The organism is Sphingopyxis sp. Root154 (assembly GCF_001427105.1).
Taxonomy (GTDB): domain Bacteria; phylum Pseudomonadota; class Alphaproteobacteria; order Sphingomonadales; family Sphingomonadaceae; genus Sphingopyxis.
This window is the reverse complement of the sequence record NZ_LMGI01000004.1, coordinates 336,838-394,508: the sequence shown is the minus strand read 5'-3', so window position 1 is coordinate 394,508 and position 57,671 is coordinate 336,838. Positions and strand designations below refer to the sequence as shown.

Annotated in this window: 37 protein-coding genes (2 of these 37 only partly in view); 13 read left to right on the top strand and 24 right to left on the bottom strand. The window is 65.5% G+C overall.

Annotated features, from left to right (window positions below; translation table 11 throughout):
• Together ASD73_RS21465 and ASD73_RS21460 are read right to left on the bottom strand one after the other, a co-directional pair.
• On the bottom strand, positions 1-419 hold the 5' end (the start) of the coding sequence (locus ASD73_RS21465; RefSeq protein ID WP_056368111.1) for a sulfatase-like hydrolase/transferase. The gene continues 1,285 nt to the left of window position 1, outside the view; the window shows 419 of its 1,704 coding nt (coding positions 1-419); its start codon is at positions 417-419; its stop codon lies off the left edge, out of view.
• 34 nt (positions 420-453) lie between these two features.
• Positions 454-2,670, bottom strand: coding sequence for a TonB-dependent receptor (locus ASD73_RS21460; protein ID WP_162248182.1), 2,217 nt, complete (start codon positions 2,668-2,670; stop codon positions 454-456).
• 292 nt (positions 2,671-2,962) lie between these two features.
• Between ASD73_RS21460 and ASD73_RS21455 the strand changes: the two genes are divergently transcribed.
• The gene (locus tag ASD73_RS21455) at positions 2,963-3,658 is read left to right on the top strand and encodes a CerR family C-terminal domain-containing protein (protein WP_056376161.1); all 696 of its coding nucleotides are present in this window, start codon (positions 2,963-2,965) and stop codon (positions 3,656-3,658) included.
• Positions 3,659-3,827: 169 nt separating this feature from the next.
• Here the strand turns inward: ASD73_RS21455 and trxA are convergent, their stop codons facing one another.
• From trxA to ahcY, 8 genes are all read right to left on the bottom strand, one after another.
• Complete coding sequence (gene trxA, locus ASD73_RS21450) at positions 3,828-4,148, bottom strand: thioredoxin TrxA (RefSeq protein WP_037513673.1); 321 nt, start codon at positions 4,146-4,148, stop codon at positions 3,828-3,830.
• Positions 4,149-4,211: 63 nt separating this feature from the next.
• Positions 4,212-7,712 carry a double-strand break repair helicase AddA gene (addA, locus tag ASD73_RS21445; RefSeq protein ID WP_056368105.1) on the bottom strand — a complete coding sequence of 1,167 codons (3,501 nt, stop codon included), beginning with the start codon at positions 7,710-7,712 and terminating at the stop codon, positions 4,212-4,214.
• The gene (gene addB, locus ASD73_RS21440) at positions 7,709-10,753 is read right to left on the bottom strand and encodes a double-strand break repair protein AddB (RefSeq protein ID WP_056368103.1); all 3,045 of its coding nucleotides are present in this window, start codon (positions 10,751-10,753) and stop codon (positions 7,709-7,711) included. The genes addA and addB overlap by 4 nt, the downstream gene beginning before the upstream one ends.
• Positions 10,746-11,465 carry a nucleotidyltransferase family protein gene (locus ASD73_RS21435; protein WP_235534635.1) on the bottom strand — a complete coding sequence of 240 codons (720 nt, stop codon included), beginning with the start codon at positions 11,463-11,465 and terminating at the stop codon, positions 10,746-10,748. The genes addB and ASD73_RS21435 overlap by 8 nt, the downstream gene beginning before the upstream one ends.
• Positions 11,462-12,433, bottom strand: a complete 972-nt coding sequence (locus ASD73_RS21430) for an aminoglycoside phosphotransferase family protein (RefSeq protein WP_056368288.1) — start codon at positions 12,431-12,433, stop codon at positions 11,462-11,464. The genes ASD73_RS21435 and ASD73_RS21430 overlap by 4 nt, the downstream gene beginning before the upstream one ends.
• Entirely contained in the window at positions 12,430-12,882 is a 453-nt protein-coding gene (tsaE, locus tag ASD73_RS21425) for a tRNA (adenosine(37)-N6)-threonylcarbamoyltransferase complex ATPase subunit type 1 TsaE (protein ID WP_056368098.1), read from the bottom strand. Before tsaE ends, ASD73_RS21430 begins: the two co-directional genes overlap by 4 nt.
• A complete protein-coding gene (locus tag ASD73_RS21420) occupies positions 12,879-15,242 on the bottom strand; it encodes a PAS domain-containing sensor histidine kinase (RefSeq protein WP_056368097.1) in 2,364 nt (787 codons plus the stop codon). Before ASD73_RS21420 ends, tsaE begins: the two co-directional genes overlap by 4 nt.
• Before the next feature lie 170 nt (positions 15,243-15,412).
• A complete protein-coding gene (ahcY, locus tag ASD73_RS21415; protein ID WP_056368095.1) occupies positions 15,413-16,828 on the bottom strand; it encodes an adenosylhomocysteinase in 1,416 nt (471 codons plus the stop codon).
• Positions 16,829-17,229: 401 nt separating this feature from the next.
• On the opposite strand from ahcY, the gene ASD73_RS21410 reads away from it, so the two are divergent.
• A complete protein-coding gene (locus ASD73_RS21410) occupies positions 17,230-17,628 on the top strand; it encodes a hypothetical protein (protein WP_056368093.1) in 399 nt (132 codons plus the stop codon).
• Here the strand turns inward: ASD73_RS21410 and ASD73_RS21405 are convergent.
• On the bottom strand, positions 17,625-18,188 hold the full coding sequence (locus tag ASD73_RS21405; RefSeq protein ID WP_056368287.1) for a YqgE/AlgH family protein: 564 nt from the start codon (positions 18,186-18,188) through the stop codon (positions 17,625-17,627). The genes ASD73_RS21410 and ASD73_RS21405 overlap by 4 nt on opposite strands.
• Before the next feature lie 131 nt (positions 18,189-18,319).
• Between ASD73_RS21405 and ASD73_RS21400 the strand changes: the two genes are divergently transcribed.
• The 3 genes from ASD73_RS21400 (at position 18,320) to ASD73_RS21390 (ending at position 21,125) form a co-directional block, all read left to right on the top strand.
• On the top strand, positions 18,320-18,802 hold the full coding sequence (locus ASD73_RS21400) for a peroxiredoxin (RefSeq protein ID WP_056368285.1): 483 nt from the start codon (positions 18,320-18,322) through the stop codon (positions 18,800-18,802).
• A 71-nt stretch (positions 18,803-18,873) separates the two neighbouring features.
• Complete coding sequence (locus tag ASD73_RS21395; RefSeq protein ID WP_056368090.1) at positions 18,874-20,355, top strand: AMP nucleosidase; 1,482 nt, start codon at positions 18,874-18,876, stop codon at positions 20,353-20,355.
• Positions 20,352-21,125, top strand: coding sequence for an SDR family NAD(P)-dependent oxidoreductase (locus ASD73_RS21390; protein WP_056368088.1), 774 nt, complete (start codon positions 20,352-20,354; stop codon positions 21,123-21,125). Before ASD73_RS21395 ends, ASD73_RS21390 begins: the two co-directional genes overlap by 4 nt.
• A gap of 189 nt (positions 21,126-21,314) precedes the next feature.
• Here the strand turns inward: ASD73_RS21390 and ASD73_RS21385 are convergent, their stop codons facing one another.
• Positions 21,315-22,118 carry an SDR family NAD(P)-dependent oxidoreductase gene (locus tag ASD73_RS21385; protein WP_056368086.1) on the bottom strand — a complete coding sequence of 268 codons (804 nt, stop codon included), beginning with the start codon at positions 22,116-22,118 and terminating at the stop codon, positions 21,315-21,317.
• Between the two features lie 72 nt (positions 22,119-22,190).
• Between ASD73_RS21385 and ASD73_RS21380 the strand changes: the two genes are divergently transcribed.
• Complete coding sequence (locus tag ASD73_RS21380; protein ID WP_056368084.1) at positions 22,191-22,628, top strand: winged helix-turn-helix transcriptional regulator; 438 nt, start codon at positions 22,191-22,193, stop codon at positions 22,626-22,628.
• Between the two features lie 21 nt (positions 22,629-22,649).
• On the opposite strand, the gene ASD73_RS21375 is transcribed toward ASD73_RS21380, so the two are convergent.
• Positions 22,650-23,384, bottom strand: coding sequence for a sulfotransferase (locus tag ASD73_RS21375; RefSeq protein ID WP_056368082.1), 735 nt, complete (start codon positions 23,382-23,384; stop codon positions 22,650-22,652).
• A 73-nt stretch (positions 23,385-23,457) separates the two neighbouring features.
• The gene (locus tag ASD73_RS21370; RefSeq protein WP_056368080.1) at positions 23,458-23,940 is read right to left on the bottom strand and encodes an SRPBCC family protein; all 483 of its coding nucleotides are present in this window, start codon (positions 23,938-23,940) and stop codon (positions 23,458-23,460) included.
• A 48-nt stretch (positions 23,941-23,988) separates the two neighbouring features.
• On the opposite strand from ASD73_RS21370, the gene ASD73_RS21365 reads away from it, so the two are divergent.
• The gene (locus ASD73_RS21365) at positions 23,989-24,315 is read left to right on the top strand and encodes an ArsR/SmtB family transcription factor (RefSeq protein WP_056368078.1); all 327 of its coding nucleotides are present in this window, start codon (positions 23,989-23,991) and stop codon (positions 24,313-24,315) included.
• A gap of 54 nt (positions 24,316-24,369) precedes the next feature.
• Here ASD73_RS21365 and ASD73_RS21360 read toward each other — a convergent pair whose 3' ends face one another.
• From ASD73_RS21360 to ASD73_RS22895, 4 genes are all read right to left on the bottom strand, one after another.
• Positions 24,370-26,196, bottom strand: coding sequence for a M2 family metallopeptidase (locus ASD73_RS21360; RefSeq protein ID WP_056368076.1), 1,827 nt, complete (start codon positions 26,194-26,196; stop codon positions 24,370-24,372).
• Between the two features lie 75 nt (positions 26,197-26,271).
• On the bottom strand, positions 26,272-27,024 hold the full coding sequence (locus ASD73_RS21355; RefSeq protein WP_056368074.1) for an alpha/beta fold hydrolase: 753 nt from the start codon (positions 27,022-27,024) through the stop codon (positions 26,272-26,274).
• Between the two features lie 44 nt (positions 27,025-27,068).
• Positions 27,069-27,716 carry a 2-hydroxychromene-2-carboxylate isomerase gene (locus tag ASD73_RS21350; RefSeq protein WP_056368071.1) on the bottom strand — a complete coding sequence of 216 codons (648 nt, stop codon included), beginning with the start codon at positions 27,714-27,716 and terminating at the stop codon, positions 27,069-27,071.
• Between the two features lie 479 nt (positions 27,717-28,195).
• Positions 28,196-42,712, bottom strand: coding sequence for an autotransporter-associated beta strand repeat-containing protein (locus tag ASD73_RS22895; protein ID WP_056368070.1), 14,517 nt, complete (start codon positions 42,710-42,712; stop codon positions 28,196-28,198).
• A gap of 529 nt (positions 42,713-43,241) precedes the next feature.
• Between ASD73_RS22895 and ASD73_RS21340 the strand changes: the two genes are divergently transcribed.
• A complete protein-coding gene (locus ASD73_RS21340) occupies positions 43,242-44,648 on the top strand; it encodes a tetratricopeptide repeat-containing sulfotransferase family protein (RefSeq protein WP_056368068.1) in 1,407 nt (468 codons plus the stop codon).
• A gap of 111 nt (positions 44,649-44,759) precedes the next feature.
• Here ASD73_RS21340 and ASD73_RS21335 read toward each other — a convergent pair whose 3' ends face one another.
• Entirely contained in the window at positions 44,760-46,268 is a 1,509-nt protein-coding gene (locus ASD73_RS21335; protein ID WP_200935000.1) for an MFS transporter, read from the bottom strand.
• Between the two features lie 152 nt (positions 46,269-46,420).
• Between ASD73_RS21335 and ASD73_RS21330 the strand changes: the two genes are divergently transcribed.
• Positions 46,421-47,296: a LysR family transcriptional regulator gene (locus ASD73_RS21330; RefSeq protein WP_056368064.1), complete on the top strand. Its 876-nt coding sequence runs from the start codon at positions 46,421-46,423 to the stop codon at positions 47,294-47,296.
• A gap of 69 nt (positions 47,297-47,365) precedes the next feature.
• Here ASD73_RS21330 and ASD73_RS21325 read toward each other — a convergent pair whose 3' ends face one another.
• The 3 genes from ASD73_RS21325 to ASD73_RS21315 form a co-directional block, all read right to left on the bottom strand.
• Positions 47,366-49,165, bottom strand: a complete 1,800-nt coding sequence (locus tag ASD73_RS21325; RefSeq protein WP_056368062.1) for an ABC transporter ATP-binding protein — start codon at positions 49,163-49,165, stop codon at positions 47,366-47,368.
• Between the two features lie 241 nt (positions 49,166-49,406).
• Positions 49,407-50,048: a response regulator gene (locus ASD73_RS21320; RefSeq protein WP_056368060.1), complete on the bottom strand. Its 642-nt coding sequence runs from the start codon at positions 50,046-50,048 to the stop codon at positions 49,407-49,409.
• Positions 50,045-51,208: a sensor histidine kinase gene (locus tag ASD73_RS21315; protein WP_056368058.1), complete on the bottom strand. Its 1,164-nt coding sequence runs from the start codon at positions 51,206-51,208 to the stop codon at positions 50,045-50,047. The genes ASD73_RS21320 and ASD73_RS21315 overlap by 4 nt, the downstream gene beginning before the upstream one ends.
• Before the next feature lie 164 nt (positions 51,209-51,372).
• On the opposite strand from ASD73_RS21315, the gene ASD73_RS21310 reads away from it, so the two are divergent.
• On the top strand, positions 51,373-53,328 hold the full coding sequence (locus tag ASD73_RS21310) for a TonB-dependent receptor domain-containing protein (RefSeq protein ID WP_056368056.1): 1,956 nt from the start codon (positions 51,373-51,375) through the stop codon (positions 53,326-53,328).
• 22 nt (positions 53,329-53,350) lie between these two features.
• Here the strand turns inward: ASD73_RS21310 and ASD73_RS21305 are convergent, their stop codons facing one another.
• Entirely contained in the window at positions 53,351-53,965 is a 615-nt protein-coding gene (locus tag ASD73_RS21305; RefSeq protein WP_056368054.1) for a LysE family translocator, read from the bottom strand.
• A 554-nt stretch (positions 53,966-54,519) separates the two neighbouring features.
• Here ASD73_RS21305 and ASD73_RS21300 point away from each other — a divergent pair.
• Genes ASD73_RS21300 through ASD73_RS21290 form a run of 3 tightly spaced genes read left to right on the top strand, consistent with a single transcriptional unit; the run spans position 54,520 to position 57,661 of the window.
• Complete coding sequence (locus ASD73_RS21300; protein ID WP_056368053.1) at positions 54,520-54,966, top strand: MarR family winged helix-turn-helix transcriptional regulator; 447 nt, start codon at positions 54,520-54,522, stop codon at positions 54,964-54,966.
• The gene (locus ASD73_RS21295; RefSeq protein ID WP_082521753.1) at positions 54,966-56,066 is read left to right on the top strand and encodes an HlyD family secretion protein; all 1,101 of its coding nucleotides are present in this window, start codon (positions 54,966-54,968) and stop codon (positions 56,064-56,066) included. The genes ASD73_RS21300 and ASD73_RS21295 overlap by 1 nt, the downstream gene beginning before the upstream one ends.
• 5 nt (positions 56,067-56,071) lie before the next feature.
• Positions 56,072-57,661 carry an MDR family MFS transporter gene (locus ASD73_RS21290; protein WP_056368050.1) on the top strand — a complete coding sequence of 530 codons (1,590 nt, stop codon included), beginning with the start codon at positions 56,072-56,074 and terminating at the stop codon, positions 57,659-57,661.
• 4 nt (positions 57,662-57,665) lie between these two features.
• On the opposite strand, the gene ASD73_RS21285 is transcribed toward ASD73_RS21290, so the two are convergent.
• Positions 57,666-57,671, bottom strand: partial view of a GFA family protein gene (locus tag ASD73_RS21285; protein ID WP_056368048.1) — the 3' portion only. It continues 450 nt past the right edge of the window; only the last 6 of its 456 coding nucleotides appear in the window; its start codon lies beyond the right edge, outside the window — the gene reads right to left on this strand; the stop codon is at positions 57,666-57,668.

The window sequence follows — 57,671 nt, the reverse complement described above, 5'->3', positions numbered from 1 at the left end:
AGGTGCCATTTGCCCTTGTAGCTGGTGTAATAGCCCGCCGACCGCATCATATGCCCCAGCGTCGGCAGGTCGGTCGGCAGCACCGGATCCTCGGCGCCGCTCGAGTTCAGATAGATGCCCGTGCGCTGCGTGTGATGCCCGGTGAAGATCGTCGAGCGCGACGGGCTGCACGGCGTCGTCTGGACATGGTAGTTTTCGACGAGCAGCCCGCGCGCCATCAGTTCGCGGTGCCCCGGCAGCTTTTCGAGGAGCCCCTTCGGGAAGCTCGCGATACTCTGTTCCTGATCGGTGACGATCATCAGGATGTTGAGCTTGCGCCGGTCCGCGGCGGACACGCTGGCCCGCGCGCCCGACGCCGCGAGCGCCCCGGCGCCGCCCAGCCCGCCTACGAATGTCCGGCGGTCAACAGTCCAAACCATCTCGGGGCCTTTCCATGTCCAATCGATGCCGTGCCTAGAAGCGCAGCACGGCTTCCAGATTGACCGTCCGCGGCGCGTTGATCATCACGACATGGCTGTTCCCGCCGAGCAGCGGTGTGTTGATCGCCTGGCTGAAGGTCACCTCGTTCGTCAGGTTACGCCCGACGAGCGCGAGTTCCCACGCGCCGTCTTCCTTGCGGATGGCGAGGCGCGCGTCGACCTTTACATAGCCCGGCTGCGTATTGAGCGGGTTCAGGTCGCCCTGCAGATAGGATTTCGACGTGTAGTCGGCGGCGCCGCGGGCGCTGACGATCAGGTCTTCGCTCACCGGCACATCGAACTGCACATAGCCCGACGCCTTCCATTCGGGCGCGCGGGTCAGGCGCACGCCGGACAGATTGTTCGTTGCTGGCGTACAGGTGACCGGCGCGTTGTAGAGGCATGGCCCGCCCGGATAGTCGTTATATTTCGCGTCCAGATAAGCCCCCGTGGCGCCAAGGCTGACGACCTGGCTCGGCCGGTAGCGCGCCTCGACCTCGACACCTTGCGCGGTCGCCTTGGCGGCGTTGCCGGTGATGAAGGCGGTGCCGTTGTACGAGGACACCTGCAGATTGGCGAAGCGCGTCCGGAACAGCGCGATGTCGAGGTCGAGCTTGCGGTCAAACAAGCGCATTTTCGTGCCGAGTTCCCACGCGCGCGCGCGTTCGTCGTCGAAGTCGAAACGGCCATCGTTGTTGCGGATGTTGTAGAGGAGCAGCCCGTCGTTCGACAGGAACCCCCCGCCCTTCGTGCCCGTCGCATAGCTGACATAGGCCGACACCGCGGGGCTGAATTCGTAGCGGAGGCGGAGCGAATAATCCCAGAGCTTCTCGGTGCGGCTGCCGCTGATGTCGAAATCCAGATTGTTCGCGGGGATGCGCGGCCCGACATTGGTGCTCGTCCCGCGCGCATTCTTCTTTTCATAGCTGTAGCGCAGGCTGCCGCTGACGGTCAGCGCATCGGTCAGTTCGGCCTCGACGATCGCAAAGGGCGACAGCGACCAGGACGACTGGGTAAAGCCGCGCTTGCCCTCGGCCTGCGGCAGCGTCGACCCGACCAGATTGCCGTTGTAGCTGACGAGCTGCAGGATATCGAGATCGGCGTCCGTGTAAGTGGCGCCGAACGCGACGTTTATGCCCGCCGCGACATCGCGCGAGACGCGCAACTCCTGGAAGAACTGGCTGCTCTCTTCGGCCTGCAATGTGTTGAGCAGGTTGATCGGGCCGGGAATGGTGTTGAACGTGCGCTCCGAATCCACCGCCTGATAGGCGGTGATCGAGTTGACCGTCCAGTCGCCCGGGGTCCAGTTCATCGTCATCGCGCCGGTGCGCGACTTGGTGACATCATATTCCTTGGGGAAGCCGCGGCTGAACCGCCAGAAGCCGGGCTTGTCCTGCGCGTCGGCGCCGCCGCTGGCGTTACGGATGATATTGCAGAGGTTGCAGTTCGGATTGCCGATATTGTTGTAGACGGCATTCGACCCGTTGATCTCGTTCCGGAACCCCTCGGCCTTGAGCAGGATTTCGAAATCCTCGCTCGGCTCCCACAGCAATTGCGCGCGCCCCGAGCGGTATTTCGATCCGTTGTCGTCGAAACCCGTCAGCCGGTTTTCGATATAGCCGTCGGCTTGCCCTGCCCCGCCGCTCAGCCGGAGGCTCAGCGTGTCGCTGATCGGTCCCGACAGATAGCCGCTGAAATTCATGCCCCCTTCTGCCAGTTCGGTGCCCGCACGGAACTCGGCCTCGAAATCGCGCGTCGGACGGCGCGTCACCATGCTGATCGCACCGGCATTGGTGTTCTTGCCGAACAGCGCACCCTGCGGCCCGCGAACGACCTCGATGCGCTCGACGTCGAGGAACGGCACCTGCAACGAACGCGCGCGGCTGGAATAGACGCCGTCGACGAACAGCCCGACCGATTGCTCGAACGCCAGATTGTTCGCGCCCGACCCGAGCCCGCGAATGGTGATCGCGTAATTGCCATTGGTGTTGTCGATCTGGAGGTTGGGAACCGACGACTGGAGGTCGGTGAACAGGCGCTGCCCCTGCTGCTCGATCGCGTCGCCGGTCACGACACCCACCGAAATCGGCACTTCCTGAAGCGTTTGCGGACGGCGCGAGGCGGTGACGATGATGTCTTCGCTGCCCGCCGTATCGGTCGCCCCGGCCGCTTCGGCCTCCTGCGCCGCTGCGGGATGGGCAAACGCGATCATCAAGCTTCCGGTGGCAAGTGCCGTCAAGGCCCGGTGGTGGCGTGTCATCCCTCTCTCCCATGTTCACGGCCGGCGTCCCACGAGGCGCTTTTCGCACCTCTCGACTCCGGGCCTTCCCTATTATGTATCAAGTGATATATTTTGAAACAGCGGAAATCAATAGTATTCTAAGTATTTTTTCAAAGGGCGCCGAAAGCCTGATATTCTGCCGGAAACCGGATGTTTGCCAACCCGCGGGCATTTGCTTTACGCACGACAGGTCCGTTGCAGCGAAGAAGCTTTGAGGTTGATCATGACGATGGGAGATTCGGTCGAAGGGCCCGTTGCACAGCCCGGAAGAGACGCGGTGTCGAACATGTCGCCCAAGGGCGACCAGTCGCGTCAGCGCATATTGGACGCGGCGCTGATCGAGTTCGGGGCGGCGGGATTCAAGTCCGCGACGACGCGCCGCATCGCCGAACGGGCGAAGACGACGCTTCCGCCGCTGAACTATTATTTCGGCAGCAAGGAAGGGCTATATCGCGCGTGCGCCGGGGAGATAGTCGAGCGTTTCGAACGCGCGAACCATGACGCCGTAAACCGGGCAAGGCGGACCATCGAGTCGACATCGGGGCCCGAAGAGGCGCGCGACGCGCTCAAAAACCTGATGGCCGCATCGGTGGAACTGATATTGGGTAACGCGACCTATGGGCTCGGCAGCGGCATCATCGCCCGCGAACTCGCCGAGCCGGGTCCGGCCTTCGATATCTTCTACGATCGCCTGTGGCTGCCCGGCATCGAGCGCAACGCGCGGCTGATATCCCGAATCAAGTCCGAGCCCGACGTGTCAGCCGAATCGCGCGTGCAATCGATATTGCTCGTATCGAGCATCCCGTCGTTCCATACCCGCAGGATCATCGCGCAAAAGGCCATGGGATGGTCGGCGATCGGCACCGCGGAGCTGGCGCTTCTCACGAACGTCCTGCATCTCCAAATCGACCGGATGTAAGCTCGATGGCTTCTCCAAACGCCCTACGACGCCAAGCCCAAAAAGGAGCATGACGTTGCGAGAGGGGAGGCGAGGTTGCTAAAGACCGTCAAACTTCGGCAATTTAAACTTTTTGTCGCCAGACGAGCTCAAATAATACGCCACCCCGTCCGGGGTGGCGAAAATAGGGTCAGAGCGCGCCTTCGAGCCAGCCCTTGAGCGCGCTCTTCGGCGCCGCGCCGACCTTGGTGTCGGCGATCTCGCCATTTTTGAACAGGATCATCGTCGGGATGCCGCGCACACCATATTTGCCCGGCGCATCGGGATTTTCGTCGATGTTGATCTTGGCAATCACCACCTTGCCCGCGAGTTCGTCTGAGATTTCCTCGAGCGACGGGCCGATCATCTTGCACGGACCGCACCATTCGGCCCAGAAATCGACGAGCACGGGGGTGTCGCTGTCGAGCACGTCGCTCTGGAAGCTGGCGTCGGTGATCGCTTTGGTACTCATAGTCTGAACTCCTGAAATATCGTTGCCTCCAAGCTAAGGCGTTGGTGCGTCCGGCTCAAGGGCTCAACCCGGCAAATTCGCCTTGGTTGCAGGCAAGCCCGGCTTGTGCGCGTCGAGCAGGTCATCGCCCAGCACGATCAGCCGCGGCCCGGCCGTATAGAGCAAAGCCGTCTCGACGCGCCGGCGGGGAAAGATCACCCTCAGCGCATCGCGATACGCCGCCATCTGCCGCAGATAGGCGGGTGCGACATCGGCGGCGTGCGCCGGCACATGCCGCCCGGTCTTGTAGTCGATCACCGTCACCGTGTCGGGCGTGACGAGCAGCCGGTCGACAATCCCCGCCACGACCACGCCGTCGACCACCGCCGACAGCGGCACTTCGCCCAGCGAACCGGGGCCGAAAAGCGCGGCGTGCGCCGGATCCTCGATCACCGCGAGCACCTCGTCGACCATCGCCGCGCGCGCGCCCTCATCGAGCGCCGCCGCCTGTACCGCGAGCCAGTGCGATGCGGCCGCGCGGCGACGCGCGGCCAGAACCGGCGGCAACCGCTCGAACAGCGCGTGGAGGAGCAAACCGCGCTCGACCGCGACCGCGCGCTCGCCCCCCTGCGGCGGCGACGCGACATCGTCCTCGCCCAGCGCCGACGGCGCGAGCGGGCGCGGCGGGCGCGCTTCCTCGGGGGCGGATTTTGCCGCCCAAGGCGGCACGACAATCGGCGGCGCCCCTGGCCGAACCTTGTCCTTCGGCGGACGCGCCCATTTTTTCGGCTGCACCGCATAAACGCGCTTGCGGCCCCAGCGCGGCCCTGCATCCTGCCAATCGGCTCCCATGTCGGCCATCACCGCATCGACCGCGCTGTGCCAATTATTGTCGGGCAGCGTGCGGTCGGCAGTCTTGGTGATCCCGGTGACCACCAGCAATTCCTCGGCGCGCGTCATCGCGACATAGAGCAATCGCCAATGCTCCTCGCGCTCGGCCGCTTCCTTGTCGTCATGCGCTTTGGCGATCGCGCCGTGCCGTTCGTCCTTGCCCAGCCCGAACACCGGCAGCTTGTCCCACGCGCCCATCGACAGGTCGAAGGTCAGGCGTCGCGGCCGCGGATCGTCGGTCGCATCGGCAAGGATGACGATCGGCGCCTGCAGCCCCTTGGACCCGTGGACGGTCATCACCCGCACGACGTCGCTGCGCGCCTCGGTCTGGCGTTTGATCTCGGCTGTGCTGGCGGCGATATGGGCAAGGAAGCCGAGCAGCGATGGCGCTTCCCGCCGTTCGAAGGCAAGCGCCTGTCCGAGCAACTCGTCGATCGGATCGCGCGCTTCGCGGCCCAGCCGGCAGTACAGCTTGCGCCGCCCGCCCCGCGGCCCAGACAGGATGGCGTCGAGGAAACGAAACGGCGTGGTAAAATCGGCCATGCCGAGCAATCCGCGCAGCGCCGCCATCGTTTCGGGCGGCGCGTCGCTTTCACGCGCGCGAAGCTGCTCCCACAGGGCGCAGCCCTTGCGGCGATGGGCGAAACCGAACAGCTGGTCCTGCGTCCAGCCCAGCAGCGGCGAGACCAGCAGGCCGGCGAGGTTGAGGTCGTCGAGCGGCTGAACCGCAAAGCGCATCGCCGCGAGCAGATCCTGCACCGCGAGCGATTGCGTCAGCGAAAACCGATCGACCCCCGCGACCGGCACGTGCCGCGATTGCAGCCGCGCGACGATCCGCGCCGCAAGATCGCGGCGGCGGCGGACGAGGATCAATATATCGCCCGGCGCGACGCTCCGCCCGTCCTTGCCATGTTCGATCCAGTCCTGCACCTCGTCGGCAATCGCACGCGACAGGCGCAGGCTGGCAGGATCGCTCGCTGCGACGGACGATTCGCCCGATCCGGCTTCTTCTTCGCCGTCTTCGCGATCGCTCTCGTCATCGGCGGCGGCATCGAGCGCCTTGCCGACCGGGAGCGGCTCCCACAGCTCGACGCGGCCTGCGCGGTCGCGGTTGAAATCGGCGGGGATGTGCGGCGGCTCGTCGCTTTCCAGCCCCATCAGTTCAGGCGCGCCCGCCGCGATCCACGCATCGACGACGTCGAGCACCGCGGGGCTCGAGCGGTAGTTGGTGTCGAGATCGACATCCTCGAACGGCCTGCCGCCCGCCGCCGCGCGCTCGCCAAAGCGGATTCGCGCGGCCTCGAACGCCGCGGGTTCGGTGCCCTGAAAGCCGAAGATCGCCTGCTTGCGGTCGCCGACGGTGAACATCGTACGGACACGGTCGTCCTTGGCGCCCAGTCCGGCGAAAAACTCGGCCGCCAGCGACAGGATGATCGCCCATTGCCGCGCGTTGGTGTCCTGCGCCTCGTCGACCAAAATATGGTCGGTGCGCTGGTCGAGCTTGAAGCGCACCCAGTCGCCGAAATCGCCGGTGGCGAGCAGGTGGCCGGCGATGCTGATCAGGTCGTCGAAATCGGCATAACCCTTGTCGCGCTTGGCGAGGGCATAGGCTTCGGCAAAGCGGCTGCCGAGGTCCCACGCCGCCGCCAGATCGTCGGCGACCTGCATCGCGGTGGCGGTTGCCAAAAGATCGCCGGTGGCGGCAACGATCCGTTCAGCGGCGCCGAGGCAGCCGCGCATCGCGCCCTTTTCCTTGGTATAGTCGGCGCGCAGATCGCCCGTGCCGGTCAGGAAGCAGCCGCGCACCGCGGCCAGCATCGCCGCGCGCCCATGCGAATCGGCGCGGTGCCAGTCGTCCATGATATCGGCGCGTGCATCGCCGGTCTTAGTCGCCCAGTCGCGGCCGCTCAGCGCCACGGCCGCAATATCGGCGTCGGCGACGGCGCCGCCGGCAATCGCCGCCGCCCGCCAGTCGGCGGGATCGCCCTGCGGCAGGCCGAGCGCGGTTCGCAGGTCGGTCGCGCGCGGGGCAAGGCGCGGGGCATTCGCCGCCGTAAAACTGCTCGCACAGCGCGCGAGGAAGGCGATGGCTGCATCCTGCCCCAGCCGGCGCGCCAGCATCGCGGCGATGCTGCGCATATGATCGCCGTCGCCTCCCGGTTGCGACAGCAGCGTGCCCAGCACCTCGCGTTGCAGCGCGCGCGCCTCGCTATCTTCGAGCGCGCGGAACCCCGGCAATATCCGCGCCTCGAGCGGGAAGCTGGCGAGCAGGGTCTGGCAAAAGCTGTGGATCGTCTGGACGCGAACGGCGCCGCCGGGGCTGTCGATGACCGTCGCGAACAAAGATCGCGCGCGTTCGATCAGCGCCGGGACGCCGTGATCATAACCGATGAATTCAAGGTCCAGTCCCAGTGCTTTGAGTTCGGTGCGCAGGTCGCCGTCGTCCATCCGCACCCACATCGCGAGTCGTTCGTGGATGCGATGCGCCATTTCGGCGGCGCCCGCCTTGGTAAAGGTGATGCACAGGATTGCCTCGGGCGACACGCCTTCCAGCATCAGGCGCAACACGCGCGCCGACAGCACCTGCGTCTTGCCCGTCCCCGCCGACGCGCCCAGCCATACATGATCGTCGGGCTGCGCTGCGGCACGCTGGCCGATATCGAGCATTTTGAGCAGCTTGTCGGGGTCGATCATGCCGCGCCCTCGTCGGTCGCGCGTTCGTCAGTATCGGCGTCGGCGTCGCCGCGCCCGAACCATTCGTCGCGGCGCATCAAATGGTCGAAATCGGCATAGCGCTTGCCCGTATCGCCCGGAACAAAGGGCTCCTGCCCCAACAGGTAACGCGCACTCAGGTCGGCGAGCACTTCGCACGCGCGCTCAACGACCGCCGCCGCGGTCGCGGGTTTGGGCTTTTGCCCGCGGATCGCCTTCACCGCGCCATCGACCTCTTTCTTCCGATCGCGCTTCAGCTCCCAATATTCGAACGCGTCGACGATTTCGGGCGCGAGGTCGCCAAGGCCCGCCTCCTGCGCCAGCAAGCCCAGAAGACCAAGCTGGCTGTTGAGCCCGTCGCCCGTTGATTTGGCCGACGGCGCCGCACCCGTCTTGTAATCGACGATCGCGAGCGTGCCGTCGGCGGTCTGGTCGACGCGGTCGGCGGTCCCGAAAAGCAGGATGCCGTCGACGATCCGTTCGCCGCGCACCTCGTTGGCGACCGGCCAGCGTTCGTCGCGCGATACCCAGACGCGCTCGGCCGCCCAGCGCAGCGACGGCTCGATCCGCGGCAACCAGAAAGCGCTGGCCAGCGAATCGAGCGCCGGGTCGGAACGCAGCGCCGCCAGCTCGGCATCGAACGCGGCTTCGGTCAGTCCGGCCGCCTGCCAGTCCTGCAGGAATTTATGGACGCGAATGCCGAACCATTTGGCATCGGGGCCCCTGCTCAGCGGATCGAGCTCGCTCAACCGCAATATCTTTGCCGCATAAAAGGCAAAGGGATCGCGCGCGAGCTGGTCGACCCCGGTCACGCTGATCCGGTCGGGGCGCGCCGCGGGCGGCGGTACGGGGTTCGGCTTTTCGGCCGGCGCGCTGACGCCCGGCGGCACGTCGAGCATCGCCGCAAGCGCCACCACCGACTGCTCGCCGAGCCGCGCCTCGGGCAATTCGCCCGCGAGCGCCGCGAGCCGCAGCCAGAAGCGCGACGCGACCGCCGGATCGCCGCCGCTGCGCTGCGCGCGCGTCACGACGACCTCGCGCGCCGCAAACGCCCCCGCGAAATCATGCGCCGCCGCGCCCTGCTGCCGTTCGGGCGCCGCGAGTCCGAGCATCCGGCGGATGCCGGGCGCGAGCCACGGATCGGGGCTTTGCTGCTGCGGCCAGCGGCCTTCGTCGAGCCCGCCGAGGATCATCACATCGGCACGCTGCAGGCGCGCTTCGAGCAGGCCCCAGATGAACAGGCGCGGGTGCCCGCCATAAGGCGGCCGGACACTCTCGCCCGACAAGAGGTCGGCCAGCATCGCCGGAAAGTCGGCGGGCGCGACGAGCGCCGGGCCGTCGCCCTTCGCGAGCGCCCAGCGGTCGAACAATTCGGACAGCGCCCGCCCGGCATGACCGGTCCATGCCCCCTCGCCGGTCAGCCAGCCGAGCGCCGCCTGCAACGCGCCGAGCAGGACCGAAGGCGGCGCGGCAACGCCCGCCGCGAAGGGCGCGAGCGCGTTGCCCAGTCCGGCGGCGACATCCGCCCACCAGTCGCCGATCGCCTGTGCTTCGGCATGGCCGCGCCCCTTGGAATCGTCGGCGCGTTTGGCGATCCGCGCGGTGACTCCGCCCCAGCCGGGCACCAGCCCGGGCCCGCGCAGCACAAGGTCGAGCCGCCGCACCTGATCGAGCCAGGCGAGCCGCGCTTCGCCCGCACGCACCAGCGGGTGCCCGAACAGCGCCACCAGCCGCACCGGATCGAACGCCGCGGCGAACTCGGCGAGCGCGAGCAGCAGCGCCCCCGGCGGCGTCTGCCCGAGCGGCTGCCCAGCACTGTCGTCGACCGATATGTCCCAGCGCGCGAGCGCCGCCGCGACGCGTGTCGCGAGCGCGCGGTCGGGGGTCACCAGCGCGGCGGTGCGCGTCGGCGTTTCGAGCGCATGGCGCATCATCAGCGCGATCCCCTGCGCCTCCTGCCCGTCGTCGGCGAACACCGCCGCGGTGACTCCGGCGATGCCGGAGCTGAGGTCGCCCGCCCGCTGCCAGCGGGCGGTGTAGGCGGCGGGCGCGAAGAGCAGCGAAGTGAAGGGCGCGCGCGCATCGGGGCCGTCGAAGGGCGACGTCGAGTCCCACGGTTGTACCTCATCGCGCGCCACCCCCATGCGCCCGAGCAGCAGCTTCAGATGATATTGCGGGTGCGTCTCGAGCGGGCGCTCCCCAAACTGTTCGGCGCCGGGCTTGTCGAGGTCCGCTTTCACCGGCCCCAGCGCGTTCCATTCCTCGCTCGCCATGCCAAGGTCGAGCCCCGGCAGCACGACCATACCCTCGGCAAGATCGGCGACGGTGCGCAGCAGCCGCGCAATTGCGGGCGCGGCGGTGGTGACACCGGCCGCCATCGCAAAGCGCGCAGGCGGTGCTATGCGCCATCCTTCGGTCACGCGGTCCAGCAGGCGATTGCGGCGATCGGCGCGATCGATATGCCCCGTCGCGGCAAGCAGCTTCGGCCACTGGTCGACGAGCAGCGACAACCGCCGCCACGACGCCTGCCAATGCCCGGCAAGGTCGCCGAGCGCGCTTTCGATATCGGCGAGCCGCGCGGGCGCGATCTCTTCATAATGGAGCTGGTCGATCACGCGCCCCAGCCCCTCGGCGAGCTGGAACGCCGCGGCGCCGGTGATCGGTTCCTCGCCCGCCGGGTTATGCTTCTCGATCAGCCCGGCGAGCATCAGCCGCCGCTTTAGCGCGTCGATCGCGGGCGGAATGGCGTCGCTCTCGTCGATCGGGTCGAGCGCGAGCGCGACGCTTTCGTCCAGGTCGGCATCGCCGATCACCGCGAGCCGCGGCATCAGCAACCCCGTGCCCCCCGCGCGAACGAACGCCGCCTGCACCGCGCTGCGCGCACGATTGCTCGGCAGTATGATCAGGCCCTGCGCCAGCCCCAGCGCACCGTCGGCGTAGCGAGCGATCAATCCGGCGGCGAGCGCATCGGCGAAGGCCCGCTGGACGGGAATGGAAAAGACGGTGGGCTTGGCGTCAGCCATCCGTCAGCGCGGCTTCGGTCGGCGCGATGCTCGCCGGGGTGCCGACGTCGAACCATTGCCCCATATGCGACAGGCCATAAAGCCGCCCCGCCGCAATCGCGCGATCCCACAAGATGTTGGTAGAAAACGCGCCCTCGGGCGCGCCATCGAGCAGCCGCGGCGAAATGAGCTGGATACCCGTATAAACGAAGGGCGCGATCCGGCCCGGCTTGCGGCGCGACAGCTTGCCGTCGCCGTCCATATGGAAATCGCCGCGCCCGCCGTGTCCGGTTGCGCTCGCCTGACGGATGAGCAGCAGCAGCGCATCCATCTTGTCGCCATCCCAATGGCGCGCGAGGTAACGGATGCTGTCCTGCGGCCCGTCGGTCCAGATATTGTCGCTGTTGACGATCAGGATCGGATCGCCGCGAAGCTGCGGCAGTGCCTTGACCATCCCGCCGCCGGTTTCGAGCAGCAGGTCGCGCTCGTCTGAAATCGCGATGCTGAAGCTGCGCTTCTGCGCCGCGAGGTGCGCTTCCAATGCGTCGGCGAGATAATGGACGTTGACGACGACATGCTCGACGCCCGCGGCCTCGATGCGGTCTAGGCTATGGTCGATCAGCGCCTTGCCCGCGACGCGTACCAGCGGTTTCGGACGCGTCGCTGTGAGCGGGCGCATGCGCTTGCCGAGCCCGGCCGCCATCACCATCGCGCTTTCGATCTTCACGCTCACAACCAAGCCTCCGCCCGTTTCGAAGCGGGGACATTGGCGTCGAACCATTGCCGAACGGGGACAAGCGCCGGATGCGCGAGATCGCGCTCAAGCAGCCCCCACATGCGCGGCTGGAAGCTCTTGTAATGCGGCTTGTTGTCGCGCTTCCACAAGCGGACGAACACGCCGAGGATACGCGTGTTACGCTGCGCCGCGAGCGCCCAATAGGCATTCTCGATGTCCTGCCCCGTCGCTTGCATGTAGCGCGCGAGCATCGCCGTCTCGACCGCCGGGCTCACGTCGCGCCGCGCATCCTCAAGCACCGAGGCGAGGTCGTAGGCGGGATGGCCGACGAGCGCGTCCTGAAAGTCAAGCAAGCCATAATGCGTGATGCCGTCCTTGCCGGGCACGAGCATGATATTTTCGGCATGATAATCGCGCAGCACCGTGACGCGCGGCAAGCCGTCATGCTCGACCGGCGTCAGTACCTCGGCCCATGCGGCGCGAAACGCGGCGCGGTCGACCTCGATGTCGAAGGCCGGGCAATACCAGTCGCTGAACAGCATTACCTCGTCGAGCCATTGATCGAGCCCATGCACGGGAAGCCCGTCCATCGGCGCGCGCGCGTGGAGGTGGACGAGCAGGTCGGTGACCCCCGCATAATGTTCGGCCTCGGTGTCCGGCGCCTCGTCGACCGTTTCGCGCAGCCGCACGTCGCCGAAATCGTCGATCAGCAGCAGCCCCCGCTCCAGGTCGCGCGCAAGGATCGTCGGCGCGGTCAGCCCTTGCTCGCACAGAAATTCGGCGACCGCGATAAACGGCCGCGGATCCTCGTGCGGCGGCGGCGCGTCCATCAGCACCGCCTGCCGGTCGCCGTCGACGATCCGGAAATAGCGGCGGAAGGACGCGTCGCCGGCGAGCGGCAAAATCTGGGCGTCGCCCCAGCCATGCGCGGCAAGGAACGCCGGCGCATGGGGAGGCGGAATCATCGGAGCGGCCATCTTGCTCCCCAAGCGGGCGGCACTGTCGCTGTCAAGACGCGCGCGTCGCCCTCACCCGAAATCGTGAGCAGCAGCGCGTCCGGCCAGCTTTCGTCGCCCAGCCGCTCGGGCCATTCGATGAGCAGCGCGCCTTCATAAAGATAGTCGTCGAGACCCAGCTCGATCAGCTCGTCGCTATCTTCGATGCGATAGAGATCGACATGCGCGATCGGCAGATCGACCTCGGGCGGCGCATAGGGCTGGACAATCGCAAAGGTCGGGCTGGGCGCCTCGCCCGCGAGCCCGCGCGCCTTCAGCATCGCGCGCGCCAGCGTCGTCTTGCCCGCGCCAAGGTCGCCCGACAGCAACACGACGTCGCCCGCGATCAGCGCCGTCCCGATCGCAGCGCCGATCCGCTCGGCATCGTCCAAGCCGTAGTTGCAGGTAAAAACCGTCATGCGCCACGCGGCAGACTGATCCGCACGAGCGTGCCCTGGCCTTGCTCGCTCACCACTTCCATCGTCCCGCCATGCGCCGCGACGAGCTGGCGCGCGAGCGCGAGCCCGATACCCCCGGTCGCGGTCCCCGCGTGCTGCCCCCTGGCGACCGCCGCCGCCGCCTCGGGCATGCCCGGCCCGTTGTCCGACACGATGATGTCGATGCCGCGCGCATCGCCGTCGGCGTGCAGCAGCACGCGCGCGCCCGATTTTCGCGACGGCGCGGTGAAACGCACCGCATTATCGAGCAGCCCCGCGACGAGGCGCGACAGTCGCGGTGCGTCGCCGTCGATGCTCCCGAGGTTCGCCGAGATATTGCCGACAAGTTCGACCTTCTCGCCGTCGGCAAAGGGTTTGGCGGCGGTGAGCGCGGCTTCGAGCAGCGCGCGGATATCGACGGGCGCACGTTCGACCGCGAGCGTCCCCGCCTCGCCCTGCGCGAGGTCGAGCACATTGTCGATCTGGCGGGAGAGCACCGCGACCGAATCCATGATCGCGTCGATATAGACGCGCTGCTGGTCGCCAAGTTTGCCGGCATAGCCCGCCTGCAGCATCTCGCCGAAGCCGCCGATCGAGGTCAGCGGTGTGCGCAATTCATAACTCATCCGCGACAGGAAGGCGGTCTTGGCCTTGTCGGCGGCTTCCAGCGCCTCGTTGCGTTCGCGGAGCGCCCCTTCCATCTTCCGGCTCGCGGTGATGTCGAGCATGATGAGCAGCGCATTGCCGTCGGGCAGCGGGATCGACGCGAAATCGAAATGGCGCCCGTCGGCGAAGCGGACCTCGCCGACGCGCTGTTGCCGCTCGAGCGTCGCGGCGCGGATCACTTCCTGTACGATGCTGATCTGGTTCGGCTTCGCAAGCCGGTCGGCAAGCCCGCCCATCAGCGCATCGACGCGCGGATGCGCCGCGAGCGTCGGTTCGTCGATGCCCCACAGGCGGCGGAAACGCTGGTTCCACAGATGCAGCCGGCCGTCGGGCGCGAAGACCGCCACCGCCTCGAACAGATTGTCGAAGGTCGCGGTACGCACGCGAAGCAACGTGTCGCGCGCACCCGCAAGCTGTACCTGCTCGGTCTTATCCTCGGCGATCAGCAGCAGCCCGCCGTCGGGGGTCGGCTGCGCAACAACGTGAAGGTGCGTGCCGTCGCGCAGCAGCCAATCCTCTTCACTTGCACCCGGCTGCGCGAACCAGTCGACATGCGCCTGCCGCCATTCGGGATAGTTGCGCACCTCGGGCGTCCGCCCGCGTTCGCGCCAGGCATCGAGCAGCCGTGCGAACGGCAACGCCTCGGCAACATCGTCGGACTCGATACCGAACAGGCGGCGGAACGGCAGGTTCGCGAAATTGAGCCCCTGATCGGGACCGAATTGCGCGACCGCCGCCGACAATCGGTCGAGCAACTCGCGCTGGGTGTCGACGAAGCGGCGGTGCGCGCCGCGTTCGGTTTCGAGTTCCTGGATGTCGATCGCATAGCCCGCGATCCCGATCACGCGGCCGCCTTGCGGCGCCAGCGGCACGTCGACGACGCGCATGATGCGGCGTTCGCCCTCGATCGTCACCGGAATCGTACGAACCTGCGCCGATCCCGCGATGCGCGATTCGTCGGCGGCTTCGGCGGCGCTCACGCCCGCCACGGTCTCGCACAGTTCGATCGCGCCATCGATCACCGCAACCGCGCTCTTCGCCTCGACCGCGCGGACATAGGCGGTGTTCACGAGCGCGAGATGAAGGTCGGTGTCGCGGAACCACATCGGGAAGGGCGCCGCCTCGATCAGCCCCGACAAGGCCTCGAACGCAGCCATCGCCTCGTCGCGCTCGCTGCGCGCATGCGCCAGCGCCCGTTGTCCGTCGGTCGCGTCGCTCAGCCAGAGCAGCACGCCGCCCGGCCCGCCGACCGCGTTCGGCGCCGCGGCACCGTGGATGATGATCGCCCTGTCGCCGCCCTCGGGCTTCAGGCTGAGCGTAAAGGGCTTCGCGCCGCGCTGCGCGCCGAGAATCGCCTGCCGCAGCGCATCATGGCCCGCCGCGTCGAGCCCGCTGCCCAACCCGCGCAGCTCGTCGAAATTGCGCGGCCCGCGCTCGAGCCCCAACCAGCGGCCGAGCCGCTCGCTCGCCTCGATCCGCCAGTCGGCGCGGACGATGACGGGAAGCTGGGGCGACGCTTCGACGAGGCTTGCAAGCCTTTCAGCCTGCCCCGCAACGAACGCCGCGCGCCGCTGCATCGCGATCCCGCGCACGGTCGCCCAAAATCCGGCGAGCAGCCAGAGTGCGGCGAACAGACCGATGGCGAACAAAAAGGTCGGGGAAAGCGATCCGCTCATCCCGCTTCAATCTTCCACGCTTCGGCTGTCTTCGGTGCCATTCTCGCCAGCCCTAAAGGCGATGGAGTCATGTTTCAATCGCATGTCATACGGATCGGCGCGCCGCATCGTCCGATGGGCGCGCCGTCCACAGTTTTTATCGTTGCGAAGAGGGCGAAGCCCTCGACCGGTCAGTAACGATAATGGTCGGGCTTGAACGGGCCTGCGACCGGCACGCCGATATAGTCGGCCTGCTTCTGGCTCAGCTGGCTGAGCTTCACGCCCAGCTTTTCGAGGTGCAGCGCCGCGACCTTTTCGTCGAGATGCTTGGGCAGGACGTAGACATCGTTCTTATACTGCTCGCTCCGCGTCCACAGCTCGATCTGCGCGAGTGTCTGGTTGGTGAAGCTCGCCGACATCACGAAGCTCGGGTGGCCCGTCGCGTTGCCGAGATTGACCAGGCGGCCCTTCGACAGGATGATGATCTGCTTGCCGTCGGGGAATTCGACCAGGTCGACCTGCGGCTTCACTTCGGTCCACTTATAGTTCGCCAGCGCCGCGATCTGGATCTCGCTGTCGAAGTGGCCGATGTTGCAGACGATCGCCATATTCTTCATGCCCGCCATATGTTCGGCGGTGATCACGTCGGCGTTGCCGGTCGCGGTGACGAAGATGTCCGAGCGCTTGACCGCTTCGTCCATCGTCACGACTTCGAAGCCTTCCATTGCCGCCTGCAGCGCGCAGATCGGATCGATTTCGGTGACGAGGACGCGCGCGCCGCCATTGCGGAGCGACTGGGCCGAGCCCTTGCCGACGTCGCCGAAGCCGGCGACGGTCGCGACCTTGCCCGCGAGCATCACGTCGGTGCCGCGACGGATGGCGTCGACGAGCGACTCTTTACAGCCATAGAGGTTATCGAACTTCGACTTGGTGACGCTGTCGTTGACGTTGATCGCGGGGAAGGGCAGTTCGCCCTTCTTCGCGATGTGGTACAGGCGGTGGACGCCGGTCGTCGTTTCTTCCGACACGCCCTTGATCGCCTTGACCGTCTTGGTCAGGTAGCCGGGGTTCGCCGCGACAAACGCCTTCAGCGCGCGCTGCATCTCGATCTCTTCTTCATTCTCGGGCGCCGGCATTTCCTGCCCGGCTTCGAGCTTCGCGCCCCACAGCGCGAACATCGTCGCGTCGCCGCCGTCGTCGAGGATCAGGTTGCAGGTCGTGCCATCTTCCACGCCCCAGTCGAAAATGCGGCCGACATAGTCCCAATAATCGGCCAAGCTCTCGCCCTTCACCGCGAACACCGGCACGCCCGTCGCGGCGATCGCGGCGGCGGCATGATCCTGCGTCGAGAAGATGTTGCACGTCGCCCAGCGGACGTCGGCGCCGAGCGCGGTCAGCGTCTCGATCAGCACTGCGGTCTGGATCGTCATGTGCAGCGACCCGACGATGCGCGCGCCCTTCAGCGGCTGCGCCGCGCCGAACTCGCTGCGGAGTGCCATCAGGCCCGGCATTTCGGTTTCGGCGATGTTGATTTCCTTGCGACCGAAGTCGGCAAGAGCGATGTCGGCAATCACATAATCACGGGTATCGGCGGCGAGAGTGGCCACGTTCAGTCTCCTGTAGGCGAGTTCGGCCGCAGGCGAGCGGCCCCGAAAAGTCAGGTAATTATGCCCGGCGCCCTAGACGAAACGCCGCCGCCGATCAAATATAAACTTTTCTTTATATCGCAATATCGACACCGCCCGCCCGAATGCCGGGCGCACGAATCGTCGGCGCGAATGCGTCGGCCTGCGAAAATAAATTTCAGCGGGCGCAATTATGACAATCGCAGCCACGATTTTGTGACAACGAGTCGATATAGCCAAGATTCTGAAAATCCTGACTTATAATGCGCCTTGCGTTTAGCTTAATTCGCTATTGTGACAACAGTGTTACAAACTCCCGGAAATATTGACTTTTTGCCCGGCGCGCGAGAAAATCGGCTAAAGTTTTCGGGGAGATACGAAAGATGAAAAAAATTCTGCTGCCGCTCTTCGCACTGGCTTTCGCTAGCCCTGCCGCGGCGCAATCGATCGTCGTGGTTACGGCGCCGCAAGCCGATTCGGAGGTTCTTCCGGTCGCTTATGCCGAACTCAAGGCCGGCGAAAATCGCGCCGCGGTCGAAAAGCTGACCGGCGACACCGGTTTTGATGCGCGCGACCCGTCGCGGCTGATCAATCTTGGCACCGCTTACGCTCGTCTGGGTCGCACCGCCGAAGCCGCCGCCGCTTACGACAACGCGATCGGCAGCCCGATCCGCTACGATCTCGAACTCGCCGACGGCCGCTATGTCGATTCGCGCTGGGCCGCGCGCACCGCGCGCGCAAATCTCGACACGGGCCGCCCGCTGCTCGCGCTCGCGCGCTAAGCTTCGCCGCCCTCGGTGGTCAGCAAGCGGGCGTCCACTCCCGCTTCGGCAAACGCCGCCTGCCATCGTTCGGCGGGCGGCGTTTCGAATAACAGGCCATCGCTGCCGGGCGTGACATGCCAGCCGTGGCGAACCATTTCTCCTTCGAGCTGCCCCGGCGACCATCCGGCATAACCGAGTGCCACCAGCCAGCGCGACGGGCCGCGCCCCTCACCGATCGCGCGCAGGATATCGTGCGAACTCGACACCATCCAGCGATCGCCGACCTGCACCGCCTCCTGCCCGCCCCAGTCGAGGCTGTGGAGGACGAAGCCACGCGACGGCTCGACCGGTCCGCCGAGAAACACCGGCTGGTCGAGCGGCACTTCGTGCGCGATTTCGAGCTGGTCGAGCACCGCCCCGACGGTCATGCCGTCGATCGGATCGTCGATGCCGATCCCCATCGCGCCCTCCTCGTCATGGCTGATCATCGCGATCACCGAATGCTCGAAACGGGGATCGCCGATGCCCGGCAGCGCAAGCAGCAGCTGGCCGGTGAACCAGGTGGGGTCTGTGCTCATAAGCGGCACCATGCCGCGTCGCGGCGGCGCGGTCCAGCTTTTCGATCAACCGCCGCCCGGCGCTTGACTTGGCGACCGGCGCACCCGATGTCACCGCCATCAAAATCCCCTCGAGTGAAAGGATGCCGACCATGACGATCCAGACCGGAGACAAGCTGCCCGACGCCACCTTCGTAAAGGTCACCGAAAGCGGCCCCGAACAGGTCAATACTGCCGATTATTTCAAGGGCCGCCGCGTCGCGCTCTTCTCGGTTCCCGGCGCCTTCACGCCGACCTGCTCGGCCAAGCACCTGCCCGGCTATGTCGACAAGGCCGGCGAACTGAAGGCCAAGGGCGTCGACGAAATCGTCTGCACCGCGGTCAACGACGCCTTCGTCATGGGCGCATGGGGCAAGAGCGCGAGCGCCGGCGACAGCGTCACGATGCTCGCCGACGGCAATGGCGATTTCGCCGAGGCGGTCGGCCTGACGATGGACGGCAAGGCATTCGGCATGGGCAAGCGCGGCCAGCGTTTCTCGATGATCGTCAACGACGGCGTCGTCGAACAGCTCAACGTCGAAGCCCCCGGCGAATTCAAGGTGTCGAGCGCCGACCATATGCTCGAGCAGCTGTAAGCAATCCGGGCCGGGGCAGTCATCGGGCTGCCCCCTTCCCTTTTGTCACATTTTCATGCAACAGCGACGCGATGACATCTAACTCATCGCAAGACACCACCGACCCCACCGCGCTCGTCGACGACATCATCGCCGAACTTCAAACCGCGTTCCGCACGTCGGTCTCCAATCTCAAATCCGCCATCGCCGCTTATGTCCGTGATCGCACGCTGCCGCCGGCCGACGCCGCGGCAAAGGGCCTGTTCGACTATCCGGCGATCCGCCTCGTCACCACCGGCGAGCAGCGCGAGGGGCAGAAGGGGCATAATCTCGCCTTCGGCCGCTTCGAGCGCGCGGGCGAGTTCGTCACCACGGTAACGCGCCCCGACCTGTTCGCCGATTACCTCCGCGACCAGCTCATGCTCCTCGCCCGTCACTACGACCTCGAACTGTCGGTGACGCGCACCGGGCAACAGATCCCCTTCCCCTATGTGCTCGATGCGAGCGACGGGTCGGACATGGGCGGGGTCACACCGCTCGAACTCGCGCGCCATTTCCCGACCACCGAACTCGCCGACATCGGCGACGAACTCGCCGACGGGCTGTTCGGGCAGGATCCCGCCGCATCGCAGCCGCTCGCGCTGTTCGACGCGCTGCGCACCGACTTTTCGCTCGCGCGCCTTCGCCACTATACCGGCACCGCACCCGAGCATTTCCAGCGCTACATCCTGTTCACCAACTATCACCGCTATGTCGACGAATTCGTCGCCTGGGCGGGATCGCAGGTGGGTCAAGGCCGCTACACCGCGCTCGCGGGCGCTGCGGGGCTCTATGTCGACCAGCCCGGCGTCAACGCCAGCGCGCTCGTCGCCGACAGCGCATGGCGGCGTCACCAGATGCCCGCCTATCACCTCATCGCCCCCGACGGCGGCGGCATCACGCTCGTCAACATCGGCGTCGGCCCCTCGAACGCCAAGACGATCTGCGACCATCTCGCGGTGCTGCGCCCCGAGGCGTGGCTGATGATCGGCCATTGCGGCGGCCTCCGCCCCAGCCAGCGCATCGGCGATTATGTGCTCGCCCACGCGTATCTCCGCGACGATCATATCCTCGACGCGGTTCTGCCGGTCGCCATCCCGATCCCGCCGATCGCCGAGGTGCAGGTCGCGCTCGCGACCGCCGCCGAAGCGGTGTCCGGCGCCACGGGCGCCGACCTCAAGAAGCGCATGCGTACCGGCACCGTCGTCACCACCGACGATCGCAACTGGGAACTGCGCTACACCGACAGCGCGCTGCGCTTCTCGCAGTCGCGCGCAATCGGCATCGACATGGAATCGGCGACGATCGCCGCGCAAGGCTATCGCTTCCGCGTGCCGTACGGCACCCTGCTCTGCGTCAGCGACAAGCCGCTCCACGGCGAACTCAAACTGCCCGGACAGGCGAACCGCTTCTACGAGGAAGCGATCGCCGCGCACCTCCAGATCGGCATCCGCGCGTGCGAGACGATGCGCGACGAGGGCGCCAAGCTCCACAGCCGCAAACTCCGCGCGTTCAACGAGCCGCCGTTCCGTTGACCGGCGCGCCGCCGCTGTCGCGCTCGGTCGCGGGTCGCGTTGCGATCGTCACCGGCGCGGCGAGCGGCATGGGTCGCGCCACCGCGCTGCTGCTCGCAAGCGAAGGCGCGAAGGTCGCGGTGACCGACCTCGATCTTGCTGCCTGCGAAGAGGTTGCGGCTGAAGCCGGACCAAACGCCAAGGCCTTCGCGCTCGACGTTGCCGACGGGGAGGCCATCAAACGCACCGTCGCCGAAATCGCCGACACCTTCGGCGGCATCGACATCCTCATCAACAACGCCGGCATCTCGAGCTTCGCCCCGCTCGACGCCGAGGACGAATATGAGGCGATCTGGCATCGCGCGATCGCGGTGATGCTGACCGCGCACCAGCGCATGGTTCGCGCCGCACTGCCATGGCTCCGCAAAAGCGACGTCGCACGCATCGTCAACATCGCGTCGACCGAGGGGCTCGGCGCGACGCCCGGCGATACGCCTTATGTTGCGGCCAAATCGGGGGCGGTCGGTCTGACGCGCGGGCTTGCGGTCGACCTCGGCAAGGACGGCATCACGGTAAACTGCATCTGCCCCGGCCCGATCCGTACCGGCATGACCGACAAGGTGCCCGACGAAGACAAAGCGATCTTCGCAAGGCGCCGAACCACGCTCCGCCGCTATGGCGAGTCCGAGGAAGTCGCCCATATGACGCTCAGCCTCGTCCTGCCCGCCGCCAGCTACATCACGGGCGCGGTGATCCCGGTCGACGGCGGGTTGATGGCGCGCAATGCGTAAATGACCGCTTTGGGGTGGAGAGCTGTCCCTTTGTGCACCCCGGCGAAAGCCGGGGCCCAGTGCGGAAAAGCGCAAGGTTAGCGTTGGAATTCTGGGCCCCGGCTTTCGTCGGGGTTCACATCTCTATCGGCAACTTCCGGTCGGAAGCTCTCCCCCCTGCAGCCTTCAGCCACAGGGAGGGGATCTACGTCAAACCGCTTCGCTGACCAGATACCGCAGCGCCAGGTCGCGCTTCGACAGGTTCGGCCCCATCGCGAGCCGCGCGGCATGATAATCCTTCCACTGACCCTCGTCGGCAAGCGGCGGAATTGTCACTTCTTCGCCTCGGTCGAGCCCGAGCAGCGCGGCATCGACGAGGTCGCCGGCGCTCATCACCATCTCGGCCGGGAAGGCGTCGACATCCTTGCCCGAGCGTTCCCAGATCTCTGTGCGCGTTGCGCCCGGGAGGACCGCCTGGACGTGGAAGCCCTTTTCGCGGCCCGTCGTCGCGAGCGCATGGCTGAGGTTCAACAGGAACGCCTTCGAACCGCTGTACACGCCCTCGAACGTTTCGGGAGCGAGCGCGAGCACCGAGGCGATGTTGACGATCGCACCCTTGCCGCGCGCGCCGAACGCCTTGCCCGCGGCGATCGCGAGCCGCGCTGCGGCGGTTATGTTGAGCGCGATGATCGTCTCGATCTCGACGGGACTATTCTCCAGCGTGCCGCCGTTCAGCGACATGCCGGCATTATTTACGAACAGCGTTATCGCGGCGTCATCGATCAGCCGCTGCTCGATCCGCGTAACATCGTCGCTCTTGGTCAGGTCGGCGGCGATCACATCGACTTGGGCACCGGTTTCGGCGCGCAGCTTTGCGGCGAGTTCTTCCATCTGCGCGCCGTTGCGCGCGACAAGGATCAGGTCGTGTCCGCGCTTGGCGAGGCGGTCGGCATAGACGGCGCCAAGGCCGGTCGAAGCGCCCGTGATCAGGGCCGTTCCAGTGGGGATGGTCATATCATTGCTCCTTATGAGGCGGCCCGGAGCGAGTCGCTTGCAAAATGATAGTGACTGCCTTATGTGACTTCAATGAGCAGCGACGAAAATAATCTGGGCACCTGCCCCGTCGACCGCGGGTTGATGCGCGTCGGCGACCGCTGGAGCATGCTGGTGCTCCGCGATATCGAGCGCGGACTGACGCGGTACGAGCAATTGCGCACGAGCCTCGGCATCGCGCCGAACATCCTGTCGCGGCGGCTGTCGGCGCTTGTCGAAACGGGATTGATCGAGAAAAAACGCTATAGCCAGCGCCCGCCGCGCGACGAATATCTGCTCACCGACGCGGGGCGCGACTTCCTGCCGATCCTGATGGCGATCGGCGCGTGGGGGCGCAAATATAACGGCGCCGGCACGCTCAGCCGCCACCTCGACGCCGCGACGGGCAAGGCCGTGCGCCCCGTCGTGGTCGACGCCAACACCGGCGCCCCGATCGGCTCGCGGCCACTGCACTTGGAAATTCCGGGCTGACGCCCGTCCTCAGCGCCGATTTCAAGCCGGGGCGCGGTAGCCCAGCGCCTGAGCGGTCTCGCCGACGATATCCCAGATCGCAGCGGCCTCTTCGTCGGTCAGATTCTCGCGCCAGCGGTCGACGCGGACCCTATGGTCCGGCCGTGAGTAGCTCCGCGAGGTCTGCGCTTCGATAAAGTCCTTGTTGTTGCTGTTCTGCACCCGCTTCGCCCACCTCGCGAGATGCGGGGCATTGGCGGCGGGATCGATCGCCAGAACCGCGCATATCCGGGCCCAAAACTGCACCGGATCGGCGATCATCTCCTCGAACCGGACCAGCGTGGCGCAATGTTCTACCTGCGCATATCCTGCGCGATTGAGGAATTCCCAATGATGCGCGCATCGCGCAATCAGCGGCTTCGCAAGCCAATCCCTCCAGTCGGGCGGCCTTGGATGATGCCCCCATTGCTTCGCGATTCCGACCCGCAACGAACAGACGGCGTCGAGCGGGTTTCGCACGATCCAGAATAACCGGGCGCGGGGCGCCACCGCCAGAAAGCGGTCGAGCGGAAAGGACAGGCCCCGCCTTGCCGGATGAAGCTCGCTTTCGCGCGGCACCTTGAACGCCTGCGGCGTGCTGTAGTCGGCGGCCAGCACCGCCTCGAACGCCGGTTCGCTTTGATAGATGTAGCGATCGAGGCCGTCGAACAGCTCGCCGAAGATCGAGGTGCCGCTTCGGCCGCAACCGAGGACCATCACCGGCGGTGCGCTTGTCATGCGGCCAGCCTATCGCCCGGCCGCGTCGTTCGCAACGCCGCCCGCGATGGCTGCTCCACACGCGGCGACGCGACTAGATATACATGCCCTCGCGCAGGTTGATCCCGTGCTCGGTCCATGCCTTGAGCGCGCAGAGCATTTGCGACCAGCCCTGGCAATTGCCGTAGGAGGCGCCGAGCGCTCCCTGATTTTCGCGCCAGCCTTCCTCGGCTATCTCGACGAGCGTGCGCCCGTCGTCGAGCCCCTTGAAGCTCATCGTCACGCGCGTCCGGTAATCGGCGTCCTTGTGCGCGCCGCCTTCCACATTGGGCGGCTCGCCCTCGTTCGCCTGCCATTCGAGGACGATTTTCTCGTCGGGCACCACCTCGATCACCCAGACCGGAAAGGCACCGGGAAAGTCGTGAAAGTCCCATTCGACCGTGGCGCCGGTTTCGAGCCGGCCCTTCGCGCCGCCCGTGGTGAAATAGTTCGACAGCTTCGCGGGGTCTGCGACCGCCTCGAACACCTCGTGCACCGGCTTCGCGATCCGCGCCGCGACCCTGAATTTTAGTTCCATGTCCATTCTCCGCTTGAGTCGCACCCTATTATGTTATATTTATGTAACATGTCAATTCACGACCAGTTCGACGCGACCTTCAAGGCGCTCGCCTCGCCGATCCGGCGCCAGATTCTCGACGATCTGAAGGATCAGCCGCTGACGACCGGCGCACTGTGCGGCCATTTTTCCGACATCGACCGCTGCACGGTGATGCAACATCTGAAGGTGCTCGAGGATGCGGGGCTGGTGATCGCCGAGCGCCGCGGGCGCGAGCGCTGGAACCACCTCAACGCGGTGCCGATCCAGGACATCCACGATCGCTGGATCGGTCCGCACGCCGCGGCGGCGAGCGCGCGGCTCGCGCGCTTCAAACAGGCGGTCGAGGCGCAATGAAAAAGGCCGGGGCGTCGCCGCCCCGGCCTTTCCACTTATCGTCGATCGTCCGGCTCACCAGCCCTGCGGCTTGCCCTTGTTCTGCGCGTCGAGCCACGTCTTCAGCGGCGCGAAATAATCGGCCATCGCCTTGCCCGACATTTCGCGGCTGCCGGTGAATGCCTGCAGCGCATCGGGCCACGGCTTCGACGCGCCCATTTCGAGCATCGCGTTCAGCTTCGCGCCGACCTCCTTGTTGCCATAGAAGGAACAGCGGTGGAGCGGGCCCTTCCATCCCGCCTGCTTGCACGCGGCCTGATAGAATTGGAACTGCAGCACGCGCGCGAGGAAATAGCGCGTGTAGGGGGTGTTGCCCGGGATATGGAATTTCGCACCCGCATCGAACGCGTTCGCCGGCCGTTCGCCCGGCGGGACGATGCCCTGATACTGCGTACGCAGCTCGGTCCATTTCTTGTTGTAATCGGCCGGCTGGATCGAGCCGTCGAAGACGCCCCAACGCCAGCGGTCGACGAGCAGGCCGAAGGGCAGGAAGGCAACCTTGTCCATCGCCTGCCGGAGCAGCAGGCCGATGTCCTTGTCGGCGGCGGGCACTTTCGCCTTTTCGAGCAGCCCGATGTCGACGAGATATTGCGGCGTGATCGACAGCGCGACGAAGTCGCCGATCGCTTCGTGGAAGCCGTCGTTCGCACCGTTAAGGTACAGGAACGGCTGCTTGTTGTACGCGCGCTGGTAATAATTGTGGCCGAGTTCGTGGTGGATCGTGATGAAGTCGTCGGCGTTCACCTTGATGCACATCTTGATGCGGATATCGTCCTTGTTGTCAATATCCCACGCCGAGGCGTGGCAGACGACTTCGCGGTCGGCGGGCTTCAGGAACTGGCTGCGCTTCCAGAAGGTTTCGGGCAGCGGCGCCATGCCGAGCGACGAATAGAAATTCTCGCCCGCCTTGACCATGTCGAGCGGGGCCTTGCCCTGCGCGGTCAAGAGGTCGCCGATGTCATAGCCGAGGTCGCCAGTCCCCGCGGGGGCGACGAGCGGGTAGATGTTGCCCCATTCCTGCGCCCACATATTGCCGAGCAGGTCGGCGCGGATCGGGCCGGTCTTGGCCTGCACCGCGTCGCCATATTTCTCGTTCAGCTTCCAGCGCACATAGGTGTGGAGCGCGACGTACAGCGGTTTCATGTCGCTCCAGATCTTCTCGGTGACCTTGGCGAATTCCTCGGGCGGCATGTCGTAACCCGAACGCCACATCGCGCCGGTGTCGGCGAAGCCCAGTTCCTTCGCGCCGGCGTTCGCGATGCCGACCAGCTTGGCATAGTCGTCCTTCATCGGCGCGCCGACCTTGTCGTGCCAGCTCGTCCACATTTCGGCGAACTGCGCCGGCGTGTGCTTGAGGTCGCCCATCGCGGCCTCGATGTCCGAGCCCGAGATGTCCTTGCCATTCAGGGTGCCGCGGCCCTTGCCATATTGCGACTGCAGGTCGGTCGCGATCGTGTTGAGCTCGGTCGCGGCGCCCGGCGTCGTCGGCGCGGGCAGCACGATGCCGGTGCGCAATATGTCGAGCTTGCGCCTCGTGTCGGCGCTGAGCCCCGCGACGTCCTTATATTTGGCGGCTTCGAGCGCATATTTGACCGATTTTTCGGTGCCGACGGCGTTGATCCGCGACGCCATCGCATCGGTATCTTCGGTCAGATAGGTGCTGTTGACCCAGTTCACCTGGCTCGCCTCGACCGTATAGTCGAACAGGTCCTTTTCGACCGACGCGATAAAGGCATCGGCGTCGGCGGCGGTGGGTGCGGCCGTCGGCGCGGTTTGGGCAAAAGCGGGGGTCGCCACCGCGAGCGACAGGGCAAGCGACAGCGTCGAAATCATGGCTTTCATGGGGTGCGTCCTCTGGAATATCTTGTCAGCGCTCTGCGGCACATGGCAACAGCTAGGCGCTTCGCGCGAGTCCGGTCAAGCCGCGAGGAACGCGGCGATCGCCTCGCCCAGCTCGGGTTGGGTGACGCTCGACATATGCGTGCCCGGGATCGTCGCGAGCCGCGCGTCGGCGAGCGCCGCGACGAGTTCGGGCGCCGAACCATTGTCCTGATCGTCAGCACCGCACACGACGAGCGTCGGCATCGTGATCGCCGCCAGCATCTCGGGCGTTGTGTCGGTGAAGCTGTCGAGCAAATGCCCCGCCGCGATGCGATCGACCTTCATCGTTTTCATGAACTGGATCGACAGCCATATGTCGTCGCCGCGCTTCGCCGTCTCATATTCGGCGATGACGCGCTTGAAGAATTGCCCGCGCCGCTGCCAGCCGGCAAGCCCTGCCAGCCCCATGCCACCGAGGATCAGTCGGCGCGGTTTCATCCCCGCGACGACCGCGCGGACGCTGGTGCGCGCGCCGAGCGAAAAGCCGCCAAGGTCGAAGTCGGCAAGGCCCAGATGCGCCACCAGATCTTCAAGATCGCGCACGAGCACATCGGGCGGATAATATTCCTCCTCGTGCGGCGCGTCGCTCGACCCGTGGATGCGCAGGTCGGGCATGATCACACGGCAACCTTCGGCGGCCACACGCGCGGCGGTGCCGAACTTGATCCAGTTGACCTCGCCGCTCGAAAACAGGCCGTGAAGCAAGAAGAGAGGGCGCCCTTCACCCATCTCGCGCCACGCCAGCCGCACGCCGTCGCGCGCTTCGAAATATTGGGGTTCGATCGTCATGTGCCGCGCTATGCGCTCTTCACGCCCGGTTCGGCAAGCGCCGATCAGCGCGGGCGCAGGCCCTTTTGTTCCATGCGCCACTTCGCCATTTCGATACGATCCTGCCCGAAAAAGGGCTCACCATCGAACACCAGCGTCGGCACGCCCCAATGGCCAGCGATTTCGAGCGCGACCTGGTTGGCGGCGATCTCGTTATCAAGCACCTCGGCCTCGCTCACCGCCTCGGCGTCGAGTTCGGCAAGGTCGAGACCCGCGCGGCGCGCGGCGGCGGCCAGATGATCGCCGAGATGCCAGTCCTGCGCGCCGCCCCAGATGAGCTGCGCCGCTTCATGGGCGAAGGCGAGGCTCTTGCCGCGCCGCGACGCCGCCTGCCCAAGGCGGGTCAGGCGATAGATATAGGGCTGCTCGGCCGCGATCGCGCGCGTCGCCAGATCCTGCACGATCGGATCGGGACGCGGGGGGCCGAAGGGGATGCCATGAAATTGCGCGACACGGATCATGTCGCGTACTGTATAGCTCAGCCAGTTGGGATGGTTGCGCTCGAAGAAGTCGGGCTGGCGGATCGCGAGCGGATAGACCGGGCGCAGGTTGATCGTCACGTCGTGGCTGGCGGCGAGCGCGCGATAGCGGCCGACAGCGAGGTAGCTATACGGCGAGCGAAAGGACCAGAAGAGGTCTGCGGTCAAACTCATGACCTCATCCTGCCGAAAAACACGCCCTGCGCAAGCAGTGTAAAGAAAATTTACACCAGATTCGCCCTGCCGCAACCTTAACGTGACCGACCAGCAGCGCGGAATCTCAAGATTATCACGAAGTCGGATAATCTTAATCTACAAGCGTATTTGACCGTGGAGATGTTGCAGACAAGCAATGATGACCGCTAAAAATATCGAGCAAAAAATTGCCCCGGGTGATGTTCCTGATTTATAATTCCGTGGCAGCGTGGCTGTTCGATTGCATACAAGGGCAGACCCAGATCGTACCTAAGCGCCTCCTTTTTGGCGCCTCCGGATAATAAACTCAACGCGCAGAATGGCGCATTTCCCGCTTGGCCGCTCTTGCGCCTAAGCTGGCCGTTTGGAGACGGTCCGCTTCTGGCCCTCAACGGTGAAGAGCGGACGCTCCGGGAGGTCCGGGTCGTCCGCTCTCTCGTGAATCCGACGGCCGCAGCTTAGAACCGCACCCGGAAGCCCGCTGTCCCCTTCAGATTATAGCCAGCACCGAAGTCGGCGATCGCCGTGTCGCCCGATACCTCGGTATAGAGGGTGAAGCGGTCGTCGCCCCAGCTATAGCTGCCGCCGAGACCGAGTTCGCCCGAAAGGCGGTGGTCGCGGTTTACAATCGGCGTTCCCGATACGTCGGCCTCGGCGCCGTCGAGCCACTCGTAGCCGAGGTTGATCACGCTATAGAGGCGCGTGCGGCGCGTATCGCCCGCCCGGCCCTTCCAGCTCGTCTGGTGATCGATCGCCAGGCCCCAGCGCGTCTTCAGGCTCTCGCCCTTCGCCACCGAAACCGCAGCGTCCGAAGGATCGGCGAACCGGTCGAAATTGACCTTGGCGTAGCTCATCTGGACCTGCGGCGTGATGCTGAGGTTGCGGCCGAGCTGCGTCTGCTTGCCGAGTTCGAGGCTGAACGCCTGCCCGTCGCCCTTGTTGCCGCGAGCAAGCGATCCCAGGATGTTCGATTCCAAGTCGCTGTCGAACCAGCTGAGCTTGACCTGCCCGTCGACGTAAAAGCCCTTCGGTCCGTACCAGGTCATCGTCGCGCCGACGCCATAGCCCTGCGTGCCGATCGTGCCGTCGCCGAAGATCGACGTCACGGCGCTGTCCGCCTTGCCATAATGCGCGGTCAGCCCGCCGACGAGCGCCGCGCCGTCTCTGCGCTCTGCCAGCACCGCATCGAGCCCGAGCTGCGCCTGCCACTGGTCGACCTTGCGGTCGTCGCCGCTGGTCGACACCAAGGCGTCGGGACGCTGGCGTTCGGACTCGAACCGGCCCCAGAGGCCCGCACCGGCGATCGGCGAGGCCGCCCACGACCGGTTGCCGACGCGCTGCTGCAAGGTCGGCAGGCGGTTCAGCGACTGCAGCGCCCCGACATAGGCTTCGTAAACGGGCACGCCCGGCTGATAGAGCGGTCCTTCGGGTTCCCCGGTCGCATCGAGCCGCGCCGAACGCAGATACCAGTCGCCGTCCTGCGGGGTCGCAACGCCATTCTTGAAGAGGCGATAGCCATAGGCGCCCGCGATCACCGCCTGCTGGCCGTCGAACAGATAGTCGCCATCGAGCGTGAAACTGCCGTTCGATGCGCCGGCGACATCGACGATCTTGATGCCCTCGACGGTCTGTGCGCCGAGGCCGCCGCGGTTGATGATGGTTACCGAGGTACTCCCCGATGTCGCGCCATTCACCACCAGCCGGTCGGCCGCCGACATATCGCCGCCAAGCTCGGCCTCGATCTCGAGCATGCCGCCATTGCCGGTGTAATCGCCGGCGACTGTCAACGCGCCGATGCTCGCCCCCGGCGCGACGACACCCGTATTCACGATGCTGCCGACGCGCCCGGCGCCTTCGAGGCGGCCCGCCGAACCGACGGTTACCGTGCCTCCAAGGCTGCCCTGAACCGCGAGCGTGCCGCCCGCGACCGTCGTGCTGCCGCCGAAACCGCCATTGTCGGCAGTGACGAGCAAGGTGCCCGTGCCATTTTTGGTCAAAACACCGGCGCCCGAGAAGAGGCCGTTATAGGTGAACACCGTATCGGCAGCGGCCCTCATCGTCCCGCTGCTCGCGACGACGATGTCGCGCGCGCTGGCAAGGCTCGTGCTTGTTTCCAAGGTTCCGCCGTCGAGCGTCACGTTGCCGCTTGCGGCACCAAGATTGGCGTCGCTCGAAATGCGGAGCGTGCCGCCGGTGATCAGCGTGCCGCCGGCATAGCTGTTCGTGCCGCCGAGGATGAGCGTGCCGGTATCGGATTTGACGAGCTGCGCCGCACCGCGGATCACCGAATTGATCGTCGCGGCAAAGCCCGCGCCCACGGTGCTGCCGTCGCCGACGCGGATCGTCGCGGTCGGACCGGTCAGCGCGATGTCGCCGCCGCCGATCACATAATTGTTCGCCGCGAACTGCATGCCCGCGACCGACACCGCGCCGAGGCTGTTGTCGACCGTCACCGTACCGCCGGTGCCGCCAAAGATAGCGAAAGTGCCGTCGGCATAGCCTGCGTTCACCGCGCCGTCTTCGCCCGTCCAGTTGTCGTTGCCGCCGCTCGCCTGCCAGACGCCGTTTCCGCCGTTGATCGCGCCATTATTCTTGGGTCCGGCCGCGCCATCCCAGAAGTTGAGCGTCGCCGATCCCCTGTTGATCAGGTTCACTTCGCCTGCGATCGACGTCTGCACCTCAGCATCCGCGCCCGCCGGCATCGTCCCGAGGGTGAGGCCATTGTCGGTCAGCGATCCCGCATAGTTGATGACGCGGTACAGCCCGATATCGAACGCGCCGCCCGCGGGCACCGCCACGTCGAGCGTCCCGTCGAGGACGAGATTGCCACCGACATTGACCACGTCATTGAGCGTGCCGCCCGGATTATTGGCCTGCCCGAACTCGAAACCGAGCGTCGCGCCGGAAGCGAGCGCAAGATTGCCGTTGATCGTGAGCGCACCCGGCGCCCCCGCGCCCGGCGCGAGCGTTGCGCCATCGGCGATGTTCACGTCACCGCCGATGGTGCCCGTGCCGCCCAGCGTCGCACCCGATGCAACGCTGGTGAGGCCCGTGGCGGCCGACTGGTTGCCATTCACGAGCAACGTGCCCGCAAGCACGTCGGTTGCGCCGGTATAGCTGTTCGCGCCGCCGAGCGTGAAGCTTCCCGTTCCCTGCTTGACCAGCGCGCCGCCATTGCCGCTGATCACCCCCGTCAACGCCGTGTCGCTCGCCGTCCCGAACGTCAGCGTCTTGCCGCCGAGGAGGACCGAACCCGCACCCGAAAGATCGCCGATCGTCGTTCCCGCGGCCGCAATACCGGCGATGTTGAACAGCGCGCCGCCATCCACCGTCACGGCCCCCTGCGAATAGAGCGCGCCATTGCCAACGAGCTCGAAACTGCCCGCGGCAACCGTCGTTCCCCCGGTATAGCTCGTCGCCCCGAAATAGCGCACGGCGCCATTGGGCGCGGCGACGACCACGCGGCCGCCAGCGCCTCCGCCGATACCGCCATCGGTGATCGAACCCGCCCAGTCGGTGAAGCTGTTACCCAAGCCCAGCGTCAACGTCTTGGAGCCGAGCGCGATCGTTCCCGCGCCGCCGAGCTGGATGACGCGCGCGCCGGTGGTGGTCTGCGAAATGTCGAAGACGGTCCCCGCTCCGACGATCAAATTGCCCGCACCGATCGTTCCCGCACTCGCCAGCGCGAGCGTACCGCCGGCAATGATCGTCCGGTTCGAATAGCTGTTGGCGCCGGTCAGAGTCAGCGTTCCGGTTCCGCGCTTGTCGAGGAAATTGCCGGCCCCGTTGTTCGGCCCGTCGCCGATCACGCCGCCAAGCGTCACATCGAAGCCCTGGACATCGATCGCGTTGGAATCGGGGCTGCCAAGCAGGAATCCGCGCGTCGATGCGAAAGATGCGCCCGCCTGCAGCGTTCCGCCCTGAAGCGACAGCACGCCCGCAGCATTGCCGAGGCCGGCGTCGCTGAACACGCGCACCGTGCCGCCGTCGATGATCGTACCGCCGCCGTAGCTGTTCGTGCCAGTCAGTTCGAGGAGGCCGCTGCCGCGCTTGGTGAGCGAGCCCGTTCCCGAAATGGTGCCGTCGAGCAGGATCGTCCCCGATCGGTCGACGACCAGCGCCGCATTGTTGACGATGTCGCCGCCGATGCTGCCGGTCGCGCCGCCATTGCCGATCTGCAACGTGCCGCCAGCGACCCGCGTGCCGCCGGCATAGCTGTTCGCACCGGTCAGCACCAGCGTGCCCGCATCGGTCTTGACCAGCCCTGCGGCGCCGGTGAGTTCGGCCGCGATCGTCGCGGTATAGCCCACGCCCGCAGCGCTGCTGTCGCCGACCTGGATCGTTGCCGCCGTCCCGGTCAGCGTCAGTGCATCGCCGGTGAGGATATAACCGTCGCTCGCGAACTGCATGCCCGAAGCAAGGACGTTGCCGCCGCTGTTGTCGATCGTGACCGTTCCCGGCGCGGCCGAGAAGATAGCGAAACTGTCCTGCGCATAATCGGCGTTGACCGTGCCAGTAGCGTTGGTCCAGTTGTTCGACCCGCCGGCGACCTGCCACACGCCATCACCGCCGTTGACCGCGCTGTTGTTCTTGGGGCCGATCGCGCCGTCCCAGAAGCTGAGCGCGACGCCCAGGCTGTTGACCAGATTGACCTGTCCGGCGACCGCTGTCTGTACCGCAACCTGACCGCCGCCCGGCATCGTGCCGAGATCGAGGCCATTGTCGGTCAATGCACCGCCATAGTTGAAAACGCGGTAGACACCGGGACCGAAGCTGCCACCCGCAGGGACCGTCACATTGATCGTCCCGTCGAGCACGAGATCGCCGCCGACGTTGACGAGGTCGTTGAGCGCGCCGCCCGCCACATTGGCCTGGCCAAACTCGAAATTGAGCGCCGAGCCGCCCGCGAGTGATAGGCCGCCGTTGATCGTCAGCGTACCGGCCCCGTTCACGCCAGCCGCCAACGCGCCGCCGTCCGCTATCGCCACATCGCCGCCGATAGCGCCCGCCCCGCCGAGCGTTCCGCCGAGCGCAACGTTAACCGCGCCGCCGAGGCTGCCAGCGCCACTCTGGTCGCCGACGAGCAGGGTGCCGCCCGAAACGGTCGTGGTTCCGGTAAAACCGGAGCCGTCGCCGCTCAATATCGTCGTACCGGCAAGCTGCTGGATTGCGTGCGTGCCCGCACCCTGGCTGTCCAGCCCAGCCGAGAACAGATAACCGGTATCGATGTGGTTGAAGACCAGTGCGCCATCGCCATCGCCGAAAGTCAGCGTGGGGGTGGTCAGGGCGCCCGCCGCCGCCGGGCCTTGCCCGGCCGCTGCCCCGATATTGATGACGGCCTGGCTACCCGCAATAGCTCCGATCCACGAGGGGCCGCTCGATACTTCCGCGCCATTCGCGATGGTCAGCTCGCCATTGCCGTAATTGCCGACGAACATTTGGCGCGCCGTAATGCTGGAACCCGCCCCGGATGCGATGACCGAACCTCTGGACCCGGTGTCCTGCCCGACGGCGAAAGAGCCGAACAAGTTGATCACGTTCGCACCCGCGTCGACGGTCAGCGAACCCTCCCCGCCGACACCCACCAAAAGATTGTCGGAACTGGTCCAGGTCGAGCCCGCTCCGGAGACGGTGACGATGCCGGTGCTGCCTGCATTGAGCCCGACGTTCCCGTTTGCGTTCGAAACCGTGGCCCCGTTTTCGATCGTCAGGAGGCCGGTGCCGCTGTAACCGACATAGATATGGTTGTTGTTGTTCCAGCTCGATCCCGGTCCGGAGACGACAACTTCGCCCGTCTGGCCGGCTGCGTTGCCGATATAGCCCCGGAAATTTGAAACGCGGCCGCCATCGGTGATCGACAGTCGTCCATCATTGACCGTGGTGTTCCCGTCGAAACTGCTGCTGCCGCGCAGGTTGAGCGTGCCCGCGCCGATCTTCACAAGGTTGCCGGCGCCCGAGAATGCGCCACTCATCGTCAGCGCCGTACCCGCGTCGGTGAGCAACGTGCCCGTGCCGACGAGATCGACAGCGCGGCCCGAGGTGATGTCGGCGGTGCTATGGAGCGTGCCGCCGTCGAAGCCGAGTCCGCCCCCCACGTCGCCGAGGTTGCCGTCTGCCGAGATCTGGAGCGTGCCGCCGTTGACCGCGGTGCCACCGGCATAGCTGTTGACGCCGGTCAGGATCAGCGTTCCGAGATCGCTCTTCACCAGCTGCGAGGCACCGGCGAGCGCGCTGTCAATCGTCGCTGTATAGCCCGCCCCGGCGGTGGTGCCATCGCCGACGCGGATCACCGATTGCACCCCGGTCAGGATGATGGGGTCGCCGTCGATGACGTAGCCGTCGCTTGCGAACTGCATCCCCGACGCCGTGACGGTGCCGAGCGAGGCGTCGACCGTCACCGTGCCGGGAAGGCCGGAGAAGACCGCAAACGCCGCGTCGGTGAAGGGCGCGTTGGCGGAGCCATCGAATTCGGTCCAATTGTCGTTGCCGGTGCTGGCCTGCCACAGGCCGTCGCCGCCCGTGATCGCGTTGTCATTCTTCGCCCCCGCGACGCCGTCCCAGAAACGCATGGTGAGGCCCGTCGTGTTCACCAGATTGACCTGGTTCGTGACCGAGGTCTGCACGAAATAGCCGGGATCGACCGTAAGCCCGTTGTTGGTCAGCGTCCCGGCATAGTTGATGACGCGATAGACGCCCGGATCGAAACTGCCCCCGGGGGTTTCCGCGACATTGAGCGTTCCGCCAAGAACCAAGTCGCCGCCCACATCGATCAGATCGTTGTATGCACCACCAACAACATTCGCCTGACCGAAATCGACGTTGAGCGTCGCGGCTGGCGTCAGGCTGAGATTGCCGGCGATGGTCAGCATGCCCGGAATCCCGCCGACATCGCCCGGATTGAGGTTGCCGTTTAGGACGACGACATTGCCGCCGATCGTACCGGTGCCGCCCAGCGTACCGCCCGTCGCGACGCTGACACCGCTCGTCGCGCCACCGAGGATGCCGTCGACGACCAGCGTGCCGCCCGCGACCGACGTGGTGCCGGTGAAGGCCGAACTGTCGCCGGTCAGGCGCGTGAAGCCCGCCGCATGACCGATCGCGCCAGCACCCGACATGCTGTTGGCGAAGAGGTAATCGGCGTCAGTATGGTTGAAGTTCAATTCGCCCGCACCCGGGCCGAAGATGATGTTGCCATCGATGAAGCCCGCCGCGGCGGCCGCGCCGCCCTCGACGCCGCCGATATTGACGGTGCCGGTTGTCCCGGCGTCTGCGGCCAGCATGAGGCCGGTTCCTGCGGTGACCTGCGCGCCGTCGGTGATCGTCAATACGCCATTCGCGTTAGCGCCGATCAACCCAAGGGTCAGGGCATCGGTCGTGGTGAAGGTCGATCCGGCGCCCGAAACCATGACATTTGCGCCTTGGGCGATCGTTCCGATCTGCGCCGCTCCCAAATTCAGGGCGCCGCCGTCAAGCACGGAGATATTGGCATTTCGGGTCAGCAGTATACCGCTGCTTGTCCAGTTGGATCCCGCACCGGTAATCGTAACTGTAGAAATCGTTGTATTGCCAGCCGCCGAGCCAATTATGCTCGCGACGCCCGTTTGCAGTGTGCCGCCACCACTGATCACAATATTCGATGCGGCTGAAGCACCGGTGCTCACGTCAAACCGGTCCGCGCTAACCAACGACCCCGCGCCTGCGATGTTCAGATCGGAAGTTCCGACCGTCCCGCCGATGGTGCGAAGCGCCAACGTGCCACTGGTCTGGAAAGTGCCCCCATTTTCGACGTTGAGGGAAACGGTCCCGTTGCCGGCGGTGAGGGCAGCGAGCCCCGTGGTAAAAGTCGATCCGGGGCCCGAAATGGTCAGCGAGCCGCCCTGCGTGACATTCGTCTGGTTGGCCGCCGTAACGTTGTTGCCGCTGGCGACACGGAGCCCGCTGCCGCCCGATATCGAAGCGGAGCCCGTCCAATTGCTGTTCCCCGTCAACGACAGCGTGCCGCCGCCCGACTGTGCGAAACTACCCGTCCCGGTGATCGAGCCGGCGTAGACGCTATTGTCTGACCGGTTGAACCGGATGTTGCCATTATTGATGATGTCGCCGGCGATAGTTCCCGTCGTGCCGCCATTGCCGATGAGCAACGAGCCGGTGCCCGCGACCATGGTGCCGCCCGTATGCGCGGCATTGCCGGTCAGTGTCACAGTGGATGCGCCGGTGTTGACGTTAAGCAACCCCGCCCCGCTCGTGTCTCCCGCGAGCACCCAGTTGGCCCCGACTCCCATGGTGACAGTCCCCGCGCCGACCAGTTGGACATCGCGGTTCGAGGTAAAATCGGTCATCACGCGCAGCGTGCCGCTGTCGAAGGACAGCGCGCCGCCCGCGGCGCCAAAATTGGCGTCGGCAGAGACCTGCAACACGCCGCCGTTGATCGCGGTGCCGCCGGTGTAGCTGTTGGTGCCGCCGAGGATGAGCGTCCCGGAATCGGTCTTGACCAGCTGGACCGCGCCGGTGAGGCTCGCCGCGATCGTCGCAACGAATCCGGCGCCAAACGCAGTGCCATCGCCGACGCGAATGATCGAGTCGGGATCGACCAGCGTCAGCGGTCCGCCATCGATCAGATAGTTGCCCGTCGCGAACTGCATGCCCGCCGCGGTGACCGCGCCGCCGCTGTTGTCGACCGTGACCGTGCCGGGCGCACCCGCGAAGATCGCGAAGGTGCCGTCGGCATAGGCCGCGTTGATGCTGCCGTCGGCGCCCGTCCAATTATTGTCGGCGCCGCCCAGATGCCAAGTGCCGTTGCCGCCGTTGACCACATTGTTGAACTTAGGTCCGGTGGCGCCGTCCCAGAAGCTCAAGGACAGGCCGCCGGAGTTGATCAGGTTGACCTGACCCGCGACCGAGGTCTGGACGGTGACATTGCTTCCGGGCGGCATCGAACCCAGCGTGAGCCCGTTGTCGACAAGCGCGCCACCATAGTTGAACACGCGGTAGAGGCCGCCGCCGAAGTTGCCGCCGGCGGACACATTGACGTTGATCGTGCCGTCGAGCGTCAGATTGCCGCCGACATTGACCAGATCGTTGAGCGAACCGCCCGCGACATCCGCCTGCCCGAATTCGAAGTTCAGGACCGAACCCCCCGCGAGCGCCAGATTGCCATCGATATTGAGCGTGCCGGGACTGTTGCCCGGCGCAAGGATGCCCCCGTTCAGCACATTGACGCTGCCGCCGATCCTCCCGTTGCCGCCCACCGTCGCCCCCGAAGCGACGGTCAAAAGGCCCGTCGCCGCCGACTGGTTGCCGTTGACCAGCAATGTACCGGCGTTCACGTTCGTCGCGCCGGCATAGCTGTTGCTTCCGCTCAGCGTCAAAATGCCCGTGCCCGACTTGGTCAATGCGCCCGCGCCCGAAATCACACCATCAATCGAGAAAATCGTCCCGGCGTCGGTCAGGATGGTGCCGTCGCCCGACAGGCTCGTATTTCGCGCGCTCGCGAAGGACGCGGTCGTTCGGAGCGTGCCGCTGGAGAAGTTAAGACCGCCGGTCGCAGCGCCGAGGTTGGCATCGGCTGAAACCTGTAGCGTACCGCTGAGGATCGACGTGCCACCGGCATAGCTGTTGGTGCCGGAAAGAACGGTGGTGCCGCTACCGGTCTGCCGTACGCCGCCGCTGCCCGATACGAGTCCGGCAAAGGTGAAAAGGTTCGACCTATTGAACACCAGCAAACCATCATTGGCGACGTTACCGACAATGCTGCCAGTCGTGCCGCCGCCTCCAAGCTGGAGCGTGCCCGCGGTGATCGTCGTGCCGCCGGTATAGAGGTTGGTGCCGGTCAGAATCGTCGTGCCGATTCCCGCCTGGCGCACCGTTCCCGTGCCGCCGATCTGCCCCTCATAGGCGACCACGTCGCTGCGGTTGAAACCGAGCGTGCCGAAATTGTTGACGATCGCGCTCGCGATCGACCCCGTCGTACCGCCGCCGCCGATGAACAGCGTGCCGCCGTTGACGTTGGTTGACCCGGTATAGCTGTGGTTGCCGGTGAGCACCCAGTTGCCGCTGTCGTTCTTCGCAAGCGTGGTGACGCCGGAGCCCGCATTCCCGATCGAGCCCGCCAGCGTGTTGTTGCCTGTGTTCGTGCCGCCCAGCGCGATCGTGCGCGCCTGGTTGATGTTCGCGAGCGTGACCGGCCCGGTGTCGGTGAAGACGATCGCGCCCGTGCCCGACGATTCGATGAAGGTAACCCCCTGCGACAGGGTGAACAGGCGGTTCGTGCTGTCGCCCGCGCCCGTATAGCGCAGCGTCGAGCCGTTACCGATAATCAGGTTGGACGCCGCAGCCGATGAGGCGCCGATGCTGCTCGCGAGTAGGCCATCAGAAAGCTTGTCGACCGCGAGCACACCGCCACTGATATTCGTCACGCCGGTGTAGGTGCTGCCGCCATTGGTGAGGACCCAGGTGCCCGCGCCCGTCTTGGCCAGCCCGGTAAGACCGGTTCCGTTGTTGGTGATCTGCGCGGCGAGGATGTTGTTCCCGGTATTCGTGCCGGTCAGCGTGAGCATCTGCGCCGTGTTGGGGCTGGCAAAGGTGAGCGGGCCGGCGTGGTTGAAGGCGATCGCGCCCGTGCCCGACGCGTCGAGTTTGCTCGTCGTTGAGGCGCCGAGCGTGAACCGGCGGTTCGTGCTTCCTCCCGTGCCGACATATTGCAGTGTGCCGCCGTTCAGGACGAGATTGTCCGCTGCCGAGGAGGACGAGCCGATCGAACTGTTCGCACCGCCATCGCCAAGGCAGGCGACTGCGAGCGTGCCGCCATTGATGACGGTCGTCCCGTCATAGCTGCTCGAACAGCCCGAGAGCTGTTGGAAGCTGCCGCCGTTCTTAACCAGCCCGCCGCTACCCGAGATTGCACCGCCGTAAATGACGCCGACGCCGCCGCCGTTGCTGATCGTCAGCGTCGCCGCATCGAGGTTGATGTTGCCGCCCGTCGTGCCGCCGCCCAACAGATAGAGGACATTGCTGTTGTAGCCGTCGAGGTCGAGCAAGACACCGGCGGTGTCGTCGAGTGACACCCAACCGCTCCTCAAGGCAGTGGTCGACCCGGCCCGCACCGTACCGTTTATGACGCGAATGTTGCCGGTCGTGTTATTTGTCCCCGACAGCACCAGCGTCCCCGCGCCATCCTTGTTGAGCTGCCCGGCGCCGGTGATGTTGCCCGAAAATTCGAGCGTCGTCCCGGCGTCAAAGACATTGAGGTTGCCGTTGCCCGTCATCGCGAAGCCGCGATCGGTCGAAACGCTGGCGCCGGTATAGACGAGCGTGCCGTTCGCGAAGGCCAGGTTGGGCGAGGCCGCCGACGAAGCCCCGATGCCGCTCGCCTGCCCGCCATTGGCGATGCAGTCGATCGAGAGTGTCCCGCCAATTGTCGTGACGCCGGTATAGTCGTTGTTACAGCCGCTCAACGTCTGGTTAAAACCGCCGGTACGCGTATAGCCGCCGGTGCCGGTAATGCGGCCCGTGAAGACGCCGCCCGCACCGCCGGTCGTCAGGGTACGCCCGCCAAGGTCGATCAGGCCGTCGCCGATAACGGACAAGAAGCTGGCGTTGAAACCACCAAGTTCCAGCGTTGCGCCGCTGTTGACGGTCATGCGACCCGTGGGGCCGAAAGCCTGCGCCGAACCCGCACGCAGAATGCCGCCATTGACGCTCGTATCGCCGGTGTAGGTGTTGGCACCGCTAAGAATGAGCGTGCCCGCGCCATCCTTGAACAGCGATCCCGCGCCCGCGGCGACGCCGCTGATCGTCAGCGTTGTGGCCGCATTCGCGACGTCGATGCCACCCTGACCGCCTGCGAGGGTAAAGCCGCGATCGATCGCGACGGTCGCGCCGGTATATTGCAGCCGGGCGCTGTTGCTGATCACGAGATTGGCCGAATCACCGCTCGCCGCGCCGATGCCGCTCGCGACGCCGCCGTCGGACAGTGTGCCCACCGAAAGCGTGCTCGATCCGGCGCCCGGATTTTGGGTGATCGTCGTGACGCCGACATAATCGTTCGCGGCGTTCGACAGGACCAGCGTGCCCCAGCCGGTCTTGGTCAGTCCCGCATCGTCGGGGCTTGTGACCAGGCCCGAAAACTCGACAGTTCGTCCCGCATCGACCTGGATCGCCCGCTCGGCGCCGCCGTTGACGAGTGTGATGCCGCGATCGGTGACGGCATCGACGCCGCCCGTATAAACGAGCGTGCCGCTTTCGAGGACGAGGTTCGCCGCGTCGGCGCTCGACGCGCCGATGCTGCTCGCGGCGCCGCCGTCGGCGAGCTGCGTGACTTCCAGCCGGCCGCCGCTCAGCGTCGTACCGCCGGTATAGCTGTTGGCGGCGGTCAGGCGGACGATACCGCCGCCGCTCTTGGCAAAACCCGTGGCCCCGCTGTTATTAACGATCGTCGAGCCGATCGTTAGGATGCCCGTGCCATTATGCTGGACGCCGAGCGTCCCGCCGCCCGCGCTTCCGGTCAGCGAGCCGCCGGTGATGCTCTGGTTCGTAGCCAGCGTGCTGGGCGCGACGATGATCGTGCCGTCGATGCCCAGCGTGTTGAGGGCGCCGATCGCGACGTTCGATCCGGCCGCGGCTGTATAGCGCAGGCCGCCGAGTTGGACATTGCCCGTCACTGTGCCGAAGAAAGGCGTGTTCGCGGCGTTCGCGGTATCGCTGATGATGTCGCCGTTCGCCCAGGTCGCGGCATCGTCCTTGGTGGTATAATCGCTGGCGTCGAAGGCGACGATGCCCCCGCCGACCACCTTGGCATAGTCGGACCCGTTGATCGTCGCCCAGCCCCCGAGCACGCCGTCGGCGTTGCTCGTCGTGATCGCGCCGCTGGTTGGCAGGACAAAATTGACCAGCCCGCCCGCGCGGGTAATCGCGCCAAGATTGAGGTTGACGATACCGCCGGCGCCATTGACCGTGCGAACAGTGTTGCTGCCGGCATTGACCGTCAGGCCGTTGAACGATTGATTGTTGGTCTCGCCCCCCGCGCCGAGGACTTCCAACGTGCCGCCCGACAGGGCGAGCGCCGACGACGCCGAAATGATGTTGCTGGCAGGACCGCCGGCGCCGGAGAAATCGAGCGTGAGCCGTCCGCCGCCGATCGTAGTCGCGCCGGTGTAGCTGTTCGCGCCGGTCAGGGTGAGCGAACCCGCGCTCGTTTTCCGCAGGCCACCGCTTCCCGTGATGCTGCCGCCAAAGACCTGCGTCGTCTTGGCATCGACGGTCAGCGTTTGCGCACCGAGCGCAATCGTACCGCCGCTGCCGGTGAGCGACGGTGCGACGAGGTCGAAGCCGCCAAGGTCGAGCGTGCCGCCGTTGACGACGAAACCGGTCGCGTTGCCAAACGCCCCGGCGACACCAGCACGCAGGGTGCCGTTGGCAACCGTCACCGTGCCGCGCTGCACATTCGTACCGCCGAGCACCCAGGTTCCCGCGCTATCGGCGACCAGGTTGCCGTTGCCGGACATGACGCCGGAAAAGATATTGGCGCCGGCAAAGCTGCCGCCGAGCGCCAGCGTATCCGGGTTCGGGTTTCCGGGATTGAAGACGAGCGCACCCGACAGGTTGAGCGCGCCGGTGCCGTCGTTGCGGATCACATTGGCCGCGCCGTTGATCAGCCATTCGCGGTTACTCGTGTCGCCCGCGCCAGTATAGCTGAGCGTCCCGTTGGCAAGGCCGATCGTCGTACCCGCGCCAAGCGAGCTGGCGCTGCCGATATCGGCCAGCTTGCCAACGCGAATTTCGCCCACAAGCGTCGCCTGACCGGTGAAGATATTCGCGTCGCCAAGAAGGACGTGACGCCCCGCGAGGGCGCTGAAGCCGAAGCCTCCGCCGCTAAGCACGCCCAGCAAACGCACGTCGGCCGTGTCCGCGTAAAAGCCCCCGTTGACCGAAATATCGACATCGCCCGTGATCTCGAGCGTACCGGTCCCCTGATTGCGGATCAGCGCGCCATTGCCGTTGATGTCCCAATTGCGGTTCGAGCTGTCACCATCGCCCAGGTAAATCAGGCTGTCGCTATACTGGCTCTGCTGGTTGAAGATGATCGTGCCGTCAGCCACCGTGACGGGCGCGCCGAGCGAGCTCGCTTCGCCGAGATTGCCGAGCGAGGTGAAGCGCGCCGAACACGTGCCGTTGCAACCTGTAAAGATCGTCTGGCCGGTATAGCTATTGAGGTTGTTGCTCATCGTGACGCCGCTGGCCGCCACCGAAACCCTGCCGTTGCCCGAGATCAGCGCCGAACCCGCTCCGCCGCCCTCGAGAATCAGCGTGCCGCCGTCGCCGATCGCGACCGCGCGGCTCGTCGATGCGCCCGCGATCGACAGCCGGACCGTCACGCCCGCGGCGGTAGTGATATTGTTGCTCAATGCGCCGAGCGCAGCATCGCTGCTCGCGTAGATGCTACCGTTGTTGAGCGTGATACCGCCGGTAAAGCTGTTGGCGCCGTTCAATATCAGCCCACCGTTGCCCGCCTTGATCAGGCCGGAGGAACCGGCGATTGCCGAATTGATCGTGGCATTCGCGTTGCTGAAATTGGTGGTGATCGTCGGCGCCGGTCCGCCCAGCGTGATCGTGCTGCCGCTCAGCACATAGCCGGCCGAACTGAAGGTGATGTTGCCGACCGTCACCGGCACGCCAACGGTCACCGTCCCCGCGGTGCTGCCGAAAACCGCATTATCGAGATCGCCATTGTTCCACGGCTCGGCGAAGGGACCGCTGACCCCGTCGCCATTCGGGCTCCAGTTGAGGTTGGCAAGGTTCCAGGTGCCGGTGCCGCCCGAACCGACCGCGGTGCCGTTGGCGTCCCAGTATCGGTCCTCGGCGCGCGCGGACAGCGGTGCGCACGCGAGCACGGCCGCGAGCGAGGCTCCGCACAACAGGCGGCGCGACAGCGGCTTGCCCTTTTGGATGTGGGGCGCGGGCTTGCTGTCGATCGTCATAATTTTTCCTTTGGGCACGGTACGGGGTTCGTGAGCGGGTCACGAAGAACGCATTGTCTGATGATGAAGGCCGGAGGCCATCCGGGGCAGAATGCAACGACCGTAACCTCGGCCGCGATGGGCACAGAAAGACACGCACCATCCTTGCTCATACGGCCCCCCGGGCGGCTGCGGCGCGGCTCGTAAAAGCGAGCCTCGCCTTCCCTTGTTTCGGTGTGCATGACCCCGCAATGCGAACGCCCGCACCCCTATCCCACCGCCGAACTTCCACCGCTGAAGCGGGTCTTTTGCGGAAGACCAGACCGTGCAATCTCCCGGCGCGACCGGAAGATGGCACGGCCGTCGACTACAGAAGGAGTTATTATCAATCGGTTACCGAACGCGAGTAAATGCGGGTATGTTACGGTGTCGATACGCGAAGCTGATACCGGGGTAACATCGCTTTCGGGGCGGCCGCACGGCCCGACCACTTGCGCAGCCCGCGAACCCGCCTGTAGACACGCCGAACGATGTTCTCCCACAATCCTCAATGATCGCGGATTCCGCTTCCCCGCCCGACGAGCGCGCCCTGCGCATGGCGGTCGCCGAGTGCCCGGACTCGGCCCAGGCGCACGCTGCGCTGGCGTCCTTTCTCTGCGGCGCCGGCCGTGTCGACGAAGCGCTGGCCCATCGCGACCGCGAGATAGACCGTCAACCGTCGAAGATCTGGCCGCTGTCAATAAAGGCCGGGATATTTTCCGGCGAGCGCCGCGCGGCGGAAGCGCTCGACCTCCACCGGGCACTGGTCGCTGCCGCTCCGGGCGTGCCGCTCTTGTGGGCAAATTTCGGCAGCGACCTCGCCGCCGTTGGCGACGTGAACGAGGCCGCGGTCGCCTTTCGCAAGACGGTCGAGCTCGCACCCGATTTTGGTCCCGCATGGCTGGGGCTTGCCACTTTGCCCGCCATGCTTGGCGACACCGATGTCGCGGCGATGGAGAAGGCCCTCGTCCTCGTGCGCGACCCCTATCACAAGATCCAGCTGCTGTTCGCGCTCGGCCGCGCCCACGGCGCGCGCGGAGCGTTCGAAAGGTCGTTCGAGAAATTTACCGAAGCCAACACCCTCCGCGACACCCTCGTTCCCCATGACGGAGCGGGGCTCGCTGCATTCGCCGAGGCCCACCGAATGTTGGACCCGTCCTTTTTCGCGGCAGCCGCCAATCCTTCCCCGCACGCGGATAACGCGATCTTCATCGTGGGCATGCCGCGCTCGGGATCCACGCTCGTCGAACAAATCCTCGCCAGCCATCCGGAAGTCGAGGGCGCCGGCGAATTGTTCGCACTGCCCGAAGTCGCAGCTTCGATCGGTGCCTTCCATTCGCCCGCCCTGTTTGTCCGCCGCCTGCAGACATTGACGCACGCCGAAGCGGCGCAGCTCGGCACGGATTATCTGACGAGAGCGAGGCGCTACCGCCGCACCGATCGGCCTTATTTCACCGACAAAATGCCGGCCAATTGGCGCCTTGTCGCACTCATTCGGCGGATCCTGCCGGGCGCGCGAATTATCGACGTGCGGCGTGCCCCATTGGCCTGCTGCTTTTCGGCCTACACGACCTATTTCAACCGCCACACCGACTTTCCGAACACGCTGGAAGATCTCGGTCGATATTATCGGCATTATCTTGGGATGATGGAAATGGTGCAGGGTTTGACGCTCGACAGCTTGTACCGCCTCGATCACGCGCAGCTTGTATCGAATGCAGAGCGGGAGATACGCGCGCTGCTTGGCTTTCTGCGACTTTCTTTCTCGCCTTCGTGCCTCAGGCCTGAAGAGAATTTGCGAGCCATTTACACGCCGAGTGCCCAGCAGGTTCGGGCGCCCATTCATCACGAGAAAGACCGGTCGCATGTTTATCTGCGGTGGCTGCGGCCGTTACAGGCGGCGCTCAAGGCCGGATAATGGATGGCCCCCAGCTGGCGTTTTGCGGGCGATCCGCATTCTGGCGCTAGTCTGGAGAAGCAGACTTTTATTTACTGTTCCGCTACGACAACACACGTTCAGCGAACCGCTTTACTCATATTGCGCCGGGGTTTTTGTCATGCCTCGGACAGGTCGAAAGAGGACGAAACTCAATATTGCCAAAAACCAGGCCCCGACACCTCCATAGACCATCACGAGGCCAAAACCGGCGATAAGTCCGTGCTGTACGGCCGCCTCCGACAGGTTGCCGACGACGGCTTGGCCCGTCACGAGCGTCTCGGCATGACCGGAGGCGATCGCTTCCGCCGCAGCACGCAGTTGAGCAAGGTCTGCACCCTGCGGGGCAGCTCGTTGTAGCGTGGCTGCGATCCCTTCAATGAGAAATATCCCCATGAGCGCAATGTTCACGGCCAGCGTGATCAGTCGCGCGCTCATGTCGATGCCCGACGCCATCCCGGCCCGGCTGGCGGGAACCGACGCTGTTGTGGTATTGGTCACCGGAGTATTGGTGACGCCTATCCCGATGCCCGCAAGCAACAGGCCGGGCAGCATCGTCAGCCATCCTGGCTGTGCTGCGACGCTCCCGAGTTTCATCGCGATAAAGCCGAGTCCGATCGTGGCGAGGCCGAGCGGGATGACCAAACCAGGTCCGTATCGTAGCGACATGCGTTCGCCCAGGGGAGGAAAGATGAGCGCCGGCAAGGTGTAGGCGAGGAGACATAGACCCGTGCTGATCGCGTCGTATCCGAGGCCGATTTGAAGATAAATCGGCAGATATATCATGAATGGCCAATAGCTGACGTTCATTGCGATGCAGCCGAGGATAGCGCCGGAGAAGCTCCGGTTCCGAAAGACGGAGAAATCGAACATCGGATGCGCTTGCCGCCGCTCGGCGAACAGGAAGGCGGCGAAGCAAATGGCGGTCGGGACAGCCATCGCAATCGAACCGGACAGGCCAAGCGCGCGCGCCTGGGTGATGACATAGACAAGTCCGAATACCGCCAATGAGAGCGTAACGATTCCAACCACGTCAAGGCGCTTGGCCTCCGGATCGCGGGATTCGGTTACGGTGCCGGCGGCAATTGCCAGGGTCAGGAGCGCGAGCGGAAAGTGGACAAGAAAGGTCCATTCCCAGCCTGCCAATGCGATAATGGCGCTCCCGACGAGCGGCCCGAAACCGAGGCCGATTCCCGAGACGACGCCCCAGATCGCGAATGCGCGGCCTCTATCGCGGGCATCCTGAAACTGGTGAGAGAGAAGCGCGATCGAGCAGATCAGCATGGCCCCACCCGCGAGCCCCTGAAGCGACCGTCCCGCGATGAGGAGAGGCATGCTGTCGGCAAGCCCGCAAAGCGCGGACGTGGCGCCAAATGCACCCACGCTGATCAGGAAGACGCGCTTGCGACCATAGCGATCCGCCAGCGTTCCGGTCGCCATCAGCACGGTTGTGCAGGCGAGCGTATAGGCATTCATCACCCACTGAAGTTCCTGAAAGTCGCCGTGAAGAACCTCTTCCAGGCTTGGGAGGATCACCGGCACACTCGTGATCTCGAGGCCGAACATCAGTGCGCCAAGGCACACCGCGAACAAAGCCAACATATCTTTACGGGCTGAATGAAGTGACACAGGCGGCACCTTTCGACTGTCCGGACCCGTCTGCCCGGCTGGTGCGTTATCTGGTGAAAAGCGAATGATAACGGAAATGATTTTATTTTCTGGAATTTATTACAACTAATAATTAGTTGAGTATCATGGACATCGACCCGACTCTTCTGCGCGCATTTGTGGCGGTCAGCGAGACCGGCGGTTTCACACGCGCCGCCCGGCGGTTGAGCATCACCCAGCCAGCGGTGAGCCACCAGATCCGACGGCTCGAAGAACAGGTCGGCCGGGTGCTGATCCGCCGCACAACGCGCCGGTTGACCCTGACGCATGACGGCGAAGACTTCCTGCTGCACGCGCGTCAGATACTCACCGGCCTTGATGCGCTCGCGCAACGCTTCCGTCCCTCCCCGGTAACGGGCGTCGTCCGTTTCGGCGCGCCGGAAGCCTTCATGGGCGAGCGATTGCCGGCACTGCTCTGCCAATTCTCGCGCGCCTTTCCTGCGGTGCGGCTCGATGTTCATGTGAGCAGCTATCTGGATATCAGCACGATGATCGCGGCGGAGGAACTGGATCTGGCCGTCGTACTCTCCACGGCCGGGGGCGAAAATGGTGGCATCAGGCTGCGACGGGCGGATTTCGCGTGGGTTGCGGCCGATAATTTCTTGCTACCCGAGGGTGCGTCGCTGCCGCTCGCCTTCCACCCCCCGAACTGCATCAACCGGCTGGTGGGCGTTGCCGCGCTGGAAGCGACATCGATCGACTGGCACATCGCCTTTACCTCACCGAGCGAACAGGGCCTGCGCGCCGCGGTGCGATCGGGGCTCGCCGTGGCTGTGCTGATACGCAGCGACGTGGAGCCCGGCCTGCGCGTACTCGATGGCAACTATGGCCTGCCGGCTTTACCCGGCGCCGATTTCATGCTGATCCGCCGAGGCGGTCCAGCATCCCCGGCGGCCCTCGCCTTTGGTCAGATGCTCGTCGCTATGGAAGCGCCCGCGGGTTCGGCAGAGACAGGCATTTGATCCGGCGTGCAGATGCTACCGATCATCGACCAAAGGTCGACGATCGGTAGTTTCATTCTGCCGGTCGGGTCAGGCATCGACGAACATCGGGTCCTCATCGACGATGTTCCCCGACTGCCGGTCGAACAGACGGCGATATTGGCCGCCCGCATTCGTGAGCAGCGTTTCGTGATCGCCGTCCTCGACGACCCGGCCCTGATCGAACACCAATATCCGGTCGAGCGTGCGCACCGTCGAAAGCCGGTGCGCGATGACGATCGCGGTGCGGCCCTTCATCAACCGGTCCATCGCCTGCTGGATCAGCGCCTCGCTCTCCGAATCGAGGCTCGAGGTCGCCTCGTCCAATATGAGGATCGGCGCGTCGGCCAGAAAGGCGCGCGCGAGCGCCACGCGCTGGCGCTCGCCGCCCGACAGCTTGACGCCGCGTTCGCCGACGGGCGTCGCATAGCCGCGCGGCAGCCGCGCGATAAAATCGTGCGCATTGGCAAGCCGCGCCGCCGCCTCGACCTCGGCCTGGCTCGCCCCGGGGCGAGCGTAGGCGATATTGTCGGCCAGGCTGCGGTGGAACAGGATCGGCTCCTGCTGGACGATCGCGATCTGCGCGCGCAGCGACTGCTGGGTCGCGTGCGACACATCCTGCCCGTCGATCGTCACCCGGCCTTCGTTCACGTCGTAGAGGCGCTGGATGAGCTTGACGAACGTCGTCTTGCCCGATCCCGAATGGCCGACCAGTCCGATCCGCTCGCCGCCCCGGATCAGGACGTCGAGATGCTCGTAGAGCGGCTTTTCGTGCCCGCCGTAGCGAAAGGTGACGTCCTCGACGCGCACCTCGCCCGCCTTGATGCGGATCGGGGCGGCATCGGCGCGATCCTCGATCCCCAGCGGCTGGTCGTGGAGGTCGACGAGTTCCTCCATCTCGTTCACCGCGCGCTGGAGGTGATGAATGTGGAAGCCGATGTCGACGAGATAGCCGTGGACGACGAAGTAGCTGGTGAGCACATAGGTGACATCGCCCGGGGTCGCAGCCCCGTGCCACCATAGCCATAGAGCCACCCCGGTTATCGCGCCGCGCATGATCCAGAGAAGCAGGATCTGCGCGCTGCCCGACCAGGTATAGCGCATCCAGGTACGCCGCGTGCGCTTCGCCCATTTGGCAAGCAGTCCGCCGACGCGCTGCTCCTCGCGATCCTCGGCGCCGAACGCCTTGACGACGGCGTTGGAGCCGACCGCGTCCGACAGGAGGCCGCCGAGCTTGGTGTCCCATGCGTTGGACAGCGTTGCGGCGGGAGAGGCCCAGCGCGTGGCGAGCGTGAGGGTCATCGCCACATAGGCGGCAGCGCCGACGCCCATGACGAGCCCGAGCACCGGCCAATGCCAGCCGAGGAGAAGCATCGTGCCGACGAGCACGACCGCCGACGGCAGCAATTGAAGCAGAAGCACGTCATTGAGCGTGTCGAACGCCCACATGCCGCGCGTAATCTTGCGCACCGTCGAACCCGCGAAGGCATTGGCGTGCCAGTCGGTCGACAAGCGCTGGACGCGATGGAAGGCGTTCTGCGTCACACCCTGCATCATGCGAAGCGTGAAGGGAATGATGCCCGCCCAGGCGATATGGCGGAGCAGCACCATCGCGAGGCCAAGCGCCGCCATCGCCGCGAACAACGCGAGCGCGCCGTCGCGCTGGTCGGCCGCCAGCGCGTCGATCAGGCGCCCCGCGAACAGCGGCACGAAAATCTCCGTGACCGTTGCAGCGGTGATGAACAGGCCGATGAAGGCCGCGCGTCCGCGCTGCGCGGTCCAGTGGCGGAAAGTGAAATCGAGGACGCGGCGGATCGAATCCGCGCGGTTATTATCTTGTGTCGATGTCATATCGTGAACCGGCGCGGACGCGCCGTCTCCAATGCGTTGCTGTTCAGGGGGTGATCCGGACGAAACGCCGGATCACGGAGGCTTCAGGACCTAGTGGTGGAAGCGCTCGTTGGCGGGGAACCCGCCGAGAGGGCATGTGGTTGGAAATTTCATCGATGCCCTCCTTTCTTCGCGTTGGAATGATTCGGATGTGTATCGGCGTTCCATGCCGTTGGCAATCCTCGCTTTTAGCCTTGGCAGATCACACCAATTGTTTCTGCATCGCAATCAACACCGCCTTGGTGCGGTCGGTCACACCGAGCTTGGAGAATATGCTGGAAACGTGATTTCTTACGGTGCCTTCGCCCAGATTGAGCGCGGCAGCGATCTGGGGGTTGGAGATGCCGCTGGTTAGCAGCTTGAGCACGTCGCGCTCGCGCGAGGTCAGTCGATCGGGCGTTTCGAAGACGTCTTGCCGCCACTCGGCTTGAACTCCCGACGGGGCGGGTTCAGCCGCAAGCGACGCATAGAGGAACGATCCGCCTGCCGCGACGGCGCGGATCGCCTCGACCAGCGTTTCGGCAGTCACGCCCTTTAGCAGGAACCCGCGCGCACCGGCGCGGATGCCGCCGACCAGCGCGGCGTCGTCTTCGAAGGTGGTAAGAAGCAATGTTGGTGGCAGCGCACCGCGCGCCGCAAGCGCATGGACGACCTGCACGCCGTGCAGCTTGGGCATGCGGACATCGAGCAGCAGCACATCGGGCTTGCACCGAAGGACGGCATCGATCGCCGCCTCGCCATCCTCGGCTTCGGCGACGACCTCGATCCCTTCGAACAGTGCGAGCAGCGCGCGAAGCCCGCTGCGAATCAGCGCCTGGTCGTCGGCCAGGCATATACGGATCATGCCAACGCCCCGAAGGCCGGAATCTGACCGCTGACGGTGAAGCCGCGGCCGGGCGTCGCGGCGATCGAAAGCTTGCCGCCCAGCAGTTCGAAGCGCTCGCGCATACCGCCCAGCCCGGCACCCTCGGCCGCCGGGCCGCCGCGGCCATCGTCGCGGCCGGTGATGACGAGCGCACCGTCGTCGGCTTGCCTGAGTTCGATCACCAGTTCCTTGGCATCGGCGTGACGGAGCGCGTTGGTGATCAGTTCCTGCACGCAGCGCAGAATGGTGTCGGCCCGCGGCGCGTCGAGGGCGAAAAGATCGTCTGGAAAGACCAGCCGCACCTTGAGCCCGACCACGCTTTCGGTCAGCGAAAGCAAGGTCGCACGAAGATCGACGGGCTGGATACGGATCTCGTTGACCGCTGCGCGCACTTCGTCGAGCAACCCCCCGGCCAGATCGCGCGCATAGCCCAGATGCTTCGCCGCCGCGCCTTCGGTCGTGCGGCTTGCGACATCGAGGTGGATGGCAAGGCTGGTGAGATTGTGGCCCAGTGCATCGTGAAGATCGCGCGAGATGCGCAGCCGTTCGGCCATCCGCGCACTTTCGGTCAGGAGGGCGTGGGTGGCGCGCAGCTCGTCGTTGGCCCTGGCGAGGCTGGCCTTCGCAGCGGCTTCACCGCGGGCAAGATGCGCGGCGCTGACCGCGAAGAATTCGAAACCGAAGGTCGTGACCAGCACCAGCCAGTTCATCGCGTCGGGCGAAGGGACGCAATTCAGCAGCGCAAGCACCGCCGACTGTGCACCCACCGCGATGAGCGCGGTGCGCAGCGGCGCCACCCAAGCGATCTGCCAGGCGATGACGACCATCAGGACGGTCACGATAAAGCTGGGATAGATCCAGATCATGCCCATCGCAGCGGCGCTCTGGATTACCAGCAGCACCCAATGCAGGTGGCCGCCGGGCTCGACGCGCGCCGCCAGCACATAAGCCCCGATGAGCACCGTAAAGCCCAAGGTCATCTTGGCGGGCCAATAGGACGTCCCGCCGATCATCTCTTGCTCGAAGAAGCCGCTGTAGATCGCCTTCAGAACCGCCGCCGCGATGAGCAGCGCGCAGCCCACCCGGACGAGCGTCGTCTTCGGCCCGGCCTGATCGGTCGTGAGGATCGTGGGTTCCATGGCGGTTCCAATTTAACGCGATTGCGTGCGCCTGTCACATGACGCTTGTCATGGGTCGTGACCATGACGGCGCGCACTGGCGAGCACGACCGGCGTCGCGCGAAACTCACCCGACACAAAGCCAATGCGACGACGCGTCGGCCAATCAGCGGTGAGGGAATCCAATGAACGACGAGCGATCACACCCCTTTCGGATTTATCTCGTCTGCGCGGCCTCGTTGCTGGCGTTCGCAGCGACGCCGGCGCGGGCGCAGCGCTCCGACGAAAATGCCGTCGCCATCGCGTCGGACGCGTTCGGCGTCACCGTTGGCGATGAGCGCATCGGCGTCTACGCGACCGACAATGTTCGCGGGTTCAGCCCGATTACCGCCGGCAACCGCCGCATCGAGGGACTATATGTCGACACGCCGAGCGTAGCGCTGACCAACCGGCTCGTTTCCGGGTCGACCATCCGCGTCGGGCTGGCCGCGCTGAGCTACCCCTTCCCCGCCCCCTCCGGGATTGTCGATTACCGTCTGCGGCCGGCGGGCGATGCGTTCGTCGCGAGCGTCGTCGCCGGCCGGCCCTACTATGGCGGCGGCTATGTCGAGGTCGACGCGCAAATCCCGATCGTGCCGGGCAAGCTCAACGTCGAGGCCGGCGCCGGTTATACGAGCAACGAATATGCTGACGGGCGCGTCACGCATGAGTTTACCGCCGCGCTGATCCCCAGACTCCACTTCGACGGCGGGTCGTTGACCGCATTCTACACCTTCTCCGAATATGGCGGCGCCAGCGGCTCGCTGATGGTGACGCCGGGCCCGTTCCTGCCGCCCGATTTCAAGCCCGGGCGTTTCGAGGGGCAAAGCTGGACCGATCGCCTCCAGCGCACGCATCATTATGGCGCGATCGGCCATTTTGATCTGGCGACCGACTGGCGGCTGAGCGCGGGCGCCTTCGAGACGCGCTCGACACGCTATCGCACCTATATCGACCTGTTCCTCGACGTGCAGCGCGACGGGAGCGCGCGCAACGTCGTCATCTCCGAACCCGAATTGCCGGGACGCTGGACTTCGGGCGAAGCGCGGCTGGTCTGGTCGCCCAAGACGATGAGCTTCGCGCATGAGCTGGCGCTGTCGCTGCGCGGCCGCGACCGGTCGATCGAGCAGGGCGGCGGCGCTTCGGTGGTTCTTGGCCCAGCACGCGTCGGCGTTCCCAACCCCGCGCCCGAGCCCGACTTCGTCTTCCAGCCGACAACGCGCAATACGGTCCGGCAATGGTCGGCCGGCCTGTCCTATATCGGTCGCTGGCGCCGCTTTGCGGAACTCAACGCGGGCATCCAGACGACGCATTACCGCCAGGATGTCGCGCGCAACGGCGTGCCGGGCAGGACCAAGGCCGACGAGTTGCTCTACAGCGTCTCGCTCGCGCTGAGGCCGCTCGACTGGCTGACAGTCTATGCCGGGCATAGTGTCGGGCTCGAAGAAACCGCGCCACCGCCGCAGAGTGCTGCCAATCGCGACGATGCACCGCCCGCGTCCAGGACCCGGCAATGGGACGCCGGCATCCGCCTGTCGTTCGGCGAGACGCGGATCGTCGCGGGCCTTTTCGAAACGACGCGCCCCTATTTCGCGACCGACGCGGCGAACGTCTATGGCGTGCTGGGTGAGCGGCGGAACCGCGGGGTCGAACTCTCGGTCGTTGCGCAGCCGGTCAAGGGTCTGCGCGTCATCGGCGGGCTCATCTATTATGATCCGAAGGTGATCGGCGAGGCTGTCGCGCTCGGCCGAGCGGGCCCGCGCCCGCTCGCTTCGACCCCGATCAACGCGCGGCTCGACCTCGACTATGCCGTGCCGTTTGCCGAGGGCCTGTCGCTGCAAATGACGCTGGCGCACACCGGCGATACGATTGCCAGCACACAGGGCTATGCTGCGCTTGGCGGCGACCAGCTTCGTGTCCCCGCCGTCACCACCATCGATATGGGTGTGCGTTACCGGTGGCGGATCGGCGATATTCCCGTTTCCGCACGCCTCAACCTCCAAGACATCACCGACCAACGGACGCTGCGCGTTTCGGGCAGCAACAGCTTTTTTCTCAACAGCTCGCGCCGGATGAGCCTTCAGCTATCGGCGGACTTTTGAACAGGCCCTCACCCCGGCCTCTTCAGCGGGTTGCGATGGCCACCGCCGCGCCCGCCATCGCCGTTCCGCTGGCCCTGTTCAGGGTTTTCATCGCACGCGGGCTGGTGAACAACCGCCGGGCGCGAACCGCCAGATAGACATAGGAGCCAAACACAAGCGCGAGGACAGCGATGGTGACCGAGACGAGCTCAAGATAGCCGAGCAGCGAGATGCGCGTCAGATCGATGATGGTCGGCAGCAGCGCCAGATAGAATATCATCGTCTTCGGGTTGCTGAGCGTGAGCGCCAGCCCGGCGAGAAACAGCTTCACCGGATGCTCTGGCCGCCTGTCGAGTTCGACGTCCCCCGAGGCGACGGGCGCCGTCCACAAGCGATAGGCGAGATACACGAGATAGGCGATGCCCGCCCATTTGATGGCGACGAAAACACCGTAAAAATTATGCGCCAGCGCGGCCAGGCCCACAATGGCGAAGGATAGCCAGATGACGTCGCCGAATGTCATGCCGGCGGTAAATGCCACGGCGCCATTGGGTCCGCGCCCGAGAACGCGCGCGACGATCGCCGCAATCCCGGGCCCGGGAGAAATGGCGGCGACCAGCAAGGCGATCGCAAACACGATAATTCCGGCCATATCCATGACACTTCTCCAACTTCGCCGATGGGCGGTTTCCCGTCGGCCAAGGGAATAGCAAAGCGAAGTCCTCGTCCGCAAGCGGCGACACTAAAGAAGGCCCTGCCAATCGATCGCCTGTAATCCAGCTTATCGGAGCAGGTTGCCCAGAAAATTGAGAGGCGATCGATTCACCTCATCCATGCGCGCCGAATAGACCAGCACCCCGCTTCTCGAGAAAGCGCATTCCCTGCGGCGTCGCGAAAGCCGGAAAAATGGGGCATCGTATCGGCGGTGCCGGCGACATAGATCGCAGGCACCGGTAGAAACACCGCTCCATGGCGCGGTCGAAACGTGGTGCGCGTAGAACGACCGTTCTCGGCCGAGCAGGCATCCTTGACTGAGCGGCATATAGCGGGGGCAATGCTTCCGGACCGCTAATCGTCGGAATTGGCAGAAAGCCGTCGCCCAGGTCAGAATAGGCTTGGCTCACGGTCGCGGTAAGCTTGTCCCCGCGCTTCGAGACTGGCTGCAAAATCCGGATGTTGAATATAATAGCAGTTGCTATTATATTGTAGGACATGAGTGAAACGATCGGATTCCTGCTGAACGACACGGCGCGGCTGTTTCGTCGTTCGTTCAACGCGCGCACGCGCGACAGCGGCATTACCGCGCTGCAGTGGCGGCTGATCACCTATCTGAAGCGCCACGAAGGCATAAGGCAGGGACCGCTCGCCGAATTGATCGAGGTCGAGCCGATCACCCTGTCGCGTATGGTCGACCGGCTGGTCGAGGCCGAGCTGGTCGAACGCCGCGCCGACCCCGCCGACCGCCGCGCCTGGCAGCTCTATCTGACGCCGCGCGCTGACGAGGTGCTGGGCGGGATGCGCGCCACCGCTGACGCGCTGACCGCCGAAGCGACTGAAGGGTTGAGCGCTGCCGAAGTCGACCAGCTGATCGACCTCGTCGAACGCGTCCGCGCCAATTTGTCACGCCGCATATGCCAAAAAGAAAAAGAGACGATTTGATGGACCAGCTCTCCCGCACCCGCCCGAAGGCCGAAAACGCCACCCCGCCCAAGGCGGCGCCGAAGGCCGACCCCTTGCCTGGCCCGGCACTCGAAACCGAGACCGCGTCCAAGGCGAACTGGCGCACGCGCCTCCTGATGTTCGGCCTGCCCTTGGCTCTGATCGCAGGCGGTGCCGGCTGGTGGCTGACGAGCGGCGGGTCGGTGTCGACCGACAACGCCTATGTGCAGATGGACAAGGTGTCGGTCGCCGCCGAAGTCGGCGGGCGGATTACCGAGGTCGCGGTTCGCGACGGGCAGCAGGTGGCGAAGGGCCAGCTTCTCTTCCGCATCGACGGCGAGCCCTATGCGCTGACCGTCGCGCAGGCGACTGCGGCGATCGACGCCGCCGAGGTCGAGGTCGGCAATCTGTCGGCGAGCGCGAACACGTCGAGCGTCGACATTGCCGCGGCGCGCGAGGACGTCAAATTCGCCGAAGTCACTTTCCAGCGTCAGGCGGCGTTGATGGAGAAAGGCTTTACCACCAAGGCCGCCTATGACGCGGCGCGCCACGCCGTCGCGCAGGCGCGCGAACGCGTGCGCCAGACCGAAGCCGCCGCCGCCGAAGCGCGCACCAAGCTGGCCGCTGGCCCGTCGAGCGGGATCAACCCGCAGGTCGAGGCGGCGCGCGTCCAGCGTTCGCAGGCACAGGTGAACATGGGCCGCACGACGGTTCGCGCGCCAAGCGCCGGCCGTATCGCGCAGTCGGACCGGCTGCAGGTCGGCCAGATGATGGTCGCGGGGCTGCCCGCGGTCACGCTGGTCGACACCGCACATCCATGGGTCGAGGCCAATTTCAAGGAAACCGACCTCGCCGACATGCGCGTCGGCCAGCGCGCCGAAATCAGCTTCGACGCCTATCCTGGCGTAAAGGTGCGCGGCCATGTGCTGACGATCGGCGCGGGGACAGGTAGCGAGTTTTCGGTGTTGCCCGCGCAAAATGCCACCGGCAACTGGGTGAAGGTGACGCAGCGCGTACCGGTGCGCATCGCCTTCGACGAAAAACCAGCGCGCGACATGATCGCGGGGCTGTCGGCCGACGTCCGGGTGCTTACGAAGTAGGTCCCGTGGCGAGCAACGCCCTTCCCCGCCGGCCTTCCGCCGCGGCGCTTCCCGACGACGACAGCATCCCGCTGCACGAACGCGTGCGGTATCGCGGGCTGCTGACGGTGGCCGTCATGGGCGCGTCGATTATGCAGATCCTCGACACGACGATCGCCAACGTGGCCATCCCCCACATGCAATCGGCGCTTGGCGCGACGAGCGAGACGGTGACGTGGGTGCTGACGAGCTACATCCTCGCATCGGCGGTGGCGATGCCGATTACCGGCTGGCTCGCCGACCGGATCGGGCGGCGCGAATTGTTTATGGCAGCAGTTGTCGGATTCATCGTCGCCTCGATGGCGTGCGGCGCCGCGCAGACGCTTGAGCAGATGGTCGCTTTCCGATTCCTGCAAGGCGTCAGCGCCGCCTTTATCGGCCCGCTCTCGCAATCGGTGATGCTCGACATCAACCCGCCCGAACGCCACGCGCGCGCCATGTCGATCTGGGGCATGGGGATCATGATCGGGCCGATCCTCGGCCCGATATTGGGCGGCTGGCTGACCGAAAGCGCCAACTGGCGCTGGGTCTTTTACGTCAACCTGCCCGTCGGGCTGATCACGCTCGCGATGATGTGGGCGCTGCTGCCCAAGACGCGAAACGTCACGCGGCGGTTCGACCTGTTCGGTTTTTCGATGCTCGCGCTGGGGCTTGCCGCATTGCAGCTGATGCTCGACCGCGGCGCGCATCAGGACTGGTTCGACAGCATCGAAATCTGGATCGAGCTGGGCGTCGCCGTCTCGTGCCTGTGGATGTTCGTCGTCCATATGTTCACGGCGCGCGCGCCCTTGTTCAGCCGCCTGATGCTCGCCGACCGCAACCTAGTCACCGCGATGGGGTTCATGGTCGTGATCGGCGTCGTGATGTTCGCGTCGATGGCGCTGCTGCCGCCGATGCTGCAGAATCTGTTCGGCTGGCCGGTAATCGATACCGGCGTCGCGCTCGCGCTGCGCGGTGTCGGTATCCTCGCGAGCATGTGGGTCGCGGGACAATTGCTCGGCAAGATCGACGCGCGCTGGCTGGTCGGCACCGGGCTCCTCACCGCGGCCTATTCGTTATGGCAGATGAGCCACTGGTCGCTCGCGATGGGGATGCAGCCCGTGATCATCAGCGGGCTGGTGCAGGGCCTCGGCATGGGGCTGATCTTCATTCCACTGAACACCATGGCGTTCGCGACGATCCAGCCACAGTATCGCACCGACGGGTCGAGCCTGCTCAACCTGTTCCGCAGCCTCGGCGCATCGGTCGGCATCTCGATCGTCACCACCCTGCTCGCTTCGAACATCCAGCGGAGCCACGCGGATCTGGCGGCGCATGTCACCAACAGCTCGGTCAGCCTGCTCGACCCGTCGACCGCCGACCGCTTCGGCATCGCGGGCGACACGGCGATGGCGATGATCAATGCCGAGATCAACCGGCAGGCGGCGATGGTCGCCTATATCGACGATTTTTGGGCGATGATGTGGGTGACGCTGGCCTCGGTGCCGCTGGTGCTGCTGCTACGGCCGCCGAAGCCGGGCGGGCCGAAGGCGTCGGCGGCGGATATGGGACACTGAAGCATCAGGC

What these genes read in the sequence shown, in the direction of transcription:
- ASD73_RS21385 (WP_056368086.1), bottom strand. Translation starts at nt 22,118, where the DNA reads ATGACCATCCCCACTGGAACGGCCCTGATCACGGGCGCTTCGACCGGC.
- ASD73_RS21460 (WP_162248182.1), bottom strand. Translation starts at nt 2,670, where the DNA reads ATGATCGCGTTTGCCCATCCCGCAGCGGCGCAGGAGGCCGAAGCGGCC.
- ASD73_RS21370 (WP_056368080.1), bottom strand. Translation starts at nt 23,940, where the DNA reads ATGGAACTAAAATTCAGGGTCGCGGCGCGGATCGCGAAGCCGGTGCAC.
- ASD73_RS21405 (WP_056368287.1), bottom strand. Translation starts at nt 18,188, where the DNA reads ATGAGCACAGACCCCACCTGGTTCACCGGCCAGCTGCTGCTTGCGCTG.
- ASD73_RS21430 (WP_056368288.1), bottom strand. Translation starts at nt 12,433, where the DNA reads ATGATTCCGCCTCCCCATGCGCCGGCGTTCCTTGCCGCGCATGGCTGG.
- ASD73_RS21420 (WP_056368097.1), bottom strand. Translation starts at nt 15,242, where the DNA reads ATGAGCGGATCGCTTTCCCCGACCTTTTTGTTCGCCATCGGTCTGTTC.
- ASD73_RS21375 (WP_056368082.1), bottom strand. Translation starts at nt 23,384, where the DNA reads ATGACAAGCGCACCGCCGGTGATGGTCCTCGGTTGCGGCCGAAGCGGC.
- ASD73_RS21395 (WP_056368090.1), top strand. Translation starts at nt 18,874, where the DNA reads ATGACATCTAACTCATCGCAAGACACCACCGACCCCACCGCGCTCGTC.
- ASD73_RS21455 (WP_056376161.1), top strand. Translation starts at nt 2,963, where the DNA reads ATGACGATGGGAGATTCGGTCGAAGGGCCCGTTGCACAGCCCGGAAGA.
- ASD73_RS21335 (WP_200935000.1), bottom strand. Translation starts at nt 46,268, where the DNA reads ATGTTGGCTTTGTTCGCGGTGTGCCTTGGCGCACTGATGTTCGGCCTC.
- ASD73_RS21355 (WP_056368074.1), bottom strand. Translation starts at nt 27,024, where the DNA reads ATGACGATCGAACCCCAATATTTCGAAGCGCGCGACGGCGTGCGGCTG.
- ASD73_RS21300 (WP_056368053.1), top strand. Translation starts at nt 54,520, where the DNA reads ATGAGTGAAACGATCGGATTCCTGCTGAACGACACGGCGCGGCTGTTT.
- ASD73_RS21360 (WP_056368076.1), bottom strand. Translation starts at nt 26,196, where the DNA reads ATGAAAGCCATGATTTCGACGCTGTCGCTTGCCCTGTCGCTCGCGGTG.
- ASD73_RS21325 (WP_056368062.1), bottom strand. Translation starts at nt 49,165, where the DNA reads ATGACATCGACACAAGATAATAACCGCGCGGATTCGATCCGCCGCGTC.
- ASD73_RS21380 (WP_056368084.1), top strand. Translation starts at nt 22,191, where the DNA reads ATGAGCAGCGACGAAAATAATCTGGGCACCTGCCCCGTCGACCGCGGG.
- trxA (WP_037513673.1), bottom strand. Translation starts at nt 4,148, where the DNA reads ATGAGTACCAAAGCGATCACCGACGCCAGCTTCCAGAGCGACGTGCTC.
- ASD73_RS21295 (WP_082521753.1), top strand. Translation starts at nt 54,966, where the DNA reads ATGGACCAGCTCTCCCGCACCCGCCCGAAGGCCGAAAACGCCACCCCG.
- ASD73_RS21330 (WP_056368064.1), top strand. Translation starts at nt 46,421, where the DNA reads ATGGACATCGACCCGACTCTTCTGCGCGCATTTGTGGCGGTCAGCGAG.
- ASD73_RS21410 (WP_056368093.1), top strand. Translation starts at nt 17,230, where the DNA reads ATGAAAAAAATTCTGCTGCCGCTCTTCGCACTGGCTTTCGCTAGCCCT.
- ASD73_RS21340 (WP_056368068.1), top strand. Translation starts at nt 43,242, where the DNA reads ATGATCGCGGATTCCGCTTCCCCGCCCGACGAGCGCGCCCTGCGCATG.
- addA (WP_056368105.1), bottom strand. Translation starts at nt 7,712, where the DNA reads ATGATCGACCCCGACAAGCTGCTCAAAATGCTCGATATCGGCCAGCGT.
- ASD73_RS21315 (WP_056368058.1), bottom strand. Translation starts at nt 51,208, where the DNA reads ATGGAACCCACGATCCTCACGACCGATCAGGCCGGGCCGAAGACGACG.
- ASD73_RS21305 (WP_056368054.1), bottom strand. Translation starts at nt 53,965, where the DNA reads ATGGATATGGCCGGAATTATCGTGTTTGCGATCGCCTTGCTGGTCGCC.
- ASD73_RS21400 (WP_056368285.1), top strand. Translation starts at nt 18,320, where the DNA reads ATGACGATCCAGACCGGAGACAAGCTGCCCGACGCCACCTTCGTAAAG.
- ASD73_RS21350 (WP_056368071.1), bottom strand. Translation starts at nt 27,716, where the DNA reads ATGAGTTTGACCGCAGACCTCTTCTGGTCCTTTCGCTCGCCGTATAGC.
- ASD73_RS22895 (WP_056368070.1), bottom strand. Translation starts at nt 42,712, where the DNA reads ATGACGATCGACAGCAAGCCCGCGCCCCACATCCAAAAGGGCAAGCCG.
- tsaE (WP_056368098.1), bottom strand. Translation starts at nt 12,882, where the DNA reads ATGACGGTTTTTACCTGCAACTACGGCTTGGACGATGCCGAGCGGATC.
- ASD73_RS21320 (WP_056368060.1), bottom strand. Translation starts at nt 50,048, where the DNA reads ATGATCCGTATATGCCTGGCCGACGACCAGGCGCTGATTCGCAGCGGG.
- ASD73_RS21365 (WP_056368078.1), top strand. Translation starts at nt 23,989, where the DNA reads ATGTCAATTCACGACCAGTTCGACGCGACCTTCAAGGCGCTCGCCTCG.
- addB (WP_056368103.1), bottom strand. Translation starts at nt 10,753, where the DNA reads ATGGCTGACGCCAAGCCCACCGTCTTTTCCATTCCCGTCCAGCGGGCC.
- ASD73_RS21310 (WP_056368056.1), top strand. Translation starts at nt 51,373, where the DNA reads ATGAACGACGAGCGATCACACCCCTTTCGGATTTATCTCGTCTGCGCG.